This is a genomic window from Mesorhizobium sp. M0898 (genome assembly GCF_040319695.1).
Taxonomy (GTDB): Bacteria; Pseudomonadota; Alphaproteobacteria; order Rhizobiales; family Rhizobiaceae; genus Mesorhizobium.
Genome location: NZ_JAMYOE010000015.1, coordinates 57672 through 113512 on the forward strand (window position 1 = coordinate 57672; position 55841 = coordinate 113512).

Annotated in this window: 55 protein-coding genes and 4 pseudogenes (1 of these 59 only partly in view); 26 read left to right on the forward strand and 33 right to left on the reverse strand. The window is 58.6% G+C overall.

What is annotated here, in order from left to right; translation table 11 throughout:
* Nucleotides 1-270 precede the first annotated feature (270 nt).
* A complete protein-coding gene (locus NKH90_RS17510) occupies nt 271-504 on the reverse strand; it encodes a hypothetical protein (RefSeq protein ID WP_352508341.1) in 234 nt (77 codons plus the stop codon).
* A 172-nt stretch (nt 505-676) separates the two neighbouring features.
* Between NKH90_RS17510 and NKH90_RS17515 the strand changes: the two genes are divergently transcribed.
* Nucleotides 677-994 carry a KTSC domain-containing protein gene (locus tag NKH90_RS17515; protein ID WP_352508340.1) on the forward strand — a complete coding sequence of 106 codons (318 nt, stop codon included), beginning with the start codon at nt 677-679 and terminating at the stop codon, nt 992-994.
* A 315-nt stretch (nt 995-1309) separates the two neighbouring features.
* Here NKH90_RS17515 and NKH90_RS17520 read toward each other — a convergent pair whose 3' ends face one another.
* Together NKH90_RS17520 and NKH90_RS17525 are read right to left on the reverse strand one after the other, a co-directional pair.
* Nucleotides 1310-1498, reverse strand: coding sequence for a hypothetical protein (locus NKH90_RS17520; protein WP_352508339.1), 189 nt, complete (start codon nt 1496-1498; stop codon nt 1310-1312).
* Nucleotides 1485-1793: a hypothetical protein gene (locus tag NKH90_RS17525; protein ID WP_352682161.1), complete on the reverse strand. Its 309-nt coding sequence runs from the start codon at nt 1791-1793 to the stop codon at nt 1485-1487. Before NKH90_RS17525 ends, NKH90_RS17520 begins: the two co-directional genes overlap by 14 nt.
* A gap of 176 nt (nt 1794-1969) precedes the next feature.
* Between NKH90_RS17525 and NKH90_RS17530 the strand changes: the two genes are divergently transcribed.
* Nucleotides 1970-2308 carry a hypothetical protein gene (locus NKH90_RS17530; protein WP_352457937.1) on the forward strand — a complete coding sequence of 113 codons (339 nt, stop codon included), beginning with the start codon at nt 1970-1972 and terminating at the stop codon, nt 2306-2308.
* A 296-nt stretch (nt 2309-2604) separates the two neighbouring features.
* On the opposite strand, the gene NKH90_RS17535 is transcribed toward NKH90_RS17530, so the two are convergent.
* Nucleotides 2605-2976 carry a hypothetical protein gene (locus NKH90_RS17535; protein WP_352508346.1) on the reverse strand — a complete coding sequence of 124 codons (372 nt, stop codon included), beginning with the start codon at nt 2974-2976 and terminating at the stop codon, nt 2605-2607.
* Nucleotides 2977-3007: 31 nt separating this feature from the next.
* Here NKH90_RS17535 and NKH90_RS17540 point away from each other — a divergent pair, with 31 nt between their 5' ends.
* The 3 genes and pseudogenes from NKH90_RS17540 to NKH90_RS17550 all read left to right on the forward strand — a co-directional run bounded on the left by NKH90_RS17540 (nt 3008) and on the right by NKH90_RS17550 (nt 4481).
* Nucleotides 3008-3136, forward strand: coding sequence for a helix-turn-helix domain-containing protein (locus tag NKH90_RS17540; RefSeq protein WP_352516145.1), 129 nt, complete (start codon nt 3008-3010; stop codon nt 3134-3136).
* A 244-nt stretch (nt 3137-3380) separates the two neighbouring features.
* Nucleotides 3381-3533, forward strand: a pseudogene (locus NKH90_RS17545) (diguanylate cyclase); the annotation flags it as partial.
* Nucleotides 3534-4268: 735 nt separating this feature from the next.
* Complete coding sequence (locus NKH90_RS17550) at nt 4269-4481, forward strand: DUF982 domain-containing protein (protein ID WP_352516152.1); 213 nt, start codon at nt 4269-4271, stop codon at nt 4479-4481.
* Nucleotides 4482-4880: 399 nt separating this feature from the next.
* Here NKH90_RS17550 and NKH90_RS17555 read toward each other — a convergent pair whose 3' ends face one another.
* Nucleotides 4881-5438 carry a 5'-3' exonuclease gene (locus NKH90_RS17555; protein ID WP_352508345.1) on the reverse strand — a complete coding sequence of 186 codons (558 nt, stop codon included), beginning with the start codon at nt 5436-5438 and terminating at the stop codon, nt 4881-4883.
* 153 nt (nt 5439-5591) lie between these two features.
* Between NKH90_RS17555 and NKH90_RS17560 the strand changes: the two genes are divergently transcribed.
* The 3 genes and pseudogenes from NKH90_RS17560 to NKH90_RS17570 all read left to right on the forward strand — a co-directional run bounded on the left by NKH90_RS17560 (nt 5592) and on the right by NKH90_RS17570 (nt 6908).
* On the forward strand, nt 5592-5840 hold the full coding sequence (locus tag NKH90_RS17560) for a cyclophilin-like fold protein (RefSeq protein WP_352516146.1): 249 nt from the start codon (nt 5592-5594) through the stop codon (nt 5838-5840).
* A 150-nt stretch (nt 5841-5990) separates the two neighbouring features.
* Nucleotides 5991-6204 (forward strand): annotated as a pseudogene (locus NKH90_RS17565) (alcohol dehydrogenase catalytic domain-containing protein); the annotation flags it as partial.
* Nucleotides 6205-6650: 446 nt separating this feature from the next.
* Nucleotides 6651-6908, forward strand: a complete 258-nt coding sequence (locus tag NKH90_RS17570) for a hypothetical protein (protein WP_352508334.1) — start codon at nt 6651-6653, stop codon at nt 6906-6908.
* Between the two features lie 340 nt (nt 6909-7248).
* Here the strand turns inward: NKH90_RS17570 and NKH90_RS17575 are convergent, their stop codons facing one another.
* Nucleotides 7249-8106 (reverse strand): alpha/beta fold hydrolase, encoded by an 858-nt coding sequence (locus tag NKH90_RS17575; RefSeq protein ID WP_352508333.1) that lies wholly within the window; start codon nt 8104-8106, stop codon nt 7249-7251.
* 242 nt (nt 8107-8348) lie between these two features.
* Here NKH90_RS17575 and NKH90_RS17580 point away from each other — a divergent pair, with 242 nt between their 5' ends.
* The 6 genes and pseudogenes from NKH90_RS17580 (at nt 8349) to NKH90_RS17610 (ending at nt 12654) form a co-directional block, all read left to right on the forward strand.
* Nucleotides 8349-9398: a YihY/virulence factor BrkB family protein gene (locus NKH90_RS17580; protein WP_352820188.1), complete on the forward strand. Its 1050-nt coding sequence runs from the start codon at nt 8349-8351 to the stop codon at nt 9396-9398.
* 62 nt (nt 9399-9460) lie between these two features.
* Nucleotides 9461-10029 (forward strand): annotated as a pseudogene (locus NKH90_RS34870) (transposase); the annotation flags it as partial.
* A gap of 229 nt (nt 10030-10258) precedes the next feature.
* Nucleotides 10259-10606 (forward strand): hypothetical protein, encoded by a 348-nt coding sequence (locus NKH90_RS17595; protein WP_352508329.1) that lies wholly within the window; start codon nt 10259-10261, stop codon nt 10604-10606.
* 4 nt (nt 10607-10610) lie between these two features.
* Complete coding sequence (locus NKH90_RS17600) at nt 10611-11006, forward strand: phage holin family protein (RefSeq protein ID WP_352508328.1); 396 nt, start codon at nt 10611-10613, stop codon at nt 11004-11006.
* Nucleotides 11003-11887: a hypothetical protein gene (locus NKH90_RS17605; RefSeq protein WP_352508327.1), complete on the forward strand. Its 885-nt coding sequence runs from the start codon at nt 11003-11005 to the stop codon at nt 11885-11887. Before NKH90_RS17600 ends, NKH90_RS17605 begins: the two co-directional genes overlap by 4 nt.
* Nucleotides 11884-12654, forward strand: coding sequence for a hypothetical protein (locus NKH90_RS17610; RefSeq protein ID WP_352508326.1), 771 nt, complete (start codon nt 11884-11886; stop codon nt 12652-12654). The genes NKH90_RS17605 and NKH90_RS17610 overlap by 4 nt, the downstream gene beginning before the upstream one ends.
* A 699-nt stretch (nt 12655-13353) precedes the next feature.
* On the opposite strand, the gene NKH90_RS17615 is transcribed toward NKH90_RS17610, so the two are convergent.
* Entirely contained in the window at nt 13354-13863 is a 510-nt protein-coding gene (locus NKH90_RS17615) for a ferritin-like domain-containing protein (protein ID WP_352508344.1), read from the reverse strand.
* 644 nt (nt 13864-14507) lie between these two features.
* Here NKH90_RS17615 and NKH90_RS17620 point away from each other — a divergent pair.
* The 5 genes from NKH90_RS17620 to NKH90_RS17640 all read left to right on the forward strand — a co-directional run bounded on the left by NKH90_RS17620 (nt 14508) and on the right by NKH90_RS17640 (nt 19979).
* Complete coding sequence (locus NKH90_RS17620) at nt 14508-14861, forward strand: hypothetical protein (protein ID WP_023680319.1); 354 nt, start codon at nt 14508-14510, stop codon at nt 14859-14861.
* 988 nt (nt 14862-15849) lie between these two features.
* Nucleotides 15850-16233 (forward strand): hypothetical protein, encoded by a 384-nt coding sequence (locus NKH90_RS17625; RefSeq protein ID WP_156937370.1) that lies wholly within the window; start codon nt 15850-15852, stop codon nt 16231-16233.
* A gap of 392 nt (nt 16234-16625) precedes the next feature.
* Complete coding sequence (locus NKH90_RS17630; protein WP_023677855.1) at nt 16626-16991, forward strand: hypothetical protein; 366 nt, start codon at nt 16626-16628, stop codon at nt 16989-16991.
* A 1090-nt stretch (nt 16992-18081) separates the two neighbouring features.
* On the forward strand, nt 18082-18606 hold the full coding sequence (locus tag NKH90_RS17635; RefSeq protein WP_023677856.1) for a YciE/YciF ferroxidase family protein: 525 nt from the start codon (nt 18082-18084) through the stop codon (nt 18604-18606).
* 206 nt (nt 18607-18812) lie between these two features.
* Entirely contained in the window at nt 18813-19979 is a 1167-nt protein-coding gene (locus tag NKH90_RS17640; RefSeq protein ID WP_023677857.1) for a glycoside hydrolase family 1 protein, read from the forward strand.
* 134 nt (nt 19980-20113) lie between these two features.
* Here NKH90_RS17640 and glf read toward each other — a convergent pair whose 3' ends face one another.
* Both glf and NKH90_RS17650 read right to left on the reverse strand, forming a co-directional pair.
* The gene (glf, locus tag NKH90_RS17645; protein ID WP_352492345.1) at nt 20114-21256 is read right to left on the reverse strand and encodes a UDP-galactopyranose mutase; all 1143 of its coding nucleotides are present in this window, start codon (nt 21254-21256) and stop codon (nt 20114-20116) included.
* Between the two features lie 2 nt (nt 21257-21258).
* Nucleotides 21259-22431: a glycosyltransferase family protein gene (locus tag NKH90_RS17650; protein ID WP_352467856.1), complete on the reverse strand. Its 1173-nt coding sequence runs from the start codon at nt 22429-22431 to the stop codon at nt 21259-21261.
* Nucleotides 22432-22829: 398 nt separating this feature from the next.
* Between NKH90_RS17650 and NKH90_RS17655 the strand changes: the two genes are divergently transcribed.
* Nucleotides 22830-23753: a glycoside hydrolase family protein gene (locus NKH90_RS17655; RefSeq protein ID WP_352508321.1), complete on the forward strand. Its 924-nt coding sequence runs from the start codon at nt 22830-22832 to the stop codon at nt 23751-23753.
* 233 nt (nt 23754-23986) lie between these two features.
* Here NKH90_RS17655 and NKH90_RS17660 read toward each other — a convergent pair whose 3' ends face one another.
* From NKH90_RS17660 to NKH90_RS17680, 5 genes are all read right to left on the reverse strand, one after another.
* The gene (locus NKH90_RS17660; RefSeq protein ID WP_352516188.1) at nt 23987-24907 is read right to left on the reverse strand and encodes an ArsR/SmtB family transcription factor; all 921 of its coding nucleotides are present in this window, start codon (nt 24905-24907) and stop codon (nt 23987-23989) included.
* A gap of 1167 nt (nt 24908-26074) precedes the next feature.
* Nucleotides 26075-26542 carry a tetratricopeptide repeat protein gene (locus NKH90_RS17665; protein ID WP_352820193.1) on the reverse strand — a complete coding sequence of 156 codons (468 nt, stop codon included), beginning with the start codon at nt 26540-26542 and terminating at the stop codon, nt 26075-26077.
* A 15-nt stretch (nt 26543-26557) separates the two neighbouring features.
* Nucleotides 26558-27010 carry a YidB family protein gene (locus NKH90_RS17670; protein ID WP_352503351.1) on the reverse strand — a complete coding sequence of 151 codons (453 nt, stop codon included), beginning with the start codon at nt 27008-27010 and terminating at the stop codon, nt 26558-26560.
* Between the two features lie 355 nt (nt 27011-27365).
* Entirely contained in the window at nt 27366-28235 is an 870-nt protein-coding gene (locus NKH90_RS17675) for an MBL fold metallo-hydrolase (RefSeq protein WP_352492316.1), read from the reverse strand.
* 1324 nt (nt 28236-29559) lie between these two features.
* Nucleotides 29560-29718 carry a hypothetical protein gene (locus NKH90_RS17680; RefSeq protein WP_352682150.1) on the reverse strand — a complete coding sequence of 53 codons (159 nt, stop codon included), beginning with the start codon at nt 29716-29718 and terminating at the stop codon, nt 29560-29562.
* 376 nt (nt 29719-30094) lie between these two features.
* Here NKH90_RS17680 and NKH90_RS17685 point away from each other — a divergent pair, with 376 nt between their 5' ends.
* Nucleotides 30095-30733, forward strand: a complete 639-nt coding sequence (locus tag NKH90_RS17685; protein ID WP_352820194.1) for a hypothetical protein — start codon at nt 30095-30097, stop codon at nt 30731-30733.
* 21 nt (nt 30734-30754) lie between these two features.
* Here the strand turns inward: NKH90_RS17685 and NKH90_RS17690 are convergent, their stop codons facing one another.
* The 10 genes and pseudogenes from NKH90_RS17690 to NKH90_RS17735 form a co-directional block, all read right to left on the reverse strand.
* The gene (locus NKH90_RS17690) at nt 30755-32416 is read right to left on the reverse strand and encodes a DNA polymerase/3'-5' exonuclease PolX (protein WP_352820212.1); all 1662 of its coding nucleotides are present in this window, start codon (nt 32414-32416) and stop codon (nt 30755-30757) included.
* A 107-nt stretch (nt 32417-32523) separates the two neighbouring features.
* The gene (gene ligD / locus NKH90_RS17695) at nt 32524-34422 is read right to left on the reverse strand and encodes a DNA ligase D (protein ID WP_352820195.1); all 1899 of its coding nucleotides are present in this window, start codon (nt 34420-34422) and stop codon (nt 32524-32526) included.
* Nucleotides 34423-34683: 261 nt separating this feature from the next.
* The gene (locus NKH90_RS17700; RefSeq protein WP_352508314.1) at nt 34684-34914 is read right to left on the reverse strand and encodes a hypothetical protein; all 231 of its coding nucleotides are present in this window, start codon (nt 34912-34914) and stop codon (nt 34684-34686) included.
* Between the two features lie 48 nt (nt 34915-34962).
* Nucleotides 34963-35202: a DUF982 domain-containing protein gene (locus NKH90_RS17705; RefSeq protein WP_352508313.1), complete on the reverse strand. Its 240-nt coding sequence runs from the start codon at nt 35200-35202 to the stop codon at nt 34963-34965.
* Nucleotides 35203-35210: 8 nt separating this feature from the next.
* Nucleotides 35211-35456: a DUF982 domain-containing protein gene (locus tag NKH90_RS17710; protein ID WP_352473718.1), complete on the reverse strand. Its 246-nt coding sequence runs from the start codon at nt 35454-35456 to the stop codon at nt 35211-35213.
* Nucleotides 35457-35464: 8 nt separating this feature from the next.
* Entirely contained in the window at nt 35465-35710 is a 246-nt protein-coding gene (locus NKH90_RS17715) for a DUF982 domain-containing protein (protein ID WP_352820197.1), read from the reverse strand.
* A 230-nt stretch (nt 35711-35940) separates the two neighbouring features.
* Nucleotides 35941-36183: a DUF982 domain-containing protein gene (locus NKH90_RS17720; protein ID WP_352820198.1), complete on the reverse strand. Its 243-nt coding sequence runs from the start codon at nt 36181-36183 to the stop codon at nt 35941-35943.
* 548 nt (nt 36184-36731) lie between these two features.
* Nucleotides 36732-36959, reverse strand: coding sequence for a hypothetical protein (locus NKH90_RS17725; RefSeq protein ID WP_352508310.1), 228 nt, complete (start codon nt 36957-36959; stop codon nt 36732-36734).
* Nucleotides 36960-37619: 660 nt separating this feature from the next.
* Nucleotides 37620-37817: a hypothetical protein gene (locus NKH90_RS17730; RefSeq protein WP_023722969.1), complete on the reverse strand. Its 198-nt coding sequence runs from the start codon at nt 37815-37817 to the stop codon at nt 37620-37622.
* Nucleotides 37818-38461: 644 nt separating this feature from the next.
* A pseudogene (locus NKH90_RS17735) lies at nt 38462-38659 on the reverse strand (transposase); the annotation flags it as partial.
* A gap of 75 nt (nt 38660-38734) precedes the next feature.
* Here NKH90_RS17735 and NKH90_RS17740 point away from each other — a divergent pair.
* Nucleotides 38735-38986 (forward strand): DUF6074 family protein, encoded by a 252-nt coding sequence (locus tag NKH90_RS17740; protein ID WP_352457909.1) that lies wholly within the window; start codon nt 38735-38737, stop codon nt 38984-38986.
* Here the strand turns inward: NKH90_RS17740 and NKH90_RS17745 are convergent.
* Nucleotides 38885-39229, reverse strand: a complete 345-nt coding sequence (locus NKH90_RS17745) for a hypothetical protein (RefSeq protein WP_352820214.1) — start codon at nt 39227-39229, stop codon at nt 38885-38887. The two genes, NKH90_RS17740 and NKH90_RS17745, sit on opposite strands and share 102 nt — an antisense overlap.
* A gap of 342 nt (nt 39230-39571) precedes the next feature.
* On the opposite strand from NKH90_RS17745, the gene NKH90_RS17750 reads away from it, so the two are divergent.
* Entirely contained in the window at nt 39572-41527 is a 1956-nt protein-coding gene (locus NKH90_RS17750) for a hypothetical protein (RefSeq protein WP_352619027.1), read from the forward strand.
* 156 nt (nt 41528-41683) lie between these two features.
* Here NKH90_RS17750 and NKH90_RS17755 read toward each other — a convergent pair whose 3' ends face one another.
* The 3 genes from NKH90_RS17755 to NKH90_RS17765 are packed head-to-tail and all read right to left on the reverse strand — an operon-like array spanning nt 41684 to nt 46194.
* Nucleotides 41684-43021, reverse strand: a complete 1338-nt coding sequence (locus tag NKH90_RS17755) for an MBL fold metallo-hydrolase (RefSeq protein ID WP_352820199.1) — start codon at nt 43019-43021, stop codon at nt 41684-41686.
* Nucleotides 43003-44937, reverse strand: a complete 1935-nt coding sequence (locus NKH90_RS17760; RefSeq protein WP_352619023.1) for a gluzincin family metallopeptidase — start codon at nt 44935-44937, stop codon at nt 43003-43005. The genes NKH90_RS17755 and NKH90_RS17760 overlap by 19 nt, the downstream gene beginning before the upstream one ends.
* Nucleotides 44938-44985: 48 nt before the next feature.
* Entirely contained in the window at nt 44986-46194 is a 1209-nt protein-coding gene (locus NKH90_RS17765) for a T6SS phospholipase effector Tle1-like catalytic domain-containing protein (protein WP_352508305.1), read from the reverse strand.
* A gap of 253 nt (nt 46195-46447) precedes the next feature.
* On the opposite strand from NKH90_RS17765, the gene NKH90_RS17770 reads away from it, so the two are divergent.
* The gene (locus NKH90_RS17770) at nt 46448-47503 is read left to right on the forward strand and encodes a HamA C-terminal domain-containing protein (protein WP_352508304.1); all 1056 of its coding nucleotides are present in this window, start codon (nt 46448-46450) and stop codon (nt 47501-47503) included.
* Nucleotides 47500-50109: a DEAD/DEAH box helicase gene (locus NKH90_RS17775; RefSeq protein ID WP_352516198.1), complete on the forward strand. Its 2610-nt coding sequence runs from the start codon at nt 47500-47502 to the stop codon at nt 50107-50109. The genes NKH90_RS17770 and NKH90_RS17775 overlap by 4 nt, the downstream gene beginning before the upstream one ends.
* 622 nt (nt 50110-50731) lie before the next feature.
* Here NKH90_RS17775 and NKH90_RS17780 read toward each other — a convergent pair.
* Genes NKH90_RS17780 through NKH90_RS17800 form a run of 5 tightly spaced genes read right to left on the reverse strand, consistent with a single transcriptional unit; the run spans nt 50732 to nt 55483 of the window.
* On the reverse strand, nt 50732-51583 hold the full coding sequence (locus NKH90_RS17780; protein ID WP_352508301.1) for an HNH endonuclease: 852 nt from the start codon (nt 51581-51583) through the stop codon (nt 50732-50734).
* Nucleotides 51580-53241, reverse strand: coding sequence for an AAA family ATPase (locus NKH90_RS17785; protein WP_352508300.1), 1662 nt, complete (start codon nt 53239-53241; stop codon nt 51580-51582). Before NKH90_RS17785 ends, NKH90_RS17780 begins: the two co-directional genes overlap by 4 nt.
* On the reverse strand, nt 53231-54610 hold the full coding sequence (locus tag NKH90_RS17790; RefSeq protein WP_352820200.1) for a hypothetical protein: 1380 nt from the start codon (nt 54608-54610) through the stop codon (nt 53231-53233). Before NKH90_RS17790 ends, NKH90_RS17785 begins: the two co-directional genes overlap by 11 nt.
* A complete protein-coding gene (locus tag NKH90_RS17795; protein WP_352508298.1) occupies nt 54607-55197 on the reverse strand; it encodes a type II toxin-antitoxin system VapC family toxin in 591 nt (196 codons plus the stop codon). The genes NKH90_RS17790 and NKH90_RS17795 overlap by 4 nt, the downstream gene beginning before the upstream one ends.
* Nucleotides 55187-55483, reverse strand: coding sequence for a hypothetical protein (locus NKH90_RS17800; protein ID WP_352508297.1), 297 nt, complete (start codon nt 55481-55483; stop codon nt 55187-55189). The genes NKH90_RS17795 and NKH90_RS17800 overlap by 11 nt, the downstream gene beginning before the upstream one ends.
* Before the next feature lie 124 nt (nt 55484-55607).
* Between NKH90_RS17800 and NKH90_RS17805 the strand changes: the two genes are divergently transcribed.
* Nucleotides 55608-55841, forward strand: the 5' portion of a protein-coding gene (locus tag NKH90_RS17805; RefSeq protein ID WP_352820202.1) for a hypothetical protein. The gene runs 1065 nt beyond the window's last position; 234 of the gene's 1299 nt are visible here — the first part of the coding sequence; its start codon is at nt 55608-55610; its stop codon lies off the right edge, out of view.

Genomic DNA, 55841 nt, shown 5'->3' on the forward strand with positions numbered 1-55841 from the left:
TGCGACCCGTCGGGACGACCTTCTCTCGTTTTGGAGGGCTATGGGTCACCATATGGTGTTGGTAGCACCATCAATGAAGCCCTACGCCCTGCTTCTGAAGCCAATAGTTTGCGACTTAAGGCCACACGCGCGAACGCATTAGCAATCTACCATCGTGTCCCCGAGGCACTCGCCCGCCGCGGTTTGCCGGCGGCGGGGTGGCACTGGCTTGTGGGGCCCTAGGCCCACTCGCGGCGCTCGCACTGGATCTCGGTGCGGGTTTCCCTTGTCTCATCGCCCTGTCAGCGCCTTGCAAATGAGCGAAACCAAGCTGTCGCGCGCTCGCTCGTGGAGTGCGCCTTTCGGCCGCCATGCAAGGAAATCATCAACGCTCATCCAATCAGCCGGGTTTGTGTCGGCGTCTGGCTGGCTGAATTCCACATACAGATGCAGTTCGTCCGGCACGAAGACGACCCTCCACAATCCTTCGATGTCATTGGCAAGGTTGTAGGCGAGGACGGTCATGGCGGGGCACTCCTTTCGCCGTGGAGCGTGCCTATCTCACGGGAAAATTCCATCGCCAGAAGTTGGTATTGACGCTCCCGCTTTCTCACAAATCCAACGTCCGCATGATGCCGAAAGGTGCAGCTAGCTTTTTTGTATCCTGGTTGGAACACGGGACCGCCGCGCAAGTTCGGTGCACGCAGCCATTCCTCCCCTCCAGGTATTGCTGCAGATCGGTATCCCGATCGGCCCGCGCTCCCCGCAAGGCGCGGGCCCTGGGGCTGTGGTGCTCATGCCATCTACTTCGATCCGCAAGATGGAATATGATCGGGATAGAAGAACCCTCTCGGTGTGGTTCGTCGCCAGCCGTAAACGGTACGAGTTTGAGGGGGTACCGCCGGAAACCTTTGCCGCGTTCCGGGCCGCGTTCGCCAAGGGCCGCTATTTCAACGACCACATCCGCAACAATTTCCGCTACCGTCTGGTTGCGAGCGATAGCGACCCGGGATGACCTGACCTGCCGGCGGCTCAGTCGTCCTATCGCTCCAACCGGCGGTTGGTGGACGCGTTGCCGCTGTGGCGCTTAGGGTTGGTTACGGTCCGCGCTCACTTGGCAAGCCCACCCCCCGCATCCCCCCGCCTGGTGCAAAGCGTTTGATCGGTCCCGCCGTTCTGGCAGTGCGGCGGGACTTTTTTGCGGTCCAGGTGGAGCATCGGCGCGCGGGGAAGGCGCGGTGCACGCAGCACCCTTTTCTCATCCAACGTACGTCGGTGGCGCGCTGAAGGGTCTCAATGACGGTCTGCCGCCGGAGCTCAATTAGCTGGACTATTGCTCGACCGGAAGCGGCTGGTGCTGCGGCTCAGCGTGATGAAAGACCTGTCCAAGATCGCGCGCGTCGAACGTTTGGCCGCAGACTGGGCAGTAGACCAAGTGCTTCGACTCGTCCTCTACCGGCCCGTCATGCGGCCTGCCCTCATAGCCGGTCGCGATGTTGTCGGTTCTAATCCGGGGCATCGACAAGTGCCTTTCGTCGTTTTGGCGGCCGATATTTCTCCATTAGCCGGACCTTGTCACGGTCGACCGTGACCAGCGGCCCGAGGTCGATCGTCACGGTGTCCTCGTCGATGCGCGTGACCTCGCCTTTCAGGTCGATTTGCTGGCCTCGGTTCACCTTGGTGTGGTCGATGATGGAATGTGGGAAGTCGTAACCTGGGATAGAGACGCTTACGCGGTCCTCTGTTATTGTTATCCGCCTTCGAACCCTGGCCGTAATCGCCACCTGGTCACCAATGCCTATTCCCCGAGCCATGCCATGGATTCTGGTGCGGGCAGTGTCCTCTTCAAGAGGCTTCTAATATACGCCCGCAATCGTAAGGCTGACCTACGACCAGAGTTACAAAAGTTGAACTTCATCGGGGAACACTCCTTCTGTCTGCCTGTTCAATTTGCCAGGCGCATCCCGCGCATTCAGACAGGAGAAAGATGATGAAACGCATCCTTTTGGCTTCGGCCGTGCTGGCGGTGTCGGCCGGGCTTTCCTTTGCCCAGACGACTAGCGGAACTTCGAGCGGAACCTCGACCACCACAACCATGCCCAGTACGACGGATCAGGGCACCGGCACGACGAGCAGCGGCACCAACATGTCCGGCGATCAGGGCACCGACACGACGACCACCAGCGGCACCACAAATCCGAACTCGGCCAGAGACTGCGCGCCGGGCCAGCAGACTGGCAGCGCTCAGCAGGCGGCGCCTGGTCAGCAGGACACGACAGCCAATACCGCCGCGCCGGGCCAGGTGAAAAAGACCGACGAAGGTTGCTGATTGGCACATCGGCTCGGGTTGGAATCACCAGCGTGTGGCTGGCTGATCTCCCCCGACCACCGCCTGAACTCAACTCGGCTGGCGAGCAAGTTCCCGCCAGCTCAACGTTCTGATGCTGAAAATACTGGACCAGATCTATGCGTTCTCACCGTGGCGCCAGCGAAGCGACGACACCGGGGCGGGACAGGCGAGGCCGCTACAGCTCCAGGCTTGTCTTCCCGGTGCGCACGGCGTCGACGACTTCGCTCATCGAGTCGAGGACGAGCTGGCCGACGATCCCCATGCGGATCAGCAACTCAGGGTCGATCGAGGGACGGCCGATCGGGCAGGCCGCACCCTAATACCCAGGCGGAAAGGCCACGCCCACGCCTGGACACGGCCAGTGTATAGCGGCGGACTGCTTGCCAATGAGCTCTAGTGATGTCGAGCGCCCGCTGCGCCGATATGAGCGTGGAGGCCACGAACAGGCGTTTCAAAGGTCTGGCCTGATCGCGCCGGTTGATGATGCGGATAAAGGCCTGGTGGCCAGGCATCAGCGGCTCGGCCGCCGCCACGATCTCGGCCTGCCGCCACTTGTAGAAGGGCGCCAGATACTGGCGGATGGCCTTGAGCGTAGCGTCATGCTGGAGCGCCAACGGATCGGGATCGATGCCGCCAAAAGGCGACAAGACCAAGTACCCAGGACCGAAGCCAACAGCGATGGGGAAGCGCGACAAGATCGTGAAGTTGGATGCCGAGGGCATGACCAGAACAGCGATAGCCAAAGGAACTGGGGTCAGTGAGCGGAGCGTTTATCGGGAGCTTCAGGGGACCGGTGAGCGCCGATAGGTGACCACTAGGACTACGAGGCGAATTAGGCCCCACCAGACTATGAAACGCTCCTCTCCCAAGCTGACCCGCGCTCTTCCGTATCTTGACCCTCAGCTTCAGACGCCTGTCGAGGAAGTGTTCGACGCTGGCCATCACCCGTGCGCCCGCACGCTCGCTGCGAACATAGAGGGCAGTCGTCGGCGTAGCGAACGAAGCAGTGCTTGCGTCGCTCCAGTTCCTTGTCGAGTTCGTCCAGCATTCCGACTTTGAAACATGGCTGATTTCCACACAGTCGCGGCGGGGCAAGACCGGCTTTTAAGCGTTTGAGACGGATCTCATGGATGGTCGCTGGCTCTGGATGACGGAAACGGATCAAAACGACGGCTGGATGCTCTGCATAGCCAACGAGATCACAATCTGCGGCTTCGGAAGCGAGGCTAGTCTCCATGACGTCAGGGCACGCCGCCGCTTCCGGTCTGCCAGCCTGACGCATGTGTCAACAGTTCCGAGCCGAAGCACTGCACCGCCCTCCCAGCCAAAGAAAGTTGGCTCGCCCGACTGGCAGAAGAAGGCCTCGATGCTTCGCGCCTTCGCGGGGCCGTCAGCCAGACCATCGCCGGTGGGCCGCCGAAGGAACGTGGCATCCTTGCCGCGCTGCGCCGATCCCGCTGCCGGAGCCGATCTCCAGGTCAAGATCTGATGCGACATCTGCTCGATACAAACCGCCTCGGAGCCCCTGCTCTAAAGGAGGGCCCAACGAAACGACCATAATCTTTTCATCTCCTCCCTCACAGCCGTCGAATTCGTCGCGGTGTGCTTGAGAAGCCGTCGGCAAGCGGCGTGACGAGCTCGAAAAATAGTTCGCGGCGTCGGACGGTGCACAGATGCTTTTTGCCGGCCGGGTCCTGTTGTACGACGAGAGGATGGTCCGGCTAGGCAAAGTGCCGGGCCCAAGGAGAGCCAGCTCAGCCTCAATCGCATCGGCCAGCGATTCTTTGAATTCGCGGTAGTCCACATTCATGCAACCACTGCCCTTGTCTTCGCGTTTAGCTGCGTTCAATCGTGGGGAGCGACAAGAATGCGGGCCTTCAGTCCAATTACAATCTGCCTCAATCGCAACCTGACGGTGGTCGCGTCCATAGCCGACGCAATGAAGGTGCTTCAGCAACCATGGCCTAGAATGGGAAAGCCGGGGCGGCTCAACGCGATCCGAATGGTCGAGGAGTCCCTCGCCGGGCATTGCAGCCAGCAAGCTGCGCTCGAGGCCTTCAAGGCGGCCGCGGCTGAACAGGGACTCCTTAGAACAAGAGGGACCACCGCAGGTCTGGGGAAAATTGCGCGGATGGTTGAAGATCTGATGTGAGGTCATGCCGGCCTCCCTAACACTGAAGAGCCGCCCCACTTGAAGCCCGAAATACTGCCTTCTCCCGCGGCAGCCGAAACGCCTCAAAACGGGCTATTAGCCTGGACGTGAGAAGGCCCTGGCTGTACAGTCTAAATGAGATCGACTGGTCGTCGTAGGCCCGTCGAAGTCAACGGGCTGGACCAAGCGTGTCAAAGACACGACTGGCGAAGAGATCGTGCCCAGCAGAGCGTGAGGGATCGCGATGCCAAGACCGATGCCGTCGAGCCGAGACACTCGCGGTCGAAGAGACCACGGAGAATCATCTGCTCATCAAGCCCAGTTCTCCGCGCAATCCTGATCGCGATTTTTGATAAGGTGCAGCCGCACTGTTTGGCCAGCGCAGAAATTCACCGTCGGTTAAGTGGGTCCTGGCTGTCCCGGACGCGGACAGCCGAGCGTCCGTGCGAAGCGTCGCGAGATTTTTGAACAAAAGCGCGAGCTCTCTACCTTACCGAGGGCTTCAGGCGGAAAGCGTTCAAGAGGGCCGTAGCGGCCAAGCAGCCGGGCAGCCGAGACCAGGCCGATGCCTTCGAGACCCGGATAGCCATCGGCGGCATCACCGACGAGCGCGAGGAAATCTGGAATGAGGGCCGGCTCAACTCCGAACTTCTCGCGTACACCCGCGCCATCGCGAATTTTCTGGGTCCTGCGGTCTACCTGGACCACGTGGTCACCGCGGACACACTGCGCGAGATCCTTGTCCGGCGTCCAGATGCACGCCTTCTGCACGCGCTCATCGGCAGCCGCGCTGTGCGCCGCGGAGGCCAGCGCGTCGTCGGCTTCGAGCTCCATCATCGGCCAGACCGCCACTCCCATCGCCGCCAAGGCTTCCTCGAGGGGGTGAAACTGCGCGAGCAACGCCGGCTCGATGCCATCCCCGGTCTTGTAGCCGGGCCAGAGCTGATTTCTAAAGATTCGACTACATGATCGGTAGCCACCCCAACGTGTGTGGCGCCATTCTCGATCATCTCCAGCACTGTGTTCAGCACGCCGACGACGGCGCCAAACGGCTTGTCATGGCCGTTGTTGAACCGGCGTTGGCCGTAGAAGTGGCGAAACAGTTCGTATGTGCCGTCCACTAAATGTACGATCATTGCAATCCTCGAGGAAAAGCATCCGGCCCGGTCTGCAAAGCTAGACGACAGTTGGCCTTCTCCAAACCTTCAAGTAGGTGCGCTCCGCGAACAACGAGAAGATCAGCTACCTGCCGCGCAAGCTCAGCGAAGAGGGCAGCGGCCCGTTCGGGACCTCTGCTACTATGCACCTTGGGGCAAACTTGCGATCTTCTACGCCGGCTACCACTGGTCCAGGGATTGATTAGGCTCGGTCGCATCGACGGCGGCTTCGATCCTCTGCTGGTGGGAGGCGAATTCCGCTCCGCATCGAACTCCTCTCCTGATCCCATACTGACGACAGGACAACAACAATGCTTGGAAGCTTGGAACAGTTCTTTATGGTCCTGGCGACATCCGCTGCGATGAAGTCGCCGACCCGAAGGTTCTTCATCCGACTGACCCATCATCCAGCTCTCGGCGACCTGCATTTGCGGCTCGGACCTGTGGCCGTATAGGGGGATCCAGAATGTCGAAGCCCCATGCACATGGGTCAAGAATACTGCGGCATCGTCATGGAGGTCGGCAGCGAAATCAGGACGGTTCGTCCCGGCCAGTTCGCTGGCGGAGAGTTGGCTTTCGAGTTTGCTGAGGCCGAGTGAGACGGCGCAAGCCACCTTGATGTTCTGAGTTCGCTCTGCACTGGGGTCATACACCTTGATATGGTCTTATGTCCTAGGACAGAGGACACACCGCATGAATGGGATGAAAAGTCAGGATATCGTGATGCTTCTGAAGCTCGTGAGCTTGCAGGAGCAGGAGGGGCAAGTTGGCTCCGGGGAGCTTCATTGGAGCTTCTCGGGCGAGGCCCCGTACTCAGTTCGCGGCCTGGAATCGCTACCCGGGATCAGCAAAACGAGATCGACGCTTCGATCAAGCGAACCCTCTCGTCGGGACTCGCCATCAAAGATCGAGATACGGGCCGAGCCAATCCCCCTCGCCGCAATCTACACAATTTTCTCGTCCACGGACTGAAATTTGTGTTCCCCGCAAGGCGGGCGGCATCACGCGCGGCATGCCGACGGCCTTTGCCGCGCCAATGCTAAAAGGACTGCTGATGAGCGGCGGTGAGTACATCCACATCTGGCCGTTTGCGGAAGGCCGGGATATGGGCCAATCGATCGAGCCCTTGTTCAAGAGCGTGCCTGAAGCTGTTCCGAAAGATGAGCGGCTGGACGAATATCTTGCGCTTGTCGATGCGATCCGGCTCGGAAACCAGCGGGAGGTGGGCCTTGCCGGTGAGCGGCTTTCTGAAAGGCTTCTGAAGAAATGACTACCATCAGAGGCGAGCTGCTCCACATGCTACAGATAGTAGCCGAGGCGCTGGGAAGCGACTTTCGGGAGCGTCTGATATTTGTGGGCGGATGCACGACCGCTCTTTTCATTACCGACGAAGTCACGCTTGGGGATGTCAGGGCGACGGACGATGTCGATCTCATTGTCGATCTACTCCGCAAAGCGCGGTGTTGGTCGGAGATAATAGAACCTTATACCGCAATCCAACTTAGCTAGTTGTAATGTCCCCTCCTCTTTTGCCGCAGCCAGGAATGCCCTGCAGGCCTCCTCCGGCTCCATCTGACGCTGCCCCCAGTTTCTATCCATTTTTGAGTTCCTCAGCCCTCCAGGAACGCCAGAAGCGCCGCATTCACCGCGTTGCTCTCTTCGCGTTGAACCCAATGCGTCCCCTCCTCGAAAGTCTGCAGGCGGCCATCGTCGCAAAGGGCGAGACTGCGCTTGGCCAGCCCGGATTCCAGAGCCTGGTCCTGCATCCCCCACATAACAAGAGTGGGCGTCGTGATCCGCTCCTTCAGGCTCGGGCGAAAGCGCAAGGCGCGATACCAGTTGAGCATGCTGGTCAGCGCCCCCGGCCGCTCCCAAGCCTGCCGATATTCTGCAATCTCCTCTTCTTCGAAGGCGCCTTCCCGGCTGGATGTCCTGAGTGCTCGTGCGAGCAAGGCGGAGCGCCGCGCACCCAAAACGGCTTCGGGCAGCAATGGGATCTGGAAGAAAACCACGTAACTGCTCCGCAGAAACTGCGTCGGAGATCGCAGGGCATGGGTAAACACCACGTCGGGATGGGGCGCATTCAGGATGACGAGCTTGTCCAGGCGATGAGGCAACTTTGCCCCGGCGGCCCAAGCGACGATGCCGCCCCAGTCATGGCCGGCGAGGTGAAACCTTCCGATGCCGAGCGCGTCGGCCAAGGCGAAGACATCGCCGAGGAGCTTGGGGAGCGTGTACTCGCGGATGCCCCCTGGCTTGTCGCTGGTGTTGTAGCCCCTCTGGTCGGGAACGATGACCCGATATCCGGCGGAAGCGAGCGTACCGATCTGCCGTCTCCAGCCGATCCAGAAGTCCGGGAAGCCGTGCAGGAGCATGACCGGCTTACCCCCGGCAGGCCCGGCCTGAACGACATGAAACCGAATGCTTCCGGCGTTGACGAACTGATGTTCAGGCGCGAGCGAGATCATGGCTGGTAACGCGAGTGTCCTAAAACTGATCCAGCGCAATGAGGATTATCAGGCTGTCGTCCCGACAACATGCACGCTCAGCCGTCGCATCCCAGCAGATGGGCATGGGAGCCGAAGGTCCAAGTGGGGATGCCGCGAGTGTTTCTGCAGCCGGGGTGTTATTTGCAAGCGCAGGTCTGCACCTGCATCCTTTGGCGCTACTATACGTTTCCCTGCGACGAAGGTGCTCCGGACCGGCGGCCATGTCGAAGAAAACAACCGAGGACGCTTACGAAGGTAAAGTGCAACTTGAGCGGCCGCCCGACCCGGAGGGCCGGGGACGCAATGCCGAATGGCCGTCAGAGATTCCTGGCCGCGGCTGGAAGGACGTGCTGTGGCGGATGTTCGCTGAGCTCACCGAGGACCGTGTTATGCTTATCGCGGCCGGGGCCGCATTCTATCTGCTTCTTGCCTTCTTTCCAGCGCTTGCCGCCTTCGTGTCCATCTACGGTCTCGTCGCCGATCCTCAGACCATCGCTGAGCACGTTGCGTTCCTTGGCGGCGTACTGCCCTCGGGAGGTCTGGATATTATCAGATCTCAGCTTGCGTCCTTAGCCGCTCAGAAGACTGGCGCGCTCAGCTTCGGCTTCATCTTCGGCCTTGCCGTCACACTGTGGAGCGCCAGTAACGGCATAAAGACGCTATTCGAAGCCATGAACATCGCCTACGAGGAGAGTGAAAAGCGCGGCTTCATCCACCTGAATCTCCTGGCCTTGGGCTTCACACTTGGCGCCATCCTCATTGGCATCGGCTTTATCGTCGCGGTGGGGATTGTGCCGGCCGTGCTTGCACTGCTGAACCTCGGCGGCTGGATCGAAGCCCTTGTGCGGATCCTTCGATGGCCGATGATGCTCATCATGGCTGGCGTTGGGACCACGCTGATTTACCGCTACGGGCCCAGCCGTGAAAGGGCAAAGTGGAAATGGGCGACATGGGGCGCCTTCCTCGCGGCTGTGGTCTGGATCGCAGTCTCGATAGGATTCTCCTACTATCTTGAAAACTTCGCCAACTACAACGCGACGTATGGAGCCCTTGGGGCAGTGATCGGCTTGATGATGTGGACTTGGATTTCTGTGATTATCCTGGTTGTAGGTGCGGAGCTGAATTCCGAGATGGAGCATCAGACAGCGATGGACACCACCACAGGTGCGCAGCAGCCGATGGGTTCGCGAGGTGCCACGGTCGCCGACCCGCTGGGCGGATCGGCCGATGACGCCGACCAGCAGTCGCGTTTTGACGAGCGCAATGCGTAGCGCGCAGCTCACTTTGCATGCCATGGTCAAGCGGCTGTAACCACGCCGCGGAGCGTGGCCCAGAACGGCTCAAGCCGCGGGCCCGGCTTGCCGAGGTGACAGGCGATCTCACCATCCAGAAGCAACGCAAAAGCGCCGTCGCCGATGCCGAACCCCTCGCCAGCCTCGACGAGGTCGTTGTTCTGCTGAAGCGTCAGAGCCACCGACTTGAAGGCGAGATCGCCTCGCTACGCGACGACGACCCGCTGTGGGCCTGTCTCGATTAGATCTTCCGTCCGGTCAACGGTGTCGCCCGCGTACTCCTGATGGCCGAGTTGTCCGAGATTGGCACCCTTTCCAATAAAGCCATCGCCAAACTCGTAGGCTTGGCGCCGATCGCCAGTGACAGCGGGAGGCGCAGCGGTCGAAGACCGGTGCGCGGCGGCCGTGAAGGTCCGCGCAGCCTCTCCTCGTCGCGCTCACCGTCGCCAGATATGGTCCCCACCTCGGCGCCTTCCATCAGAGTTGAAGCAGGCAGGGAAGGGACAGATGGGTGATTCGCATTGCGCTCGCCCGCAAGCAACTCGTCATTCCCAATGCAAACGCACCCGATCCGCGCACCGAGTTCGAAAATGCAACTTGGACACCCTAGCCAGTCGCTCATTGGGAACCAACGGGCCTTACCTCCGTTTGCTCCTCGAATGGAGGAAACCATGAACAACCGGAATTCTGAACGGCGACCCCCAACTGCGGTAAGGACTGGTGACGGTACCTCGGAAGACATAGGAGCAACCGTAAGGGGCGCCTTATCCAAAGCGTCGGACATAGCACAAGGGGCAGCGGGAACCGCCAAACGGGCGGCCGCTGGTGGCGCGTCCACCGTGACCAATCAGGTGAAGGAGATGTTGGACCGTCAGGTCGGCAGCGGCGCCGAGGTGATGGGCCAACTGGCGAGTTCGACCAAACGTGCGGCCGAGGACCTCGACACAAATGCACCGATCGTCGCTGGGGTCGTGCGCACCTTCGCCAATAGGCTTGATGGATACGCAGACGACCTGCGAGACAGATCCGTCGATCAACTGGTTCTTGCAGCGTCCGATTTGGCCAGGCGCAAGCCGGGTTTGGTGTTTGGGCTGGCCGCCGTAGCGGGTTTTTTGACATTCCGCACGCTGAAGAGCGCGCCTCCCGCTTCAGAATCCATCAAGGAAAGGCGGCCGGGAGCGAACTGATCTGATGGCACAGGAACAACTGAAGAATTCGCCTCTCCCTCAAGCACTGTCGGCAGTGTTGGCGGACGCCGCGGACCTCTTTCAAAAAGAGTTGCGCCTGGCGCATGCGGAGCTGTCCGCCAACGTCTCAACGAAGCTCCAAGCAGGTGTGTGGATGTCTGCTGCTGGCGCGCTGGGAGTGGTCGCCGCTCTGCTTCTAATGCAAGCCCTCGTACTTGGAATCTCGAGCTTAGGGATAGCCCTGCACTGGTCGTGTCTCATAGTCGCGACCGCAACGGCGGCTGCCGCTGTTTTCGCCTACTATAGGGGCCGCGCTGATGCGCAAAAAGAACTTCTGCCGACACACTCTATAAGCCAAATAAAGCAGGATATTGCGACAACCAAGGAGCAATTAACATGAGCCGCAATTCACAGGTCCAGGATTTTGGAACGAAAGAATGGCTTCTCAGCTCCGCTAGGAACAATCCCGAAGGCCTTCTGCTCGTCGCAGCAGGGTGCGCGCTGCTAATGCGCAGCCGCGGTTCAAGTGCCGGGCATCGCGAGCAATCCCGTGGAACCAACGGGCGCCAAAATGCTCCGCACGCACGCACCGCCAGCGGCGGGGCGTCAAAAGCGCAGGAACAGGCTAGCGAGACAGCTGAGGCCATGCGCGACAATTTAGCCGGCATTGGGGAGAAGGTGAGTGAAACCGCAAGTCACTACGCATCATCCGCCGCGTCATACGCAGAACAGGCCGGTCGCTCCGTATCCGAGAAGTCAGGGCGCGTGGTGCAGCAAGCCCAATCAACGTTGCAAGACACGATTGGCCGCATGGTGGAAGAACAGCCATTGGCTTTTGTTCTGGCCGGCTTCGCAGCCGGTGCCGCCATAGCTGCTGCTTTGCCGGCCAGCGATGTCGAGAGGCGCACGCTCGGCCCAGCAGGAGAGCGATTGACGGATGCTGCTGAAAAAGCTGGGGAACGCTTGAAGTCCTCGACATCAAAGGCGGGCGAACGGCTCAAAAGCGCCGCCGAGGAACATGGGCTGAATTCGGACGGCCTGAAGGAGGTCGCAAGGGACGTTGCGGGCGCCTTTGGAAGCGCCTTGTCAGAAGAGCAATCAAGTGAACCCGTGCAGCCGCCTTCGCCAAGCCCAAGTGGATCGAGCGGTTCATCCACTCCGGCCGCCAAGCTGCAACCGGGCAGCGCCACCCCTTCGGAAGGAATAACGGCCAAATCGCAGCGGTCGGGCAACGCTCGGTCGAGCAAACCTGCCCGCCCCGGTGGCAAGAGAGATTTATGATGGCCGATCCGCAACTTGAGCATCTTGAATACGAAGTTGAGGCTGCCCGGGCTAAGCTCGCCGAGGACTTGTCGACACTTCGGTCGCCAAACACGCTCTCCGAATTTACCGATGATTTGAAACACGAAGCGCTTGAGGCAAAGGATGCCCTGGTGGAGAAAGCAAGAGCCTCAATGCAATCGGTGGCGCAGGCGATTATTGACGATCTCAAGGCCAAGGCGGCTGCCAATCCGAGCGCTGCTTTGGCGATTGGGGCCGGTTTGGGGTGGCGTTTCCTCCGCCGTCCGCCGATCGCAACCGCACTTGTCGGAGCGGGATTGTTCAGCTTATTGCGGACCAATTCGGCCCGGCCACCCGGCGAGCAGCAGGTGGATCACCTATCGTACGCCAAGGAGCGCCTGAAGGAGCAATCTAGTGATTTGGCGGAAAGCGTCAGTGATTTCGCTCTTGAAACGGCTGGTAAAATAAAACGCCAAGCTGCCGAGTTGACCGGCGTGGCCAAGGAAACTGTAAAAGAGAAGACAGAACGTCTAGCTGCGGGTATCCGCCATAGCGGCGTTGGGCCGCACGAGGGCGAGACTGCCGCGAGAGCATCCGCACCCTTCGATGAAGCTTCGTTAGCTGTTCAAGACGCATCGGGCAATGAGCATACCGAGGACAAACTCCTTCTGGCGGCGGCAGGTTTGGCAGTCGCCGCGGCTGTCGGCTTTGCCTATCAACGACGTGTGAATGAGCAGATGGACACCGACCGAACTGGAAGAGCGTAGACAGAGGTCATTGCAGAGAAACAGTCGTCCTGAAGGCAAAGTATGATGCCGCGCTGACATTTATCGAGTCCCGACGAGTTCAGCCATCGGATTGCATATTCTGGAACCACGGACGGCGCGATGACGATGCGCACGGCGGAGAAGATCGGACAAAGCGGTCAACCCCTTCGAGCATGATGATCGTCGGCCGGTCGGTCACGGCCTTCAGCGAAACCGCCAGCGACCGGCTGAAGCGGAATTCACCCCGAAAACCGTGCAAGTGCTGCCGACCCCATAACGTGAGCGCAACGGCGCGCTCTGTCCGCTGTCAGGACGAACTTTCTCCGATCCGGCTTGGCGCTGCCGGTGCCCGCGCACGCAACTGCTCAGTCATCTAGAGCGTTCTCGGGCATTCCGCTATCGCGACCTCGTTTGGAACGTTTTAACACGCCCACTCGAGCTTTATTTCGCCGAGCGCTGCGCTAGCCCTTCCGATCTGGCTATTGCCAATGCGTATTTGACCAGGCTTGCGCAGGCGAACGCTTCGACTCTCTAAGTGACGACGCCGCAATATTAGCATCGCTCGTCGTTGCAATTTCTCGAAATGCGCAGCTCGACGACCGCCTGCTAGGCGTGTTCGTTGCCCAGCGTTCACGAAGGGGGACGCGCTAGCGGACGAATCCCGATCACCCAGTTTACGGTTACTACGTTCCTACCCGATCACCGCTTGGCGCTGTCGCTGTCCGCTTCGGCCCGCGCAAGGAACTGCTCGGTCGTGGAGGGAAGACGGGATTTCAGCCAATCCGCCATCGCGACTTCCTCTCGCAGATTCTCTTCGCAAGCCCGAAGTACCTCGCTTTCGCCGAGCGATCGAGCAGCGGCAATCAGGATCGTGTAGGAGGCGATTTCCATGTGCTCGAACGTGTAGCTCGCGAGCGATCCTTTCATCACCTCGTCTCCAGCGAAGACGCCGCTCAGCGATTGCGCCATCGCCGTCAGCTTACCGCCAGCATCCTTCATCGTGGATGAACCCTCGTCCATCTGATCGAGACAAGTCTTGAGCCGGGCAGCCTGCTGCTTGGTCTCGTCGAGGTGCTGTCGGATTCGGTCGCTCAGTTCGGGATAATTCTCGATACGACTCAACTGCCCGTTCAACATCGTTTCGGCCTGCTCTTCCATGGCATGGGCATCTCTAAGCCATTGGACAAACCATTCGCGGCTTTCTGACATCTCGAATCTCCTTTGCGATCTAAGGAAACTTTCAGAAGAGGACATTGTTCCGGAGTAGAGCCCGCCGAACGGGCCTTGACCGTCGCAGAGATCAGCGCCGTGGCGGGTCTCAATTCACCTCGCGAAAAATCCTGCAGCGATGCGTGGAAAAGGCGAAGATCGGGAAGATCGGCGCAAGGAAAACGGCCCGTGGACGCTCGCCGCTGCGCCGCTCCATCACACAGTCCAACTGGCACTGGCCGCTTCCTGGCCATCCGACGCGGCGACATATTGAAGGTCCCGCATGGCATACTGCGACCGCTGCATGTCGTTCCTGGCAAGTAAGAACGGCAAGCAGATGAAGCTACCAGCGCTCGGCGAAGCTGAAGTGGATTCTCGACGAGGCGCTGATCGCGGCCGCTGGCGCTCCGCATTGAGCCTTGTGCCTCACCGCGCCACCGCAGTCACAAGGAACGCGACGGCCTCTCCGCTCGTTGATTGCTTTTCGACTCGAGCCGCCGTCATGAGATTCTAATATACGCCGGCCATCCTAAGGCTGACCTACGACCAGAGTTACAAAAGTTGAACTTCATCGGGGAACACTCCTTCTGTCTGCCTGTTCAATTTGCCAGGCGCATCCCGCGCATTCAGACAGGAGAAAGAAGATGAAACGCATCCTTTTGGCTTCGGCCGTGCTGGCGGTGTCGGCCGGGCTTTCCTTTGCCCAGACGACCAGCGGAACTTCGAGCGGAACCTCGACGAGCGGAACCTCGACCACGACGACCATGCCCAGCACGACGGATCAGGGCACCGGCACGACGAGCAGCGGGACCAACATGTCCGGCGATCAAGGCACCGACACGACCACCACCAGCGGCACCACAAATCCGAACTCGGCCAGAGACTGCGCGCCCGGCCAGCAGACTGGCAGCGCTCAGCAGGCGGCGCCAGGTCAGCAGGACACGGCAGCCAACACCGCCGCGCCAGGCCAGGTCAAAAAGACCGACGAAGGTTGCTGATTGGCACATCGGCTCAGGTTGGAATCACCAGCGTGTGGCTGGATGATCTCCCCCGACCACCGCCTGAACTCAACTCGGCTGGCGAGCAAGTTGCCGCCAGCCGAGCGTCAGTTGAGGAACCTTGTGCTTGCTTGTGCTTTCAGTGGGCAGGCCTGGCTTCTGTTTGCTTTCGGTCAGATACATATCCGCCTGCTCGCGCATCATGCCTGAAGGGAGCTGCGGTCGCGCTCAGAGGAGAGCCGCGCTGTATTGCCGATAGCGCTAGAGCGAAGAAGCCCTACGGCAACCGGCAGTTGGACTGACACCAAGTTGGCTCCGAGAGCGTTGGGAACAGCCTGGCACGGCACGTTGCTCAGTTTGGACCTTCGCAAAGGATGCATGGATGGCGAAAGACGTTTCTCGCGAGGAAGAGCAACGCGGCACCGGAAAGGTCCTCATCTGGGGCGCCGCGATCGCCCTTGTTCTCTTTGTTGCCCTGCTGGCCATATTCGTTCTGGGGTAGTCCTGACTGCTGCAGCAGGATCTAACTTGGGTGCACGACGTTCTGAGCCTAGAGAGCTGCAGAGCCTACTTGGATCTTGAGCACCGTGGGGTTGAATGCAAGTCCGTGTGGTGCAAGTGACTGCTAGGCTTTCACGGTTTTGGTGTCCTCTTCGGTTTAGATGCCGCGGGCCGACGTCACAGCAAGTGCGGCCTTCAGGCGCTGCTCCCGAAGCCGCGGTCTTTGCGTCTCGTGCCGCACGCTCAATGTCGGTCAATCCTCGTGCAGCATCCGAGGCGCGCTCGTCTCTGGCTTGTCTTTCTTTCTCGGTAGGCAAATTCCTACACTCCGATGTGCCAGCACAGTCGGCTGTCGCACCCAACCACGGTCGCCATATCGTATTCCAACAGAAAAAACCCGCCTCGACTGCCGCTGAGCGCGCGCATCCCCGCCTCTGGAACGCTTCAAATACTTTGCCGTTGTTAAAGGCACCTGCAGGAGCCAGGCATGAGAGTATTCCAACGAATTTTGCCGCTCGCCGTGTTCGCCTTGCAGCTTTTTGCCGTGCAGTCATTTGCTCAGACCGAGCAGCAAGATCTGCCGGGGCAAGGCGCATCATCGACAACCGAAGATGCCCAGGATGTCGGCGTCGACGTTTCGCTTGGCAGGCACGAAGTGAAACAGCAGATCGCAAGGGAGCTTGGAATCTCCGAGGTGGAAGTGCCTCTGGCAGTTCATGTGCCTATCGAGCTCGCCAAGCGGGTCTGCGAGAAAGAGGTATTCGACGCACGCGCCAATGTGAACCGAAGCTGCACCGCGACGAAATACATCCCGGAAATTGCCGAAGCAGCACGAAATCGTCCGCAAACCTCTGCCGTTCCGGAGCAATAGGCGAAGACGAATACTATGGGATACAGAAGGGGTGCTTGGCTACTCTGGTCGATCGACAAAGCGCCCCCCGAAAGTGTGGAGCTTGCGCGTAAGTTTTCAGGCAGCGTCGATACCGCTTGGCTTCCCCAGAGGATGAATCAGTTTGGGGCCGTATGCTTCGACAAAAGGCGCACACCAGATTGCGAAGGCAACCTTCGACCAGTAGAGGCGGACACTGCTTGTTAGCAGCATCTTGATGATCGCCAGACTGACGAGCTTCTCTGGTCAGCCTAGTAGCTTTTTGAGACTCCCCGCCCTTTTAGGTATACTTTCCCCTGACTGTCGACAATTGTTAGGGCGTCCTCAGCTGTGAGCGACCATCGCCCTTCCGCCCCGATCGGGAGACAGCGCAGATGGAAACCTCGTTCAAGAACGAACTGTTGCGGCGCCTGAGCGCACCGGATCTGACGTTGCTGCAGCCTCACCTCGAAGCCCGTCACTTGGGACTGAGGACGCACCTGGAGCAGACCTCGGTCCCGATTGACACCGTCGATTTCTTCGAGAGCGGTCTCGGGTTAATGGTGGCGAAGCTTCGGGCTGAGGTCGAGGCCGAGGTTGGCCTTATTGGCTTTGACGGTATGACCGGGGCAGCCCTGGTCATGGGTGAGGACCGGTCCCCACACGATTGCTTTGTTCAATTGAAGGCTGAAGCTATTGCTATAGACGCGCGTTGGCGGATCGTTCTTATGGGCAGCCCGAGGCGGAATACATCCGACTGATCGGGACGCCCCCGTTGCTCATGATGTCACCCGTGCTGCCCTCTCTCCCGTCGCTGACCACATTCGGGAGGTGGCGATTGGCACCTGTCAGGACGTTCTGGCAAGGGTTGTCCAACGGTATGAAACCGCAGTGTCGATCCAGGACAGGATCGTTGAACATTGCAAGGAGGTCGGATTAACACCGCAAGCAGATGAAGCTTTTTTGCAGGCCTTGTGGTTGTCGCTGGCGAAGGCCAGGACGGCCTTGGAGCGTGAGGTCCCCCCGGCACCGCTGCACCTGGCCGGCCGCTCTAGTCCTGGACAATTGCCGACCTCGTCGCTGGTCAGCATGCCAGAATGTCGATGGCGGAAGCCATGAGGACCCCGATTGAATGTTCTCATTCGTTTGTGATCGGGGGTGCAAGTCAATCCGGCTCCAGCGCATGTTGGCCTCAGGAACAAACCGCCGTCGCATCCGTTCAGCATCGCGAAGGACGACACGGCTGTCCACGGCCTTTCCGGTACTGCAAAGGAGACATGACATGCTCGGTCCGCAGAGGGGTTTTCGAAGACCATCTGAGGCTTCGCGCCGCTGGCGACATCGAGGAGGATCTTAGGTGCAACTATGCTGTGGACGTGGTCCTCTTGACCTCGAATTCGAATTTAGAGGCCATGATGCCGTCCGCCTGTCGTCCAAACGCCTGCGCGAGCAGCTGCCTCAAGGTGAGTTCAACTACATCGGAAAACAGGTCCGCGGCCCCTATACACTGCTGATCTGGTCGGCAACTTCGTCCAGGTTCGACGCCATTGGGGGCACGAGAAGAGATCGGGAACCTTGATCAGGTGCGGGCAAAGGTCCGTTACGAAAAATGCGGCCGCAAGGACTCGATGACAGCGGAAACCCTTCAGGCAGACGATCCTCATTCCGGAACTTCCGCAATGGAGCGCAGCCGAGATGCTCAAGCCGCTGCTGGCGCGGCGGACTGAAATCAGCGGTCAACCCGACCGTCGCTCGCTGTTGGCTGCCGGTGTGCCGTCGCCGAAGGAACAACAAGAGACTGGTCCAGTTAGAGCCATGCATGCGTCGATAGAAATGAAAGAGGAGATGACAATGGCGACGAAAAAAAGCTCTCAGGGCAGCTCCAAGGGCTTGGAAGACCTTTTCTATGATGGTCTGAAAGACATCTACTACGCCGAACGCAAGATTCTGACGGCGCTCCGGAAAATGGCAAAGGGCGCGGAGTCCGAAGAGTTGAAGGCGGCGTTCGAAAAACATCGTGACGAGACGGAAGGTCAGATCGAGCGTCTGCAGCAAGTTTTCGACGCCTTTGGCAAGAGAGCCCAAGGGAAAACGTGCCCGGCGATCGACGGCATCATCGAAGAAGGACAGGAGATTTTGGAGGAATTCGAGGAGGCTCCGGCATTGGACGCGGGTCTCGTGGCTGCAGCCCAGTCCGTCGAACATTATGAAATAGCGCGCTACGGGACTCTTGTCACATGGGCCGGGTTACTTGGCTTGAAAGACGCCGTCCCGCTACTCGAACAGACGCTCAAGGAAGAAAAAGCAACCGATGAGGCGCTCACCCGACTAGGCGAAACAGGCGTCAACGAACGGGCGATGCAACAGGCCGCATAACTTCGGATCGAATCGACGCGACCGCGGCCCCCGGCAGACGGGATTGGAGCTTGGTTGTATTCGCCAATCCAGGCACGCGTGTACACCGCAGCCGCCGAGCCGTCGACGTGGTGGTGGCCGACCGGTTTCGACTAGGCCACCGGAACTGACAATGGGGGACTGCGAATGCGATTACTTGCCCACGCCTTGGGCGACAGGATGTTGGTATGAACGAGGATACCGCCCGTCGGCCCACGGCAGGCTCTTCCGGGTTCGACAGCTTTTTCATGGCTGGTTTCGAGTGTTCCTCCCACAGGCGCGCCGACGGGGCCCGTCTTGATCTGATCCGCGCGACCTCACATGACATCCATGCACATGCCGACTATCGCCGTTGTGCCGAGCTTGGGCTTCGCACGATCCGCGACGGCTTGCGCTGGCACCTGATTGAAACAGCGCCCGGAGTTTTCGACTGGTCGAGTTGGACGTCGGCGATCGAAGCAGCCCAGGCGGCCGGGGTGCAGATTATCTGGGATATCTTCCACTATGGCTCGCCAGACCATATCGACCAAGGTGGCCCGGGGTTTATCAAGGCCTACGTCCGTTTCGCCGCGGAAGCTGTTCGGGTTCATCGCTCCGCTACCGGGGTGGCTCCCCTGGTGTGCCCGATCAACGAGATTTCGTTTTTTGCATGGGCTGTGGAGGTCGGCTATTTCCCCCGCGTCGGGCCGAACAAGCGTGGATGGTTCAAACGACACCTTGTCAGGGCAGCGGTCGCCGGCGTGAGGGCCATGCGGGAGGCCGAACCCGGCTGCAGGTTCATCTGGGCCGAACCGCTGATCCATATTGCTCCTCGTGACCGTACTCACCCCGAGCGGCGGCGCGCCGAAAATGCTCGCCAGGGCCAATTCGAGGCGTATGACATGCTGATCGGGCGCGTGGAACCGGAGTTGGGCGGCAGCGAGGACGTTGTGGACGTCATCGGCCTCAACTTCTATCCGCACAACCAATGGTACTTGAATGGCCCAACGATACCCATGGGGCATCACGAATACCGTGCACTTTCGGAATTGCTGGTCGAGGTCGCCGAACGATACAAGAAGCCGATGTTCATCGCCGAGACCGGCGCCGAAGGTTCAGGCCGGCCAGCCTGGCTTCACTACGTTTGCGACGAAGTGCGCGATGCGACGAGCCTCGGTGCACCTGTTCAGGGTATATGCCTGTACCCGGTGACGGCCTACCCAGGTTGGGACAATTCGCGCCACGCCGAAGTCGGCTTGTTCTCCACCATTCATGCGGACGGCTCGCGCACTGTTCGCAAGCCACTTGCGGACGAGTTGGAGCGCCAGCGCCAATCGTTCTTGGCGTTTGAGGAACAACAAGCAAGCGCGCTATAGCCTCGCTGATACGAACAGTGCGCGCTTTTCAGCTGCATCAACAGCACAGCATATCTAGAGCTGTTCGCCGAGAAGCAACATCGTTGGTCTCTTTGGCCGTGGGTCGCCCGACGCCGGTCAGGCCGGCGCATCATTCACTCGGCCGCCTCGCGCTGCGTCGGCGTGACGAGCATCCCGTTTGCTGGCAGGCGTGTCTGAATGCGCCCGAACGTAGCCAATGCCTGGCCGACCACCTGATCCATATTGTAATAGCGATATGTTGCAAGACGTCCGACGAACCAGACCTCCGGGCACGCCGCGGCCAAAGCTTCGTATCGTTTGTACAAAGCCTCGTTTTCGGCCCGCGGCACCGGGTAATAAGGATCTCCGACGTCGGTGGGGTATTCGTAGGTGAGGCTGGTCTTCGGACTCTGCTGACCGGTCAGATGCTTGTACTCGGTGATCCGTGTGTATTTTTCCGTCTGCGGATAGTTGACGACGGCGACCGGTTGAAACTGCTCGCAATCAAGTGTCGTGTGCTCAAAGCGCAGCGAACGGTAGGGCAAGCGACCAAGCTTCCAGTCGAAATACTCGTCGATCGGACCGGTGTAGATCATCTGCTGGAAGGGGATCTTGTCGCGAATTTCGCGGTAGTCGGTCTGCAGCATGATCTTGATCTTGGGACTATCCAGCATGCGCTGAAACATGCGCGTATACCCGCCTGCCGGCATGTTCTGGAAGCTGTCGCCAAAATACCGATCGTCGCGATCGGTCCGGGTCGGGACTCGCGCCGTCACTGACTTGCTCAACTGGGAAGGGTCGACACCCCACTGCTTCCTGGTGTAGCCGCGGAAGAATTTCTCGTAGAGCTCTCTGCCTACTGTGCTCACCACGACGTCCTCGGCGGTGCGGACTTCTTTGACCGTTTCGCGTCGGAAAGCGAAGAAGTCCTGCAGCTGCTCGGACGTCAATTCAAGGCCGTAGAGGCGGTTTATGGTGTCGAGATTAATCGGTATCGGCAGCAGCTTTCCATCGACAAGCGACAGCACGCGATGTTCGTAAGGCCGCCATTGCGTGAATTGCGACAGATAGTCCACGATCGATTGGGCGTTGGTGTGAAAGATGTGAGGCCCGTAACGGTGAATTAGTATTCCCGCCTCGTCGTAGCAGTCATAGGCATTGCCGCCGACGTGATTTCGTCGGTCTATGATCAGGACGCTTTCCTGCCGTTGCGATGCGATACGCTCGGCCAGCACACTGCCGGCGAAACCGGCCCCTACGATCAACCAGTCGAACACGCTCACGCCCTCCTCAGGAATGGGACGACGCTCTTCATCGCATGGGCGCGCTCGATGTGGGCAGCCATCGCGCTCCAGGTCTTCTCCCAGGACATGTCGGCGAGGTAGGCGTCGGCCTTCTTCACCAGGAAATCGCGGGGGTGGGCCAGGATCGAGCGAAGCTTGGCCTCGATGTCCTCCGCCTCGACAATCTCGACAAGGCCTTCGACGCCGTAGGTACGCACAACGTCGACGATCGCCGTGGACAACACCGGCAGTCCTGCCGCAAGAAACTCGGGAGTCTTGGTCGGGCTGATGTAGCGGGTCGCTTCGTTGAGCGCGAACGGCATCCAGCCGGCACTCCAATGCCTGAGATAGTTCGGCAGGTCTGCATAGGACTTGCCGCCCAGCCAATGCAGGTTGCCTGCCGTGGGAAGGCTCGCCCGATCGATCTTGACGACAGGGCCGAGCATGACAAAATGCACGTCTGGCATTGCCGCAGCCGCATGCGCGATAAGTTCAAGGTCGAGCCGTTCGTCGATGACCCCGAAGTACCCCACCCTCGGGTGAGGTATGTCGGCCTGATCGAATGGGTCTTCACCTGGCGCCCTAGCCTGATGGAAATGGGTAACGTCGATGCTGCTCGGGAAGGGAAAGATCGCCCGATGCAAGCTGCGCTTGGCCTCGTAGAGGCTCTGCCCGCCCGTGAAGACGACATCGGCACGTTGCAACAGCGCCTTTTCCAACTGCGTCAACTCTGCGGGAGCGTCTTTGAACGCGGAGAGTTCATCCATGCAGTCGTAGACGCAGACGTCACAGGCGAGATGATCGCTGAAGCGTAGCGCCATGGGCGTGTAATACCAGGTCGTCAATCGGTCATGCGGCGTGGAGGCGAGGATCTGATCGACGAACCTGCGCTGGATTGCGTCCGCCCTGGTCGCGGAAGTACCAACTGGGATCAGCGGGGTCACTATTCTGATCTTGGGGGTAATATTGTGCACCCGCATCGAAGGGTGGCGCCTCTCATCGAAGATCGGCTCTTCGAAGTAAATTAGCTGTTGCTGTTTTGACGCCAGGGTCAGAATGTGTTGTGGTCTCTGATATACGAAGTTCCATCGGAGGTGTGAAAAGCAAATTAAAATAGACGGTTGTACAGGGTTTTTTGGTGTTTTGGCCCGGCCCGCCGCCATTTCCATGTAGATTATCCTTCGATATAGTTACAAAATGCCTCGACTAACAAAAGTCAATCGAGGCAGCTTTGACATGAAGTTCGCAGCCTTCTATATAACTTCCATCCCGATAAGTTGTTCCATAGCTCCAAACTGTCTCGGGCGAGACCAGCCGTCCGCTCCACTTGCGACGGCTCGACAGAGAAGGGGCGAGCCGGCCGCCCCCATTCGATCCACATGATGAAGCCCTCGCGTCAGGTCGGGCTCCCCAAATGTGGCCCTTTGCCACAGAGCGGTTCAAATCCTTCAATCGTTCAACAACCGTTCATCAGCGGAGCTATAAATACGCTTGGAATCGATTCATCTGAGTCGCGCCGGTGGTTCATTTGAATGGAGCCCGAGACGAATCGAGGGATGGCTGGCGAATGAAGATCGACTTTGAAACCAACGTCTTTCCATTGTTTCACCCGCAGGTTGTGGATGATCTGAAGGACCCTTGTCCGGTGTTCGATGGCACGCTCTGGCACGTCTTCGGCTCCAGCGGCACCGTCACAACCGAGAGCTGGAAAATCCTCCACGCCACAGCGCCGGATCTTTATGGACCCTGGACAGAGCACGAGGCGATCGTTTTGCCGGTAACCGGATCGGGCATTGCGGCGCCCGGCGTCATTCATGAGTGCGGCGTCTTCCACATGTTTATCCAGACCGAATTCATGAAGTCCGGCGGACGTTGCGAGCACGCGGTCTCCAATGACGGCTTTCATTGGGTGGTGCTCAATCCGGCGATATTGTCGCTGCCCGACACCGATGAGGACGGCATCTACGATCCCCACCCCGCAATCGTCGGAGGCAAGCGCTATATCGTCTATTCAGGCATGCCCAAATTCACCAGGGTGCCCCAGCCTGATGTCTATCTGGCGCGCAGCCAATCCGATTCCTGGTTCGGGCCATGGAAACGTCTCGGCAAGATACTCGATCATCTCGACGTGCCGCATCACAATGCGCGCGAACACCCGGATTACGAATGGGGGATCGAAGGCGCGCAGCTCGTCGAGCTGCCGGACGGTCGTGTGCTTCTTAACGCCACCTGCTTCCTCCCCGAAGGTCCGCGCGGCAGCCGGCAGCGCGTCTTCTTCGCCATCGCCAATGACGTCAAGGGTCCCTACGTTTCCGTTGGCCCCGTTCTCGACCCTGGTGAGCCCGGCGAGAATGGCCATTCGACCGTAATGATCGAAGGCCGGCAATTGACTTTGTTCTACCAGAGCAGGCGTGAGGCTACGAACCATCGCTGGCGGTTCGGGTTGGCTAAGTGTGACCTGGATCGGCATATACTTTCGAGAGTTGCCTAGATGGTAAGTTCCGGCATTTGCCGGAACGGAGGATAATCTGGCTGTTGGTTGGTGGGACGGATCCCTTTGTACTGGTGATTGAGGGTAGCAGGGGATTCGCAGCCAGTGGGCAAAGCTTGCGACGAGGGATCTATACACGTCAGGCAAGCCGGTCGCCTCATGGACGGCGGTGCCAGCTGCAAGCCTAGCCTAGCAATGAACTGTAACTGAGCGCAGCAACGCGGCCAGTCGATTCACGCGGTTTTGATCCTGAGCACAATGTCCTGATCGTAATTTCCAAAGCCCTTGCCGAAAATATTGATCCCGCCGGGGCGCTTGGCATCGTCCTTGACGCCGATACGGACGCGGATTGAATGATGGCTCTTCAGATCGAGTGCGGCGAGGCCGGTTTCGGAAATCCTGAGGCCGTCGACATAGGTGCCGTCATTGGCAATTCGCCAGTTCTTCAGCTTACCGTATTGCGAGCCCTTAAGCTTCCACCAGGTGGGCGTGAAGACGCCGCGCTTGTCGCCGAAATCCCCCGGCGACGTCCAGGTGCCGACATCGACGCCATTGATCGTCAGCGTGATGTCCGAGGGCCAATCGGCGCTGGTGCCCGGCACTTCCGAAGACAGCTCTATCGCAACTTCGAGTCCGGTGATCTCGGCATTGGCGAGCTTGGCATTGTTGGGGAACTGGTATTCGACAAAACCGCGCGTGAACCATAGCAGACCGGCCTTCATGCGGTCCGGATCGAGGAAAGTGTTGGGAACATCGAGCAGACCGATGATGCCGTCCGGCGAACAAAGGCCGCAGGGCGCGGTAACCTCGAAGCCGGTATAAAGCCCGATCGGCATCGACACTTCGATCGCGTCGTTCTTGACCGCACGATATTCGCTCTTGAACACGACGAGCACTTTTTCGGCGGTCGGATAGCAGATTTTCCGGTTGCCTTTCTTCGCTCTCTCGGTGCGGATCAGCCCCGCATCCTCCAGCACCTGGATGTTGGTCGAGACGGTCGACTGCGGAAGCGACAGCACGGCGGCGATTTCGTTGACATTCATCGGCCCCTTCTCATGCAGCAGTTTCAGCATCGAGATCCGCGCCGAGGAGGCAAGCCCCTTGAGCACGGCAATGCCTTCCTCAGGTTCGATCACCAGAAAATTGCGATTCATGAAATCGGCAGTCTATGCTCGTGACAGAGGTTATGGCTTCGCTCATTGCAACGGCGCTGACCGAAACGCCGAGCCGTTGATTTGGTTACATTAAGCCCTCGACCGTCAGTATGCATCGCAAGCCGTACCCGCAAGGATGGTGCGACATGTCTACTTTGTTCTCCGACCGCCAGCTCCTTGTAGTGCGGGGGTGCTTGTCAGTCCGTGGCCTCGATTTGCAGACGACTAGGTAGATGCTGGCAGCCACAAAGAGAGGCAGAAGCCGAACACGGAATTGGGGCCGTTCCCCTGGCCAAATCCCCAAGATACGGGACCTCGACGTCGATGTTAGCCGAACCGGCGCGGATGGACGCACAGGATGCGGTTCGCTGAAGTGCGTGCCGCCGTGAAGTAAATCATCGGATTCGCCACCCGATAGAGTCGGGACGGCGTTCTACCTATTGCTTTTGAGCATGATCTTTTCCGAAAATCACGATTCCACTTCTTCGGGATCCCGCCAGTGCCGGCCTACTTCATGCTGGCCGCGGCAGCGACCCTGTCCACCATGGCGAGAACAGCTAGCGGTGCGGTGTGGTGGACCATGTGGCCGGCCTGCGGGATGATATCGACAAAGGAACCAGGAATCTCCGATTGTAGTCTAAGAGCCTCGGCTTTCGCATCGAACAACCGGTCGCCGGCCCCGGCAATAATGCCGGCAGGCTCAACAGGGTGAAGCGGCCGCCGGCCAGCGCGTCGGCCAGCATCAATCCCGATTCGGCCGCGATCGACCGCAGCTGTGAGGCCGCTGGCGATGTCCTTTGCCGACGAAGCAAACCCTGCAGAGACGATGCCGGGGCGAACTACTTGCCCATGGCGAGCGGCCAGGTGAGCAGCACAAGCAGCGGCAGCAAAATGTGGGGGAAAACACCACCGGCGACAGGCAAGGCCGGCAGCCCGCCAGTGCAAGGCCCAGGCGCGGCGGCAAGAACGGACCGATGAAGACTCCCGATCGAATCGTCGTCCGATCGAGCTCATCGACTCGCCCGCCTGCCATCGAACCCAAATCTCAGGCGCTGAGCGGCCGAGTAGTAGATGCGACTTCGCTGCTTCATGGCTCACACTCCATCTTTCAGAAGAGCGTGTGTTGCTGCGATCAGTTGAATCCGCCACCCAAACCGAACGCGGCTGCTAGGCAGGCCGAAGCTTGTGCAAGTACAGCTGTGCGTCACAAGGCAAGTGAACTAAGACGCTGCACGAACCGCGGGTGATCGCGAATGGCGTCGAAATGACTTCGTGACGGATTCGTTCCAATACGTTCTGACTCACGCTTCCTCCGACGGCTCTTTCCAGGTACCGCACCGCTTCCTCCACTTCCCCGAGCACGGAATGCATGCAAGCGGCGTTGTACTGCGTCACGAAGTCGTCCGGATCGATCGCCAGCGCTTTGGCCAGCCAGGAACGCGCCTTCTTCCGCTCACCGATATACGCGAGCGAGGGCGCCGCGATGCAGCGGTGCCGCATTTTCAGGATGGCGGCCAGTTGAGCGTTCGGCGCGCTCGAAACAGACCCTTGGTTCGCGAGCGGATGAAGGCGATCGCGCAGGAGCGTCCCCCCGTGTAGAGTTGCCACCCTGGATCTCGCCTTGGCCGGCTGCATTCCTGGCTGTGTCCCCTAGGATACATTGTCGAGCAGGGTCGACTTATCCAAGCCATGTGTCGGCTCAGGCGGCCATTCACCATTCGGCGTCATCTCGTTGACTGTCTCGGGTAGATCCCGCGCAATCCTTCTGATTAGCTCCTCGCGCGAAAGACCCGTCTGCATCGAAATGGACGTGAGTGTACCTTCGTCCATTGCCGCTTGGACGTCCCTTGGCTCAATCGGTTGGTTTGGCCCGCTGCCAACCCACGAGTCGACCTTCGATCCTGCCCCCACCTCCCTGAAACGGTCGAGGATCTCACCAAGGTCAGCCCTCGACACGCCATTCGTTATCTGAGCCAGAATTCTGCGTTGCGGGTCGTTTGGGTTAAGATACCCCGCTCCCGGAATCAATTCACAGAGCTTGTCGCGATTTTGGTATGCCAGAACGCCAAGCATCGCGATCGCCAATCTTCCCAGATTTGCCATTTGATCTCCTCCACGGTTTTGGCCGATGAGCGAATCGAAGCCAAGTCTTGGCGGATGACGACCCGTGTGGGCTCGAACAACTTCTTGCCGGTCGGCTCGCCGGCGGAGAGCACGCGTCCTTCGGGTTCTCGTTTTCATCTGACGTCTTCTCCTGACGCAGAATTTCGGGGCGCTTGGCCCGCAGTCGCCCTACGCCGATCGAACGCCCTAACCCGGCGCCTTCCGGGTTTGTTCCGCTTGTCAGAGTTTGTCGGCGACGATGGAGAGCGCGACCCGACGGGGTAACTCTACCGGGTCGAGAGACAGAGTCTGCCCAATTCGACCATATTTCAGAACGACGGCGGCTCGGTTAGCCTCAGCTACCTTGGACTGCCGCCGGCTCGCGCACGAATTTCAATTTCGGCGGGACGGCGAACACCCTGAACCGCTCAGCCAGGCTGTCAAGAGCTTGACGCATGCCCACTCCCGCGGCAGCCGCACCGTGTCCACTGATGACCATGTGCGGGTTCAGGGCAGCCAAGTGCTTCACGGATCTTTCCGCCGCATCCCAGTCCGGCGTGAAGTAGCGCGGCGGACCGTGCATCTCAAGATCCTGAACGGCGACCTCATAGACTGACTCCTGACCGGTGGTGATGAAAGCGTCCCCTACGATCAGCGAGCGGTCCTCCTCGCGCCAGAGCGAGATATGCCCAGGAGCGTGCCCGGGTGTGTGTAGCCATCGCCATCCGGGCATTCCGGGGATCGATCCGTCGGCAGGTAGGAGTTCCAAACGGTTGCCAAGATCAATTGGCCCCCGTGGAAAAAGCGGCGAAAGCAGCGCCATCAGTCCACCCCCGACCCAGGGATCCGGTGGCGGATAGGATGCGGTTCCGTCCAAATAGGGGCGCTCGAGTGGATGCGCGAAGACAGGCACGTCCCACCTATTCGCGAGGTCTAGAACCGTTCCCACATGGTCGAAATGGCCGTGGGTCAGGATGATCGCGGCCGGCCGTGCGTTCGTGCCAAACCGCTTTTCCGCGACCGCAAGAATGCTGCCGCGGGACGTCGGCAACCCGGTATCGATCAGCATCCAGTTCCGATCTCCGCTGCCCGGTGCGCCGAAGAACACGACATTGACGATTGCTAGGCGCAAATAGCCCAAGTCCGGTGCGATGCTCCAAGCGCCGTCGCCACGATCCTCGCGCCTGGCGTGGTCGATCTCGGAAAGTCGAATCTGAACGGTCATGTGATCCCGTGCCTCTCTTGTTGCTGAGCAGCCGCTCGAGTCGATCGGCGGCGGTGGTATATCGCCCCGAACTTGGCACGGCCCTCCTTGTTCCTCCTTCGCCACCCAGCTCCGGACAGTCCACCACAGGAACAAAGGCTCGACCAAATCGGTTCGGCATTACCCGGTCACGCCAGGACGAGCTGGACTGAGCAACGAAGATGGCGCGCGCCCCATTGGATGCGGTATTTCGCCAACGCGGTTCCCGGTCCTAACAAGGCGGCCGAGTTCGAAGCCGACTGCTGAAAGAAGACTTCGAATGAGCGAAGTGGGGCGTATGGACGAGCACCAGGTGGAGGCTCCGGTTCCGCAAGCTTCGCCTATGACTGGTCAAGTTGGGCGCCAATGGTCGAGGCGGCCCGATCGGCAGGTGTCCAGGTTATCTGGGACATCTTCCATTACGGATCTCCAGACCATGTCGATCAGGGATCGCTGCATTTCATCGATGCCTATGCCTCGTTCGCGGCAGAAGCCGTGAGGGTACAGCGTTCGATCGCGGGAACACCGCCTCTGTTGTGTCCCATCAACTAGATCTCCTTTTTCGCATGGGCTGTTGAGGTCGGCTATTTCCCGCGTGGGGCCGAACAAACGTGCTGGTTCAAGCGGCATCTCGTGAAGGCTGCCATCGCGGGTGTTCGTGCAATGCGGGAGATCGACCCCGCCTGCAGATTTGTCTGGGCCGAGCCCCTTATCCAAATCGCTCCTCGTGACCGGACCCGCAGCGAACGGGGTCGGGCCGAAAACGCCCGTCAGGGGCAGTTCGAAGCTTACGACATGTTGCTGGGCCGCGTCGAACCTGAGTTGGGCGGGAGCGAAGATGTTGTCGATTGTCGTGGGCCTGAATTTCTAGCCGCACAATCAATGGGAAATAAACGGGCCGACGATATCGATGGGACACCATGAGTACCGCGCTTTGTCGGAAATGTTGCTCGAGGTTGCTCATCGGTACGGTAAGCCGATGTTCATTGCCGAGACCGGCTCAGAGGGATCCGGCGGGCCGGCTTGGCTCCACTATGTATGCCGCGACGAGGTGCGTGCCGCTATGGGTGTCGGAGCATCGATTCGAGGGTATTTGCCTGTACCCGATAACGGCCTACCCGGGCTGGGACAATTCGCGTCATGCAGAGGTGGGGTTATTTTCGGCCATCCACCCGAATGGCACACGCCGCCTCCGTCAGCCCGTCGCGGACGAACTGGTGCATCAGCAAGATCTGTTCACGGCAAACCGGACGCGCTGATTGTGTTGCGACACACCGCAAGGGCGAGCACCGAAGACCAGGGCGAATTACGGTGTATTCCTCAGCCAAAATCGGCGCCACGCGATGCCAAGTGGCATGGGTGCGAGGAAGTGCAGCATCAGGAAGCGGTGGCCCCTTCCACCAACCCGCACTCTGAGCGTCGCTTCCGGAAGTTTGATCTGCTCCAGCGAGAAACCTTCAAACATGCAACTCCCTCCATTCGCAACATTTGCCAAATGTGTAAACGGAGAGGCAGTTCAATGTCAGCTTCCGCGGGATCTGAACTTGCCTTGTATTCCGCGAAGAGGTCGTGAGCCGAACGGCGGCTTTAACTGGTCCCTCGGCAATAACCGGACGGACAGCAAACGGCCCCCAAAAAGCCGCCAGGCGGCAACGCGCCTGATATCGCACCTTGTGATCAACTCTGCCGCTTCCTGTTAGCCGAAGTTGCAAGCGGCCCCGCTAACAATCGTGGTTGCGCCTTCAGGGCATCGTGGTTCAGACCGCTGGCGGATTAGAACTCATGTTGGCTTTGCGATCGGCTCATCGCTTGCCGACAATCGGTGACCTATATAAAGGGGCATGTCCACGCGCCGAAAAATCAATGCAACAGCGAAGCTGATTGGAGAGTGGCCTTTAACCCCGGCTGCAACGTTTGGATCGTCGGTCAGAGCGAGGGGTATTTTTCTCGAAATACGCGCCCGCCTTCCAACGGAGTTCAGGAAATTGCTCAATATCGAGTCCCGCGTGCTTACCCTGCGCCTGTCTGAGGGCGCCGAGAATGATGGGCAGGTGGTATTCGGGATCATATCCAAAGCACTGCAGAATATCGAAGACCTGCCCGTAATCCCCCGTGAAATCGAGGACATTCTGACGATCTCGACGGCCGAACGGCACCGCTGGCTGAAAGATGGTCGCTTGCAGAGCGCCGGGACGAAAACGGTGAAACTCCGCGGGCGGGCAAGGAACATCACCTTTCACGTGTTCGACCCGCAGCACGTGGAGGATGTGCTTGACCGCGACCTGGTAACGGTCTGGCGCGAACAGGACGCAGCGACAGCTGCAGAGAATAGGCGGCGAGCCGCGGGGAGGGCCGCTATGAAACGCGCTCAAAGAAGCGGTCGCGAAACTGCAGCTTCAGGTGGCTATGGCCACGATGAGAACTCGCACTCCAATTTGCGTGGCTGGGAAGATTTTGAGAAGGACGGACTCCTGCACTGATAGGCCGGGCGCACAAGCAGGTTAGGCCGTTTGGCTGCGCCGTGCGAGATGCGCAAGGAGGGCCGCCAAACGCATCGCGTTCAGCACCCGCTTCGCAGGGACACCGCCCTTGCGCGCCATCTCGACACCCCAATGCATGTGGTCGAGCTCGCGGATCGAATGAGCGTCCGGATTGATGCTGAAGATGCAGCCCTGATCGAGTGCCTTTTGATGCCAGCGCCAATCGAGGTCGAGTCGCCACGGATGTGCGTTGATTTCGACAGCGACGCCGTGTTTCGCACACGCTTTGAGGACTTTTTCGACGTCGAGATCATAACCGGGCCGCCGCAACAGCTGGCGACCGGTCATGTGCCCGATGATTGTCGTCCGGGGATTTGCGATCGCCTCAATGATACGCTCCGTCTGTTCCTTCTTTGGCAACTTGAAGCGGCTGTGCACGCTCGCGACAACGAAATCGAACTGCTCCAAGATATCATTCGGGTAATCGAGCGAGCCATCCGCCAGGATGTCAGCCTCAATGCCCTTCAGTATGCGAAATTTTCCATTGTACGCCTTGTTCAGCCGGTCAGCTTCGCGGTGCTGTTCAGCAATCTCCTGCAACGAAAGGCCGCCTGCATAGTGAGCGGACTGCGAATGATCGGCGACACCATAGTATTCGAAACCGCGGTTGCGCGTGGCTTCAGCCATTGCCTCAAGCGTTTCGGTGCCATCGGATGCGGTCGTGTGAGAATGCAGGATGCCATGCAGATCTTCATCCCGAATGAGGTCGGGCAGCTTCTGCTTTGCCGCTCGCTCAATCTCGTCCCTGCCTTCGCGCAATTCAGGCTCGATAAACTGCAGGTCTAGAGCTTGGTAGATTTCTTCTTCTGTCACTGACGCGATCAGCTTTCTCCCGCGATGAAGCCCGTCCGCGTTTAGGGTGAATCCCTTGACGGCCGCGAACGTCTTCAGTTGCTTAAGGTGGTCTGCCGAACCGGTTGCTTCGAGCAGGCTCGCGCCAAAGTGCTTCCTGTCCGTGACAACAAGCCTGAGGGTCGTATCCTCGATTCCAGTCGACTTTCTGGCCTGCGCTACCAGGGCGAAGTCGGAAACAAGCTCGCAACCGCGTCGGAAGTCACCTGCAATTTCCACGCGCCAAAACTCTGGATGCTGTTGCTTTACCGATATGACCGCATGGTGGAGAAGAGCGGCGGCCTTGTGCAGGTGAAGTTGCGTTTCGCCGCTTCGCACGATGGCCAGGTTCTGCAGCAGCTTTGTCTGAAGCGCGGCGCCGAGGCCTTTGACTGGGCGGATGCGGTCTTCTCTTGCAGCGGCCTCGAGCTCCGCCAGCGAGTTCACGCCGAGCGCCTGATGAAGCTTCAGTATCTTATCGGGACGAAGCCCGGGTATGGCAAACAGCTCCATCACGCCCGCTGGAACATCCTCGCGCAGCTTTTCAAGGCTCGGGTGCGTGCCGGTTTGGTAAAGCTTGGTCACGATGTCTGCGATCGCATCACCGATCCCCGGGATCTTGGTGAGGGCGCCGGCGGCGATGATCCGATCAAGCGGCTGCGACAGCGCCGTCAGACTTTCTGCCGCGCGCAAGTATGCCTTTGTGCGATAGGGATTATCGCCGCGCATAGACGCCCGTTGCGCGTATTCCCTCAAAAGACTGGCGACGGCCCTCGGATCGATTTTTGCCATGGCTTCAGCCAAACGAGGCCGATCTCCGCAGGTTCCAATCAGGCAAGACCATGAGCGCCGCGTTGCCCTTTAAATCCCGGCTTTACTGCCTTTTCCCGCGTCGGACGCTACAGATTGGGCAAGGATTGGTCAGCGCGACCCCACCCCGCCAGAGCTTTGGAGGCTGCGCGTTTATTTAATTCAGGAGCATCGCCCACGTGGAAATGAGAGGGCGCGTCTATTGTCTTCATCTCCGCCCACGTGATCGGTGCCGCGACAGGAGCGCCCGGACGTGATCTCGCGCTGTAAGGCATGATCGCGGTCGCCCCGCGCTGATTGCGTAGATAGTCCACAAAGATGCGACCCTTGCGGCGCGCCTTTGACAACACGGCCGTGAAATGGGCCGGATCGCTCCGGGCGACCGCCTGCGCCAGGCGAGACGCGAAGTCCTTAACCTCTGGCCACTCGGCGCCAGGGGTGAGCGGCGCGATGACGTGCACTCCTTTGCCTCCCGTCAGCATCGGGAAAGTCGTAAGCCCAAGCGATTTAAGGATAGCGCGGAACTGAAAGGCAGCGGCGCGGACGGCCTCAAAATCGAGGCCTTCATCGGGGTCGAGGTCGAACACGAGGCGGTCGGCCTTTTCGACATCCTCGATCCGAGCTCCCCATCCATGCAGCTCAATCGTTCCCATCTGGACGCACGTCATCAGTCCGTCGGCATCGTCGACATAGAGATATGGTTCCTCGTGCCCGTCCTTCTCCCTGATGCCGACGTGGTGGACTTTGTCGCCAAAGCTGCCCGCATCGTGTTTTTGGAAGAAGCACTTCTTCGCGCGGCCCTGTGGGCATCGAACCAGACTGATCGGCCGGCTGCCAACCCAAGGAAGCATGATCGCCGCGACCGCTGCGTAGTGGTCGGCGAGCTGTCCCTTGGTGATGTTGGACTCCGGATAGATAACGCGGTCACGATTACTTATCGCGATGGCGGTTGTCGCAGACGCGGCGAGATCGGCTGCACGACGTTCCGTCTCGAGCCCGACCGCCTCCGGCTTCTTGTCTTCGCGAAGACCAAGATAGCTCGGATGTCGTAACGTCCCTTCATTTGTCATTTCGGTGAAGGCAATCTCAGCGACCAGTTTCGGACGGAGCCAGTGTGCGCCTCGCACTTCGGCGCGTGGTGCGTCGACGGTCGCGGCCTTCTGCTCAAGCGGCGCCATGATCTTCAAAAGACGAAGAAGTTCAGCGGTATCGAAGCCGGTGCCGACTTTCCCGGCGTAACGCAGCTTGCCGCCGTCATGAACGCCAAGGATCAAGGACCGAAACGCGCGGACCTTGTCGGACGGCGTCCAGCCGACAATCACAAATTCCTGCCGCCTGATGCATTTGATCTTCAGCCAGCTTGCGCCGCGGGCCGCCACATAACTCGAATCCGCGAGCTTTGAGATGACGCCCTCAAGGCCGGCTGCGCAGAAGCGATCGAGCAGCTCTTCTCCGCGGCCGACGATATGGTCGGAGTAACGAAGGACCGGATTTTTCGCAGGCAAGATCGCCTCCAGCTTCGCCTTGCGCTCAAGAAGAGGAAGCCTTGCCAGATCTTCGCCGTCGAGCTGCAGCAGATCGAACGCATAAAAGTCGATAGTCGCCGGGGCACCCTTCAATGCATTCTGAAGCGCCTGGAAGTTAGATCTTCCTTCCGCATCGACAACCACGGCCTCGCCGTCAATCAGGGCGGAGCGCACCTTGAGCTTGCGAGCCTCGGAGAGGATCGAGGGAAAACGGCTAGACCAGTCCAGACCAGATCGTGTGTAGGCTCGCGCGTCGCCCCCGCCGACGGCAACGAGAATACGATAGCCGTCGTATTTCATCTCATGGATCCAACGATCGCCGGCGGGGACCGTGTTCACGAGCGTTGCGAGCTGGACCGGCCGGAAAGCGGGCGGCGCTAAAGTGACCTCGTCACGAGCGGGCGACTTCGCTTGATTAGCGCTCGACGCATTGATTGCCTTATGCGACGTTGGCTTGACCACTCTGTCCTAAATCATACTCAGAGATGAAAACAGCGTTATCCGCGTCCAACGCGCGACTACTTCTTTAGTTTCGCTGCAGGCCGTATTGAGCTTTTCGCGATCATTGCCGACCCGCTTGATTAGCGCCTCGGCCTGAGGCCGTACTTCCTGCCTCCGGCCCTTCCATCCTCCGATTTGCGCGCACAGCTCACTGGCAATAATCAAGAGCAGGAACGTGCTCTCAAATGCCGCCCCAGCAATATCCGCTTTCTGCCATCGGCTTTAGAAACCCGACATTCCGGTTCCGGTCCCCTGTGGGTACGGTTTGATCTTCTCGTCGAACCCCATGTTACGATTGATGATTACTCGACGGGCCCCATTGACGCCAAGTACCTCGCCCAGAGCAGCTCCGATGCCAGTTTCAAGAAGTGCAAAATGGCCCATAAATGCGCCGACCAGAGTGAATGCTCTCGTATCCGGGTCTATTTCGAGCAGCGCGGACTTGGTCAGCATTAGACAGCCTAACGGGTCCTTCCCAACATAGCCATGGGCACCGGCCTGCTACTCACGCAGCCCCCTCTCCTCCTTGGCAGCAGCCTCGAAAGCCTGACGGACCTCTTCCGGAGTCACACGGTCCTGAAAGGGGTCGGCGCACAGTTGCACAGCCTTCCTCCACTTAGGTCCCATCTTGGTCCACTTCATGAGTTCCTCGGCGGCACCCTCGACGTTGTTGCACCCGTAGGTGACCCCAGGTCGGTCGGTCTTGACGTACACCGGAGGGGAGAACCAATGGGTTGCCACGACAACTCCTACTCAGGGGAGAGATACACGTTGGCCTCCTTAGCGGCAGCCTCAAAGGCCTTTCGTATTATGTGGGGGTCAATCGAATCGCCCTCCAAGGCTGACAGGCAGAGGGTCACCGCCTTATGCCAGCGAGGCCCTCGCCGGGTCCACATCTTGAGCTGCTCAAGGGCTTCCTTCGCATTGTTGCAGCCATGCCTGACACCGGTTTCAGTCTTCACGAACACCGGAGGGACGAACCAGATGGGCGCCATGATACCTCCTACTCAGGGGAGAGATACACGTTGGCCTCCTTGGCAGCCGCCTCAAAGGCTTCACGGACCTCATGGGGGGAGGCTCTGCCCTCGAACGCATCGACGCAGGATTGGACCGCCTTGGTCCACTTGGGGCCGTTTGTGTCCCACGCCATGAGTCCCTCGGCGGCTCCCTCGACGTGGCTGACCCCATTGCGAATGCCCGGACGTTTCGTCTTCACGTAGACCGGTGGAGAGAACCAGAGAGGACCCATAAGGGGGAACTTAGAGCGGCAAGAGCCCGCCGACCAACCCCGCTTTAGCCGCAGCTAAGGAACGATGTAGGCCCTCGCGGGTTTAGAGGTGGCAGCGGGATTCTTCGTGGATGTGCAGCCGCTGTGGGGGGTCCGTCGCCTCTCCCTCACCGGCGGCGGGCTCCTTTCGCGAAGGCGGTGTTGGTAATAGACACCTAGAACCTTATACCGCATCCAATTTAGCTAAGTTCTCATTGGGGGAGTAATGTCCCCTCCTCTTTTGCAGCAGCCAGGAATGCCTTACGAGCCTCCTCAGCTTCCATCTCGTCGAAAATCACAGCAATGCAAACGCGCACCGCGAGGTCCCAGCAAGGGCCACGCTTGGTCCACTTCATCAGCTCCTCGCCGGCAGTCTCGGCGTTGTTGACGTTGTGGATGATCCCGGGACGCTCGGTCTTGACGGGGACCGGAGGGTTGAACCAGTGGAGAGCCATGAATGGACCCCAGGCGGCTAGCGGGTTTCGTCTCTACTAACCGGCTCAGCGATGAGGACGATTACCGTTTGTTAGGCATGTCTGAGTCCGTGACGGGATGTTTCCAAAGGTTCATCGACGGTTATCTAAGCGGTCGGTACGAAGCCGGTATGCATCATCTTCCGGTGGGTGTCGCCCTGGTCATTTCGCTTGTTGTCGGTCTACTCGTTGCGACGATCGCGTAAAAGGACCAGTCGGAAATCTGCGGCATCCGATGGTTATTTGTCCTCGGCGAGAGCGTTAATGTGAGGACTGTCACGCCAAGGCCGGAATATTGAGAATGAATGACAGCATACGGGCGCGCGCCCATTGCGAGGTCACCGAAGTCGGCCGACAGCTACTCCCGGGCGTCGAAAGCCACGCAGAGGCCCATGGCAGTTGCTGCCTCGACGATTGCCTCGGTTAGTTCTTCGTCGGAGGCCACCAAATAAGGCGCAGTCTCCCGAGCTTCGCGTAATGCCGCTTTGATCGAGACCGTGTCGCGACGGTCCGCCCTGTTGAGGAGGCGGTTATTCGCGAAGATCGAACCCGACGAACAGGCCAAAGGCTGGGGCAACATTGACAATAAGCTCCACCATCTCGCAGTCAGTTTCCGCCAGATGTGGCCGGTCTCGGCGCACCGCTGCAATAGTCTCTTTGACGGAGATGATTTGGCCGCGACGGGCTTGTAGGATCAGCTCGTGAACAAGGTGTTTGGCAGTCACTTTGTCGGGTCGGCAGTTCGTCCAAACGTTCATACAAGGCCTCCCACCTCAGCGAGAACCCAAGAGAACATTCATGATCCTCTGTCGAGAAAAATCAAGAAGAATGTTTGATAACTTCTGCGTGGGAATCAGGGGGACAAGCCACGAAGCGAGCCTCTATACTCTTTGAGCTGACGCTCAGCCAGCCGGCTAGGGAGCTTCTTCCGTCGGGCCCTGTTTGGCCCGATCAATAGCCGCAAGTAATGACTGTAGGGTTGGCGGCAGTTCTGGTTCGACCTCCAGATTTAAGAACGTTTGTACGTGATGACGATAGCCTTCGGAACGGATCAGTTTCCGAAACGCTTCGGAGACAGACTGATGGTCTGCTTTGTTGCTCGTTGTCATGTTCGGGAAGTCCGTCCCAATCAGCCGCAACTCGCCCGCAACGAATGGGTTCCATCAGGAGGTCGGAATATTTGGTAGAAATTTCTGAGCGGGAGATCGGATAACTGGCTCGCGCGAAGACCCCCCGTGCCCCCTTCGTTTGCCGCAGCATTAACCTCGCTCTTTGAACTGAAATTCGTGTCTATCTAGCGTCGGCGTTGCACATCGTGAACGTTGGAATGCTTCTGTCCAATGTTTGCTCACGCTGTGATGCCAACGGGCAGGCTCTTGCGGCAGGGTGCCGCAAGGCGAATGAAACGCCGGCCCAGTTCAACCCGCGCGACGTCCTTCAAAGCTGGGGGGATCGATCTTCACCAAGCGGTCTGCGGCCTCGACCGCAGTTCGTATCCTGCTGCACAGCGCGAGATTTTCCGCCAGCATTTCTTCAGTGCGTTGAAGCGCGAGCTCGGTCCGGTGGATGCGCTGCCTGGCATTGGCAACTTCCGATGTCAAAAGATCGGCCGCCATCCCGTGGCCGTGGGGTTCCATAGTGTCCATGGGTTTCTAATACATGGGGGGCGATATCGTTCCCTGATGTCGGGCGAAACGGCGGGCCGCAGAAAAGCGCGACGGGCCGAATGACCAATGCGCGCCGTGTCAAAACAGCGCCGGCAACAGGCGAACGGCTTCGGCCGCTCTAGATCCCACGGGCAGAGGCGATCACGGTCCAGAGGGCCATTGATCTGTTCAGGTACGACTACAACGTAAGCGAAGACACACTCAGGCGGCTGGTGATCAAGCACCGTCTTCACAACCAGACAATGCCCGGTGCTCCGTGGAGAATAAGCGCTCCCGGTTTGGCTATGGCGCTCGCCGGCGATGATGACGCGCTTGCGCGGTTGAGGCGGGACGATCGCGAGCATCCGGACGTAACCCGGTATTTCAAGCGGCTCGGCATCCCGCGACCCTGACCTGTTATCAAAAGTTATGGTCGCGGCGACTGTCTAGAATAGACATTAAGTAGATGTCGCGGCCCGACAGGGCTCCACACAAGAGCGAACCGTTGCTGCCTTGCGCATCGCCCTCTAGGCCGCCGGCGTCGAGTTCATCCCGGAGAACGGCAGCCGCGCCGGCGTGAGGCTCCGCAAACCTTAGGCCGTAGACTCGTTACTGCGCAGCCACACACCTGCTTTTCGCCATCGGACGAAGCGGTTGCAACAGGTGGTGCACGGGCCATAGCGCTGAGGCAGGTCGCGCCATGGAGCACCGGAGCGCAGCACCCAGAAGATGCCGTTCAGCACGCGCCGATCATCAACACGTGGCACACCTCTTGGCTTGTTGGATAGACGCTTTATTCCATTGCTGACCATTGTCCAAAAGCGCTGTTAACCAAATTTTCTCACCCGCCAATGCTTATTCGCGCGACTGAAGGGGTGAGGTGATCGATGTGTGATTCAAACATAAGCGCGTTTCCGCTGCATCGGCGGCGGAAGTTGGTCGAAGGGATCGCCCGGGTCCTGGAATCCAAGAACGGGAAGGACGCGAACGCCTTCTGGCGCAACACCGCCAAGGCAATTCTCGTTCAACTGTCCGAATCAGGAATTGCACCCGGGGTCGCCGAACAGGAAGTTGGAACGCTTCTTCATGCTGTCTTGGGCGATATCGCCACCCGCAGTGCTGCGAAACTTGCACAATAGCATCGGCTCACGATGAAGGATTGCCGCATACGCCCCGGGCTCCACAAGCGTAGCACCACTGCATCCGTCAAACGCAGGTTTCTCACTGCGGATGAAAAGATAGGCGCGTTCGTCGAAATCATGCGCGCGAATGTGCTCTCGGGCGAGATACGGCTCCGCCTCGCCTGTCCGGCAGTCATCGACCAAATCGAGGTAGGCGATGCGGAAACCCGCATTCACGGAAGGCCGACGGACCTTTTCCACGAGCTGAACCCGCAAAACCAATGAGCCGCCGTTGAGTTCCAGACTGCCTTTTTATGCGACTTTCGAAGCACGAAGCATGAACATCGAGTATGGTTCGCGTCATTCTCGCACTGAGATGCCTATAAGGGTCCGAGGTCTTTCCGCCCGGTTCTGTCTTGATGACACCGCTGTGTGTAAAAGGAGAACCTGGTATCACTTGCGCGGCCTGAATGTTCATCTAGTGGTAGGATACGGCGCAAGGGGCAACGGCGGCTAATGTCTATCCGTGTAAATATCGCTAACCAGGTACGGCAGACCACCGTACTGCAGTGGCGCCCATTGCTGCCATTGTTCGAAGCAGTCATGAACTCGTTTCAGGCAATCAAGGAAGCGAAACTGCCGACGGGTACGCCCGGACGCATGACGGTCGAGGTCGTTCGCGACGGCCGTCAACTCGACCTGGAAGTTCCGCCGATCAGCGGGTTCAAAGTCATTGATAACGGCATCGGTCTCGACGATGCCAACTACGACTCTTTTAATACTGCGTTCTCGCCACACAAACTGAGTCGAGGCGGCAAGGGCTTGGGTCGCTTCACCTGGCTCAAGGCCTTTGCATTTGCGCGCATCGAAAGCACGTTCAAGGATGACGACGGCGCATTGCTCACTCGAGCTTTCACCTTTGACGAGAACTACGATGTAGACGACCTGCGCGGCCTCCCCAAATCTGTCACGCGACATGCGACAGGCACAACAATCGAGCTTGTGGAACTAAGGCCGGAATATCACGGGCAGTGCCCCCGCACCTCGGAAGTGCTTATCCAGAAACTCATCGAACACTTCATCCTTGTACTGATGGACGAGGAGTGTCCGGCAGTTCAGGTTAACGACCTTGGGCTCAAGCATAACCTCAAAGAAATTTTTGAAAGAGACTATAAGGCCACGGCTTCGGCTTATCCCTTCGAAGTCGGTGGATACTCATTCACTTTACATGGTTTCCGACTTCCCACCTCACGGGCGACCAAGCACAAGCTTGTCTACGCTGCGGATCAACGGTCAGTCCTCAGCGACCGCCTAGCAGACCATCTTCCAAATCTGACATCCCGGCTTGAGGACTACGACGGCAAGGCGTTTTTCTACCTTGGCATCGTCCAGAGCCCTTACCTCACCGAACACGTCAACACCAATCGTACCGATTTCGAGTTCGGCAATCCTGATGATGCCGAGCTTGAACTTCCCCTCTCGGATCACAAGCTCATTCCAAAAACGGATATACGCGCTTCGGCACTAGCGTTCGTGGAGGACGATCTGAAGGATGTCATCGAGACCATCAACTCTGTCAAGCTCGATAGGATTCGTCGGTACGTGCAAGAAGAGGCGCCACAATATCGGATGCTTCTCAAGCACGCCGGCAGCTTCTTAAACAAGATCACTCCGACACCGTCTCGGTCTGAGATGGAAGGCATACTCCACCGGGAACTGTTCTTGCGGGAGACTGAACTCAAGAAAGACAGCACTCGCATCATTCGCGAGGCGAGCAAGATCACCGATTACGAGTCATACCACAAGGAGTTCACCGAATTCCTGGACCGGTACAATGAGCTTGGAGTGTCAGCCTTAGCCCAGTACGTTCAGCACAGACGGATCATCCTTGATTTCCTCGAACGCGCAGTCAAGTTGCCTGAGGACAAGAAGAACTACCCGCTCGAAAAGGTCGTGCATCAGCTCGTATTTCCAATGCAGCATAGCTCTGAAGATATCCCCTCCAGCGAGCAGAATCTCTGGATGATCGACGAGCGCCTCACATTCCATTCGTTCATTTCGTCCGATAAGCGAAACAACGCGCTGTCAGTCGTAGATTCGAAGGATAAGCAGAGAGGCGACATCGTCATCTTTGATGAAAAAATTATTTTCAGCGGTGAGCGGCCCGACGACGAGCATCCGCTGAACTCAATCATTGTGATTGAGTTCAAGCAACCGGGGCGCAACAAGTATGCGGGTGATGAGAACCCCGTTCTTCAGGCCGCAAAAGTGATCAACGCGATCCGCGGCGGTAAGTACCTACATAAGGGTCGAGCGATCCCAATCGCGAACGCAGATATTCCGGCCACGATTTTCGTGGTGGCAGACTTAACGCCAAAACTCAGGCAAGTTCTCACTGACTTCAATGCCACAATGACGCCGGACAAGCAGGGATTCTACGGCTATCACGCCAATCACAGGGTCTACTACGAGGTTATGGACTACACGAAGATGCTCAGCGACGCCAAAAAGCGTAATCGTATTTTCTTCGACAAGCTCAATCTAGTCGATAATCGATAGAGCCATGACGGGTTCAATCGCCCGTTCTGACGATGCATCTTCAGCCGGCACATCGGCTTCAGTCGAGTTCACGCGCGAAGCTGCCAATGGGTACCGAAATGTCCTATGTTCATGTGCAATAGCTGACAAAATTGGCCAGCGTGCACGCCGTAATTGTCAGCTCAAAACCACGTCGATAAAGCCCTTTCCTTCCCTAATCCGCTCGAAGTCAGTGCGTAATGGCTGAGCTTTATCCAGCCATTCCCTCTCATAGGTCTCAAAGTCCGCGGGATCCTTCGGTTTGAAGTGTTCGAGATCAGGCTTGTAAATTCGGGTATCGCCAACCCGCCGAGCAATTTCCGTCATTAACAGGCCGCGCGGAATCGTGCGGTATTTCCCTCGTTCGGTCGACACGACCGCTGTCGCTTTCGACTGCTGGCCGGCCGCCGGTACCGGCAGGATTGCATCCAGGATCGCAGTCGCTTCGCTGGGCTTTCCTTTGCCCATGTCCCAGGGTGTGCTGTTTTCACTGCCATGATGGCCGATCTTGAGGAAGTCGACTGTTTTGCCGAGCAGATCTCGGCGCTCGTTCCACATCACGTTCCATGAGCCATTCATCTTGCCCTCTTTGAAGTCGCCGTGCCATTCGGCGTCCCCGATAAACAGCAGGCGCTTCTTGTTCCATTCGATCAGCAGAACGATGCTGGAATTGTTTTTCAAAGTGCCATCCAGTTCCGCGAATGCCAAAGCGTTCGACTGCATGCGGGCACGAAGGGCGCGAAAAGAGGCCGGGCTGATATTGCGGGGCAAAGGCGGCTCTTGCGCTTTTGCAGTGGCATCAAACTCTTTTTCCGCGTCGAACGCGGCCGCTCCCAGCACGCCCTTCAATGTTCGCTGAGCGGTCGCGCCGAGATAATAACGATCGAAATCAGCCTCCGGGCCAAGGATGTTGATTTTCGCTTTATGGAGTTCAATGCCATGTGTTTCGTTGGTTTCGCCGGCATGCACATAGGTCGGCTCTCCGCCATCGAGCAGCGTCTTGCGCAAGGTCTGCATGGCGCCTTTGTTGTCAATCTGGAAAACTGACAAGAGCTCGCTTGCGCGAGGGCTCAGACTCGGCCCAAGCGCGGCAAGCCCCCGCATGGCCTGCTCAGCGACCCCTCTAATTTTTCGGGTCTTTCCCGCCTGCGGATGTTTGGGATCCATGGCGCAGTTCATCCAAACCGCGCCGACCTTCATGTTCTCGAATAGCTTGGGATCGAAGCCCGCTATGTGATCCTTGTGCTCGTGCGTGACAACGACAAGATCGAGCCGCTTTTTTCCGTCCTGTGCGTCTGGCAACTCGCTCTCGACCTGTTTCATCGCTGCGGCAAGAAGCTTCCCTTCGCTCCAGGTGCCGCAGTCGATCAGCATATGGAATGCATCTTCCTTCTTGTCGGTTTTGCCGGGGATGCGAACATAGATGCAGTCGCCCAGACCGACATCATAAAGGCGGATCAGGAGCTCATTTGCCATCTAAGCGCTCCCAGGCTGGAATCATCGGCATCGTAAACATGAAAGTGCGGCGAGAGCTCAAACCGAACTGAGCCGTCAACTTCGCGCGCGATCAGTGGCGGTGTAAGGCTTCCAACAAGACCTTCGGGGCCGGCAAGTTCTTCACCAACCATCCCCTCCTCGATGCGTCTGGCAAGTGCATCGAGATACTCCTGCCTGCGCTGCTTGCCAGCCTCGAGTTCAGCCAAGGCCACCTGCTCGGTGCCAAAGAGTTTTTTGCGCGATTTTATCTTCTCCATCGCCACGCTTGCGGTGGCAAAGGGTTCGCTGCCTGGCTTGCGCGCCCAATAAAGCAGGCTGCCATTGACGTCGAAGACCATCGTCCCGCCACAGAGCAGGCTGGTCGTCTTGCCACTAAAGGAGCCAAACTGCGTGCCCGCTAACGCCAAGTTCTCGCGCCACAGATATTGGAGGATGATCTGTTTGGGCTGGAAGAGGCCTGGACCGACCATCTTCTCGGAGGTGAAGACCTCATCGACCATGATGTCGACATGGTCGGGAATGAAGAGCTTGTCGCGGTTGTCATCGAGATAGCGATAGGCCGCTGCACGCGAACTCCCGATAAGCTCCGGGTCGTGCGAAATTGTTCCTGGCATCCGATCGTACAAGGGCGCGCGCACCAGTAGGTCGGTTCTCTCCTCTGCGGTCATGATCTCGCGGTGGACGAAAATGTCCGCGATCATCTCGCGATAGTTCGTGGGATCAGTTGGGTTTGCGATCGCGAGGTTGCGCAAGACAGCGCGCGCGTAGTCGTTGAACGTAACCTCGACTGGCGGCAAAAGATCAAGCGCCTGGATGGCAATTATCTGCATCTGAGCGACCGCATATTGTAGCGATTGAGCCGGAGTGTGTGTCTCCCCGTCGCTGCGCTCTCGTTTGAGATATTGCTCGGTCAAGGCAACGAAGATGTCGAACATCGCTCCGGTCATCACCTCCGAGAGCGCGTGAGGTTCGATCTCATCCTTGTATTCGCCCAGAAAATGCTCGTTACCCGCACTACGAAGGTATGGTTGTCCTGACACGGCGTTGCCGAACTCTGTGGCGACAGATGCGATGAGTTCGTCACCGGATTTCGTCTTCAAGTGGCCCTTGGTCCTGGCCGCAAGCTCCTTACGGAACGAATTGTTCCGCAGCGTCATCAAGATTGCGGTCAAGTCCCCCAGGAATTCGTGAAAGGCACCTGTCTGTGGTGAGACCGCTTCCAGAAGATAAGGCCGAATGCCATCCAGCAGTGCATGACCAAACTCGTGATTGACGATATCGCTGGACAAGCAGGTGTGAATACGCTGACCGTTGTCGTCGTCAAAATAGTAGAACTGGAGCGATTTGCTCTGGCGATCATAATAGGCATTTGCGCCGTAACCGGCATTTGGCGTGACCAGAAGCCGATTGCCTTCGAACGCCCAAGAGATGCGCCGGCCGAGGCCGCTTGGGCTCTCGAAGAAATCAAGTGTGCTTTGCAGAATTGCCCAAGTGCTGACCTGGCGGAAGTGAGCGGTTTCTTTTAACGCTCGATCGATCCTACGCCCCTTCGGATCGAGAAAAACCTTCTCGCCGACGCTCCATTTGGCCGGTTCTTCCAACGTATTTCTGGTGCTGTCGTAATCGACAATAGCGAACCTCGCACTTGTGGGGCCGTCGCCAATGCGTGGCTCCCAAGGCACATAAAAATCGTCATCGATTTCCAGGCCGGGATTATTCTTCGCGACAAGGGGGTCCTTGTAATATGTGTCGAAGCGGACCTTGAGGCCGAGCTTCTTCTGCGTCACCCCATCCAGGAACCGTCGAGAGGCGTAGACGTCTCGCGTCTCAGCAGGTGACAGGGCCACCGCGACAGCCTTTTCACCCTTCTTAACGGGACTGCTCTTTTTCGCCATCTGCATCCCCCTGCAATCGTGAACTTGGAGACGTTACGACTCTCTACCCTAACTGCCGGCTTCTTTTGCCAGGCGATCTTTCATAAGGTCACCATAAGGCTCAACATCGAACGCCGTTGGAAAATTCTCTGGCTTATATCCCAAGATGGCTGCCTTCCGATCCAGAACCGACTGATGAACAAACGGCCGCGGCTCCTGTTTCTCGATCATGCGAGGCTCGGCCTGCGGAAGATAGAAACCGAGGGCGGATTTTCGCTTCCATTCACGCAATTTGACCGATTTTGGAATCCACTCGAGCGGCTTCCAGCCCCACGTCACTGAATCGTGCACGGCCCCAAGTGGATTCGGGCCCACGAAGTTCATCTTCCCCTCGCCCTCCCCTGTTCCGAAGACGAGGCGCTCCCGCATCCGAGAGTTGATCTGCAGTCCAAACGCCGTGGCTTCATCAATCATCCAGTCGAGCGGAAACTTAGAGATAGCGCCGTCCTCTTCAGGATAGCCACCACCAACATCCGAATGACACCCGGCGAACCAGACTTGCCTGATATCTTGCTCTTTTGCTGGCGCAGTTTTGTCGAAAGGATCTTCGACAAACGGCTGTGGTTCGACCCACCGGTTCAGCCGGAACATGCGACGATGCTCATCGATCGCAATCGCGTGGCGAAAGACCTCGACGCTCGGGTTGGTCCTTGTATGTGGCAGTGTCTGGAGCTGGGGCAGAAGTCGGTCCCTTCGCGGCACGATGACCGACGCAACCGTATCCCAGACACCAAGAAATTTGATACGAGCGTCTCGGGCTCCAGAGACTTTGGAGAAGTGCCAGGCGACGTTTAGGTCGTTCTCGTCGCTGGCCTGCTTATAGGAGCTTACAGCATATCGAACGATGTTAAGCTGATCCGGCTGCAGCAGGCCGATCATGTGGATCAGGCCCCCAACGGCGCGGACTGTGTAGGCACCGCGGCTGAAGCCAAAGAGGAAAATTGCGTCCCCTTCGACGTAGTGCCGGCAGATGAATGCGTAGGCGCCCGCGATTTCAGCGTCGAGCCCATATCCCGTGGCCAGTTCAAACACCGATTTGGTGTTTTGCCGCCAACGGGCCCATGCGTTGCTGGCGCCGATCGTGCCTACGCCAGCGTCGTAATAGACGCGCTGTTCCTCATTCTTCTTCAGGATGCGGAACAGTTTCAAAACGTTCGAGAGATTGCGCTCGATCTGGTTGCCCGTACCGTCGCAGCAGACGACAATGTTTTTCCCCACCTTGTTTTACGCTCCCGCACTGATGTATCTAGACTAAACTGGACGACTTCGAACTTCTTTCATCTAGCACGGTTTTTCGAGTCGGGCCCTCCCCGAAGCAGTCTAAACTCCGTTTGGGGCTCGCATTTCCTGCGAATACAGGCCTCAGGTCGGAAGCATATCGCGAATAGAAGTGCGATAATTGTTGCGCTCCTTTAGAATTCTGTAATCCGAATCACTGCGTGCAAGTTATTTCCTGGACAGCAACACCGGCATGAACATCCAAAAGGCGATCTCTAGCCTCCTCAATCCATCGAAGTTAGGCGCGCATGTCGCCTGCGCCGTCGCGCACGACGCGCCATGCGAGGGCGACGGGCCACGGACTGCACTACTTCATGTGCGTTTCAACGAAGACGAGCCGCAGATCGATGCCCTTGCGGAGTTTCTGTGGGGCCAGTGCATGTACTATGCCCTGCCGCGAAAGCGGCGGCTCGAGTACACGGCGGCGATCGAGAAGGATTTCACATTGATCGCCCGGGTGCATCAGGCCGTGCGGGACGTCTTCATCACCTTCAACGCCACCAGCCCGTCGCGCGCTAGCGAACTGGGCGAGGTGCTCGCCTATTGCGTCGTTCAGCATCATCTTTCAGCGGCACAGGTCGCGGCAAAGATGGCGCTCAAAACCTCCGCTAATATGCCGGTCCACGGCCTAGACGGGATCCACGCAACTTTTGAAGGCGACGCCCTGACAATCTTTTTCCTGGAATCGAAGCTCGCCGGGAGCGCCAACGCCGGCCTTAAGGACTATGCCAAATCCGCCGCGGGATTTCTCGCCAACCGGAAACAGTACCTTCGCGAATATGAGTTAGTATCGGACCTTGGGCATTTGGACTCTCTGGAGGGCGCGGCCCGAGAAGCGGCGCTCGATTTCTTCGACATCGTCGGCAAACCCGATCTACCGAGACGCGAACGTTCTGTCGGAGTGATCTGCTATTCCGAACGCCGGTTCAATGCCAAATTGCCCGTCTCCGATGGTCCCGTGGACGCGCACGAGGAGCATTTCGCGGGCCTCTACCGAACAGATCACAAACGGCATCGCAGCGCGGCGAATAAGCATATCAAGGCATCAGGAGCTGACACCGCGAAGACCCTTTTGTTCCTTGTGGCGGTTCCGGACGTCAATGTGCTTCGCAAAGCCTTTTACCGGGCGATGGGAGTGGAGCCTCCTCACGAAGATATTCCAGCCGCGTCTGAAGATGAGGAGGAGAACGCACCCGGGTCGGCGGAGGATCTCGACGTCGTCGCGCCGGTCGAGAGCACCGACGCATGACCTTCGCCCTGGACCTTTCCCGTCGGCTTGAGACCCACCAGGCCTTCCGATCCGACTTCGACCGTCTTCAGGCGGAAGCCGCCTTTGCCACACTTCCCCACACGATAGAGTCGCGCCGTGGCGGGATGGATCGGCAGGATGTACTACGCCTGATGTACTGCGCCGGGGTGTTCGCCCAGACCGACGACGAGACCCTGCGGGCGCTTGCCCAGGCGATCTCGTTGGGCGCCCTTCTTATCGGTCGCGACGACATTCCAGTGGACGCCAGCCTTCGCCTTTTGACCGATCTAGGCAATTTCCCCGCCCTAACGTACGCGGAAGCCCGGCATGAGCCAGTCGCCACAATTCGGCAGGCCCTACGGGCGGCGATCTCACGCGAGGTAAATGGCATCGACGTCGGCAGCGAGCGAATTGCCCTTACCGATTTCCAGAAACGTGCTTGGGATCGGCTTGGCCAGGATACGGCGCTGGCTATTTCCGCGCCGACATCGGCCGGTAAGTCCTTTCTAGTCATCGAGCACCTTTGCAGGACCGCAGAACGGTCCGCCATCTTCCGGGCGGTCTATGTCGCGCCCACACGTGCGCTTCTCTCGGAAGTCTATGCCTCGATCCAGCGCCGGCTAAACGATGAAGTCGGCATTCGCGTTTCGACGGTGCCAACGATCGACCCTGCGGCCCCCGAGCGTCAAATATTCGTTCTGACCCAGGAAAGATTGCAAGTTCTGCTGGCGGTCTCAACTATAGATTTCGACTTGGTGATCGTCGATGAGGCGCAGAATTTTTCGGACGGCGCCCGGGGAATGATCCTGCAGGAATGCCTCGAACAGGCAATTGCCCGACGGGCTGACACTCGTCTGGTCCTGTTGGCGCCGGGTGCGGAAGGTTTCGAAACCGTCGCCGATTCCATCGGCCTGAAGGGACTGAAAGCATCTGTTTCGCTTCTGCCGTCCGTCATACAGAACCGCATCCTCGTGAGCCGGGCGGCCGAGCCGAGGACCCTCAGTCTGCGACTCCTAACCGCTCTTGGCTCGACATCGTTAGGCGTGGTTCAGAGCCATCGAGGGTTTGACCACCCCGCCAGCCGTCTCGCAGCGGTCGCGCTGGAGCTCGGACGCACAGGCGGTTCTCTGGTGTATGCGACGGGACCCAAGGACGCCGAAACAGTCGCACTACAGCTACACCAAGATTGCCGAGATAGCGGCGATAAGGTGCTCGAAGATTTGGCGCAGTTCATTGAAAAGCACATCCATCCCCGATATGCTCTCGCCGCCTTGGTCCGGCGTGGCGTAGCCTTTCACTACGGTAAGATGCCCACGCTGCTGCGGGAGTCTATTGAGAGTGCCTTCAAGTCCGGCGCGCTGAAATTCCTTGCTTGTACCACGACCCTTTTTCAAGGCGTAAACCTTCCCGCCCGCAACGTTTTCATCGACACGCCTACGCGGGGGACTAACTCGCGGCTGGATCCGGCAGCTCTATGGAATTTTGCGGGACGCGCAGGTCGGATGAAGGCCGACATCGTTGGAAATGTTTTTCTCGTTGACTACGACGAGTGGCCGGATAAGCCGATGAACAGCTTCGTCGGCTACCGGATCGAACCTGCATTCGGAAAGGCCGCCGCCGACCATGGATCCGCCATACTACAAGCTCTGGCCGGCGAACTGCCAAGGATGGTACCTGGCGATGAGGTGGCGGGGAAGGTTCGCGCCGCTGCGGGCCTGCTCATAGCAAGAGCCGCCAGAGGCGACGTGGCTCTTTTTGCGTCACGATCCCTGTCCTCGTTCGCGGCAAAAGATCGCGACGCCCTAGTCGTCGCGGCCCAAGCTGCGAGCGATGGGATCGGCCTGCCCGCGACGCTGCTGTCCACAAACTGGACCGTAGATCCTTTCGGGTTGAAACGCCTGTTCAATGAATTGGTCAGCAAGATCGTAGCCGGCGAAATCGACGGATTGATCCCAGTCAACCCGCACGACTATCTACCGGCGCGTAAAGCGTATGAGTCGATTTTCATGCGTGCACAGAGGCTGGTGAATCTGTCCGCCAGCAGGTTCCCCGCATTGGTCGCCGGCGTCGCGGTCAAATGGATGCAGGGCACGCCCTACCCCGTTCTTCTTGCCGACGCTATCCGGCGCGAAGAGCGAACCCTTGCGAAAAAGATCAAGGCCTATGAGGATGAAATTGCATCGAATGCGAAGTCACGCAAACGTCGGCCGAAACCGATCGACATCAATGATGTGATCCGTAAGGAGTTCGACCTCATTGAGGACGTCATCCGCTTCCGGTATGTGCAACTCGGAAAAGCCTACATTGATGTCCTGGCCTTGGCATTGCGGCACTGCGGATTCGAAGCGCGGATCAAAGAAATCTTTGACTTCTCACTGGCGCTTGAGCTCGGTGTATGTACGAGGTCTGGTTGGTCTTTCATGGAACTTGGACTTTCGCGGATCGCTGCCGCTGCGCTTGAGCCTCATTTCCCAAACTCCGATTTGAGCGTCCAGCACGCGCGGGACTGGTTGCGCAAACTAGACGTGACTCAACTCCAAATCAGTTCGGTGATCGTCGACGAGATGCTCAGCTTGGGGCTGATAGAATTGGAGAATTTCGCTTAGGCAGCCTTATTTGGCCAAAGGCCTTGTCAGCCCCTCATCCAACTTGCCTGGCGGTCTCATTGCAGAGGCCAGAAACGGGCGCATCGGAATTCGACGCTTACCGCCACCGGGGCCTGTCTGGGCCACCCGTCAAGAAGTGCCGGGGCGGCTCCTGTGCCTATGAGGGAAGGTGTGGCTTAAGGCTTAAGGTTGGCAGTCACCCGGGGAATGATGCGATTCATACGGGCCAGTATGGCAAGCGCGTCAAGCATGGCGGTATGCTCGGATACGTATTTGATGGCAACTTCGCTTCGGCATTCGCTGCGATCACGGCTGCAATCGGAACGCGTCTCGCGGACCTAGACATGGATGCGCCGGGCGAGATGAAGCAATCTTCCAATCGGCCGTATGACAGCAATTGCCGAGAGACCTATCACAGGAGAGGTGAACTGCGCCCGTTGATCTTACACCACCAAGTCGTTCCAGTCGGACGGTAGAGAAGCGCCACGCTCCGACCTCGCCGTTGCGGCCGTCAGAAGCCGAAGTGTTCGCTCGATCTCCGATCGCCGGGTGGCACGTGAGCTAACTGATCTGGTCAGCCGTCGCGGGAAGCCGGACATGATCGAAAAGGGAACTGTTTGGATCAAGCTGGCAATACCTCTGCAAATTCCCCACCGCAGAACCCGACATGGGCTGCAAGTGCTCGGAGCAGAACGGGCCGCCAGTGATTGAGGTGAAACTCTCGGCTCTCCACATCTGCCTGTGCAAGAAGATAGCTGCGGACACCCTCAGCGCCAGCACTATCAAACAGGATTCTAACTGCGGTCGCCTGACTGGTCAGATAGATATTGATCTCCCGCGCATAGCGTTCGTTGAGTTTCAGGCGCTGCAAGACAAATGAGAGGCGCGAGCTAACTAGCGCTTCGATTGGAGCGGCTGGATCAATGTCAAACGTAGCAACCAGGCCGCCCCCTTCAATTGTGACGCCGGCTCGCAAGAATGACGTATCCGGAACCGCTTCGAAATAGGGGTGAAAGAACTGCTGGGCAGGCTCTAGGGCAGCCGATTTGCTCTTCGACTGATTACACTCTTGGCAAAGGGGCACCAAATTGCGAGGATAAACAGCCAACGGATGGTAATCTGACCGCGGAAGATGGTGATCCAGTTGGCGCGGCGGTGCAATTCCACATATCGGGCACAGCTCAATTCCTGCCATTAGCGACGCTCGAACCGACGCTAACTTGCCACCCGCTTGGGTGAAGTCATACCCGCTATAGATCGCGTCGCGAAACTGCTGAAGAAGCGCGCCGCCCTTTAGGATTTCCGCGGGGCCCCCCAAACCCGCGTCATAAGCGTCGTAGATGGCAATCACGCTGTCGATCTCAGCTTGGGTCGCAGCATAGCCTTTCGCAATACCGGCGTGAACGTAGGTCTCGATAGCGCGCACGAGGTAGGCTTGCGCCTCCTCGCGAGAAGGACATGGCAGGGTTCTCACTGGCGAGCCTTCCGGGCGAGGCCCGCAAGCACGTATGCGAGCGCCTGCCCGCTAAGGCCCGGCCGAAAATGCTGGTTCACGTCCTCGATTGTATTGTGTGCCTGAATGAGTAGATCAAGAATCCCATGAAAGTCTGTCGCGGCAGAAGTCAGACCGAAGGTATCGTGGGTTAAGGTTCCCACGTTCTCGCCGAATGTCTCTCGTGGCGGGATAAAGACCTCAAATTCCGATCCGATCCGCCTTATGACCCTCACGTGCAGTGCCAACGTCTCCTGGAGGATCACCGGTGAATGCGTTGCCACGATTGCGAACGCGTTCTTTTCTTCCAGTACCAATCTCAAGGCGTGCATGACCGCTGCAATGAGCGGGGGATGAAGGTGTGTCTCAGGCTCGTCGAAGAGCACGAGGGATTTTCTCGTCGTATGTGCCACCAGCGAGGCGATCGCATGCATCGTGATTTTGTGGCCTGTGCTCCATCCGAGAAAGCTTGAACGGGGATTGGCACCAAGCAGAGCCTGTCGATCCGTCCCGGCAACATCGGCAAACGAGGCGTCGGCGAGCACCAGCGCAAGAGCAGCATCGAACAGCGCATCATCTCCATGCTCCGCGATCTGCCCGATTAGGCGAACAAACTCGTCAGCGAGCTGCTCGAGCGACTTCAGTTTCGTACTCGATCGTCGATCCTCGATGTCCAGGACAGTTCTTTCATCCACGTCCGTCGGCTTGGCCCGTGCGGATGACAATTGCTCTCGCACTTCGGCAACGACGTCGCGAAGGCCGGCGTAGACGTAGCGACCGCCTCCCCTCTCCATGTCCGATGCGATCTGCTCGAGCTCAGTCTCATACAACCCGGGCACGGAGAAGTTCTCGAACGCGCTGTACGAAACCGCGATAATGCGCATGAAGCCAATTGACGGTGGATCGAACACGCCGACGGCGGTCAACTGAGGCCACGTTCTGTCCGATGGCGACGCAAACGCGACCCGTGCGATGCGCGATAGGAAGGTGCTCTTGCCCGATCCGTTGCGTCCAATCAGCACCATCACTCGCCGTGGGAGCAAGACCTTGCGCTTGCTGGGGCCAAGTTCGCGTGTCGGGCCGAAATAAAACAGTGGGCTCGGCGCATCGAAATAGAGCTGGATCGGCGCCGCCCATCCGGCCGGATGGAATGTGAACGACAGATGGAGGTCTGGAACCTCGCTGGCATTGCGAGAGTGAATCTGTCTAGCATCGGAAAGGAAGCCCTCGGGTTCCGGATTGTCGCGGAACAGAGATATTCGCCAGCCTTCCTCCTGGCTGAATAGCGGCTCTAGTTGCGAGTTGGCAACGACGTCGTTCAACGAGCCCAGAATCTCATCTCGGTCCTCCCCAGCAATCTCATTGAGCCGCTGGTAATAGTCGAGTGAGCTGCCAACAGAGCCGAAGTCAGGCGGAAGGCGGTCGAATGGTTCGGTGATCAGGATGCCGTCTTGCGTGGTTTGGCCTCGCCGTAGAATCTTGACCGGCCCGATCAAAGTAGGAGGGCTTCCCTCGACCTGATAGTAGAGGTGATACAGCGTCATGAAGGAAAAATCGTTCCATCTGTCCTGCTGCAGCGCGAACTTTGTTGCAAAACTCTGCACGCCCTGGCGGCTCGGGGGCAAGACGCTAATGGCCATGGGCAGCCTCACTTGCGGGCGGTCCGCCGTGCTGGCTTAGCTGGCTCCCCCTATCCAGGAAGCCATCAAGGAGTTGTTCGCGGTTCACCATCGGATCCGACGATACGGCGCCAATAAGCCCGCACACCACCTTGCGAGCGAGTTCTCTGGCACTTCGTCTATCGTTCCCGGATATGTCCGCCATCGGCCTCCCGTGTAGGAAATCGCTCCTAAGCCCGAAAAGCTTGGAATAGGCGTTCCCAAACGAACCATCGTTGAGCAGTCCGGAAATGCGAAGCGTGGCCCGGCGCGTCGCGCCGGGATTCTTTCCTTCGATCTTTTTTCGGGCGCGTGGGTCATGGTCCAAAGGCAAGCCGAGCGCCGCCTCGATCGTTGAAATATGGGCAAGAAACTCGTCGATGGCTTCTGATTGAAATCCACGGACAAAGAAGTGCGCAACAGGACGGTCGAACAACGTCGTCCGGCGCGCCGCTACAATGTCACTCCACGCGTCGTCGGTCAGCCAGGTAATTGCGCTGTCGCTGTCATCATTTAGCGGATAGGCGACCGGCGCTTCATATTCATGCTCGTCGCCATTGACATCGAACTGCCATGCAGGCTCCCAGCTCAGGCTGTCTGGAGAAGGTGGCGGAACCCGACGAGCAAACACGTCAGAGTCGACGGTGTAGACCCAAGGAACTCTAAAACCACGCCATTCCATGTCCTTGTATTCAGCGATCTGCTCCCAGGGGATTGTGAGGAGTCCAAAAAGCGCAGCTTCGACAGATGAAGGGAGGCTAGTTTTGTGCGGTTCGATTCGTCCAAAATCCTGGCTAAGATTCACGAACAGGCCGGGCAGTGTTCTCCCGTCGGGACCCATGTCGTCGTGGGAAACCTTCTCGTCGACGACGAGCCAATTGAACTCGGAGAAGCGTTTGCTATCGAACGACCAGTTCTGGTTCGCCCGATGAAGACGCAAAACGTCGAAAAGCTCCTCAAGCTCCGTCGCCGAAAAGCACCGCACCTGATTTGGACCGAAGGAGATCGTCGGAAGGCGCGATGCCAGATCGAGCGGGCACAGGTGCAGTCGCCTCGGTGCCGTGCTCCGGATGGCTTTGTCGAGGCCATCCGATATTTCGGCCGCACTCGCTGCCAACCCAGAACCCTGGCCACCGACGAGACAGGCCAAGCCGAGCTGCCGCAATGCTGAGGCAAGCGAAAGTCGCAGCATGGAGCCAGATCTAATCTGGGGGTATCGAGTTTGACATAACTCCGCAAAACGCAGAAACGCCGGAGTGTTCTGCAGGTGATTAACGTCAGTCGCCGGCGCCCGACCCAGCTGTTCCAGTTCGTGGAGAATATCGACAGGAGGGCCGACCGTGACGTTCATGATGTCTGCGGTCCCGGCGGAGCTCGATAGAGAATGATCCGTCCGGTCGGCAGAATCTGGGTAAGGAAATCAAAATCGCGGACGTTGCCGGTCAGCACGCCCGCCCCCAACTGACGCGCCTGCAGGAATACGAGGGCGTCATTTACGAAGCGGCGCTCGTGCCCCTCCCCCTTGGGCAGATTGCTCAGCCGGCAGAGCAAGCCAGCCAACACACCGGCCTGTCCCCACATCGCTGCATCCGGGTCATGAAGACGGTGGTCCGGAATGTCCTCCACCGTGGCTTTGATTGTCTCGAGGACAGCTTTTGTGGAGGCATGCTTTGGGTCGAGCCGGCCAAAGGCGTGGGTCAGCTCAGAAAGGCAGACCGCGGAATGGTGGCATCGGCGATAGGTAAGCAGCGTATCGACTTCAACCGGTGCTCGTCCTTGCAGGACATCCAGATAGACGCACGTATCCAGAAACACTGGTCCCCCGATCGCGGGTTCGTTTGCAACCCATGGGAGATCATCATCGGCCCTACGCTCCAGCGTTCCGGTGTACTTTTGCGGCTTGAGCGATCGGAGGGCCTCGGAAAGATCAAAACCCAAGATCTATGTCCGCCGGGATGCTGCCCTTGCGTCCGACCAAGCCGGCGCCAAAGTCATCTTCGAGAGCCAGGCGCGACAGCGCCAATTCCAACAGCTCCGTGTCCGAGGTGACATGAGCGCGCTTCTTGGCCGCCTCGATCAACTCCGAAGGCACTCGCCCCGAAAGACGGGTATTCTTCGCCGCGCCGAGCAGTCCGGCGGCTTTCGCTTGCTCGAGTACAAGCTTATTGCGGGTCGATGCGACCTTTGCTTCGCTTTCTGAAGCGGTCCGTGTTTGCGCGGCCATCGGAACCTCCTGTGTTCAACAGAATATAGATTGCGTTGAACGCATAAGCAAGGCTTAGTAGCCGCTGGCCTTCGGGACGTAGGCACCTGAAGCACACTTACCATAGTGATCGATTGGGGGATCGATGGATTCTATGCAAGCCGAAATTGCACGCTTCCTTGCGGAAAAAGCGGTGCGGCAAACGCGTGCGACATATCAGCAGGTGGGGGACGCCGTCGGTTGGAACCATCCGACAGGTCGCGGTCTGGGCAAGAATCTGGAGGTCGTCCTGCACGCTTTGCATGATCGCGGACTGCCGCCGCTCACGACGATTCTAGTCAAGCGCGGCGAGAGGCATCCGGAGCCTGACGCCATGGCG

What these genes read in the sequence shown, in the direction of transcription:
- NKH90_RS17635 (WP_023677856.1), top strand. Translation starts at nt 18,082, where the DNA reads ATGGCGACGAAAAAAAGCTCTCAGGGCAGCTCCAAGGGCTTGGAAGAC.
- NKH90_RS17750 (WP_352619027.1), top strand. Translation starts at nt 39,572, where the DNA reads ATGAACTCGTTTCAGGCAATCAAGGAAGCGAAACTGCCGACGGGTACG.
- NKH90_RS17755 (WP_352820199.1), bottom strand. Translation starts at nt 43,021, where the DNA reads ATGGCAAATGAGCTCCTGATCCGCCTTTATGATGTCGGTCTGGGCGAC.
- NKH90_RS17700 (WP_352508314.1), bottom strand. Translation starts at nt 34,914, where the DNA reads ATGCTGACCAAGTCCGCGCTGCTCGAAATAGACCCGGATACGAGAGCA.
- NKH90_RS17575 (WP_352508333.1), bottom strand. Translation starts at nt 8,106, where the DNA reads ATGATCTCGCTCGCGCCTGAACATCAGTTCGTCAACGCCGGAAGCATT.
- NKH90_RS17570 (WP_352508334.1), top strand. Translation starts at nt 6,651, where the DNA reads ATGCCGACGGCCTTTGCCGCGCCAATGCTAAAAGGACTGCTGATGAGC.
- NKH90_RS17510 (WP_352508341.1), bottom strand. Translation starts at nt 504, where the DNA reads ATGACCGTCCTCGCCTACAACCTTGCCAATGACATCGAAGGATTGTGG.
- NKH90_RS17770 (WP_352508304.1), top strand. Translation starts at nt 46,448, where the DNA reads ATGAACATCCAAAAGGCGATCTCTAGCCTCCTCAATCCATCGAAGTTA.
- NKH90_RS17685 (WP_352820194.1), top strand. Translation starts at nt 30,095, where the DNA reads ATGTCCACGCGCCGAAAAATCAATGCAACAGCGAAGCTGATTGGAGAG.
- NKH90_RS17580 (WP_352820188.1), top strand. Translation starts at nt 8,349, where the DNA reads ATGTCGAAGAAAACAACCGAGGACGCTTACGAAGGTAAAGTGCAACTT.
- NKH90_RS17660 (WP_352516188.1), bottom strand. Translation starts at nt 24,907, where the DNA reads ATGAATCGCAATTTTCTGGTGATCGAACCTGAGGAAGGCATTGCCGTG.
- NKH90_RS17725 (WP_352508310.1), bottom strand. Translation starts at nt 36,959, where the DNA reads ATGAACGTTTGGACGAACTGCCGACCCGACAAAGTGACTGCCAAACAC.
- NKH90_RS17800 (WP_352508297.1), bottom strand. Translation starts at nt 55,483, where the DNA reads ATGGCCGCGCAAACACGGACCGCTTCAGAAAGCGAAGCAAAGGTCGCA.
- NKH90_RS17615 (WP_352508344.1), bottom strand. Translation starts at nt 13,863, where the DNA reads ATGTCAGAAAGCCGCGAATGGTTTGTCCAATGGCTTAGAGATGCCCAT.
- NKH90_RS17730 (WP_023722969.1), bottom strand. Translation starts at nt 37,817, where the DNA reads ATGGCGGCCGATCTTTTGACATCGGAAGTTGCCAATGCCAGGCAGCGC.
- NKH90_RS17640 (WP_023677857.1), top strand. Translation starts at nt 18,813, where the DNA reads ATGAACGAGGATACCGCCCGTCGGCCCACGGCAGGCTCTTCCGGGTTC.
- NKH90_RS17620 (WP_023680319.1), top strand. Translation starts at nt 14,508, where the DNA reads ATGAAACGCATCCTTTTGGCTTCGGCCGTGCTGGCGGTGTCGGCCGGG.
- NKH90_RS17670 (WP_352503351.1), bottom strand. Translation starts at nt 27,010, where the DNA reads ATGGCAAATCTGGGAAGATTGGCGATCGCGATGCTTGGCGTTCTGGCA.
- NKH90_RS17520 (WP_352508339.1), bottom strand. Translation starts at nt 1,498, where the DNA reads ATGCCCCGGATTAGAACCGACAACATCGCGACCGGCTATGAGGGCAGG.
- NKH90_RS17625 (WP_156937370.1), top strand. Translation starts at nt 15,850, where the DNA reads ATGAGAGTATTCCAACGAATTTTGCCGCTCGCCGTGTTCGCCTTGCAG.
- NKH90_RS17790 (WP_352820200.1), bottom strand. Translation starts at nt 54,610, where the DNA reads ATGAACGTCACGGTCGGCCCTCCTGTCGATATTCTCCACGAACTGGAA.
- NKH90_RS17710 (WP_352473718.1), bottom strand. Translation starts at nt 35,456, where the DNA reads ATGGCGCCCATCTGGTTCGTCCCTCCGGTGTTCGTGAAGACTGAAACC.
- NKH90_RS17785 (WP_352508300.1), bottom strand. Translation starts at nt 53,241, where the DNA reads ATGGCCATTAGCGTCTTGCCCCCGAGCCGCCAGGGCGTGCAGAGTTTT.
- NKH90_RS17680 (WP_352682150.1), bottom strand. Translation starts at nt 29,718, where the DNA reads ATGTTTGAAGGTTTCTCGCTGGAGCAGATCAAACTTCCGGAAGCGACG.
- NKH90_RS17550 (WP_352516152.1), top strand. Translation starts at nt 4,269, where the DNA reads ATGAAGGTGCTTCAGCAACCATGGCCTAGAATGGGAAAGCCGGGGCGG.
- NKH90_RS17525 (WP_352682161.1), bottom strand. Translation starts at nt 1,793, where the DNA reads ATGGCTCGGGGAATAGGCATTGGTGACCAGGTGGCGATTACGGCCAGG.
- NKH90_RS17665 (WP_352820193.1), bottom strand. Translation starts at nt 26,542, where the DNA reads ATGCAGCCGGCCAAGGCGAGATCCAGGGTGGCAACTCTACACGGGGGG.
- NKH90_RS17740 (WP_352457909.1), top strand. Translation starts at nt 38,735, where the DNA reads ATGTGTGATTCAAACATAAGCGCGTTTCCGCTGCATCGGCGGCGGAAG.
- NKH90_RS17540 (WP_352516145.1), top strand. Translation starts at nt 3,008, where the DNA reads ATGGGGAAGCGCGACAAGATCGTGAAGTTGGATGCCGAGGGCATGACC.
- NKH90_RS17775 (WP_352516198.1), top strand. Translation starts at nt 47,500, where the DNA reads ATGACCTTCGCCCTGGACCTTTCCCGTCGGCTTGAGACCCACCAGGCC.
- NKH90_RS17675 (WP_352492316.1), bottom strand. Translation starts at nt 28,235, where the DNA reads ATGACCGTTCAGATTCGACTTTCCGAGATCGACCACGCCAGGCGCGAG.
- NKH90_RS17605 (WP_352508327.1), top strand. Translation starts at nt 11,003, where the DNA reads ATGAGCCGCAATTCACAGGTCCAGGATTTTGGAACGAAAGAATGGCTT.
- NKH90_RS17690 (WP_352820212.1), bottom strand. Translation starts at nt 32,416, where the DNA reads ATGGCAAAAATCGATCCGAGGGCCGTCGCCAGTCTTTTGAGGGAATAC.
- NKH90_RS17630 (WP_023677855.1), top strand. Translation starts at nt 16,626, where the DNA reads ATGGAAACCTCGTTCAAGAACGAACTGTTGCGGCGCCTGAGCGCACCG.
- NKH90_RS17650 (WP_352467856.1), bottom strand. Translation starts at nt 22,431, where the DNA reads ATGGAAATGGCGGCGGGCCGGGCCAAAACACCAAAAAACCCTGTACAA.
- NKH90_RS17530 (WP_352457937.1), top strand. Translation starts at nt 1,970, where the DNA reads ATGAAACGCATCCTTTTGGCTTCGGCCGTGCTGGCGGTGTCGGCCGGG.
- NKH90_RS17720 (WP_352820198.1), bottom strand. Translation starts at nt 36,183, where the DNA reads ATGGCTCTCCACTGGTTCAACCCTCCGGTCCCCGTCAAGACCGAGCGT.
- NKH90_RS17760 (WP_352619023.1), bottom strand. Translation starts at nt 44,937, where the DNA reads ATGGCGAAAAAGAGCAGTCCCGTTAAGAAGGGTGAAAAGGCTGTCGCG.
- NKH90_RS17715 (WP_352820197.1), bottom strand. Translation starts at nt 35,710, where the DNA reads ATGGGTCCTCTCTGGTTCTCTCCACCGGTCTACGTGAAGACGAAACGT.
- NKH90_RS17655 (WP_352508321.1), top strand. Translation starts at nt 22,830, where the DNA reads ATGAAGATCGACTTTGAAACCAACGTCTTTCCATTGTTTCACCCGCAG.
- NKH90_RS17600 (WP_352508328.1), top strand. Translation starts at nt 10,611, where the DNA reads ATGGCACAGGAACAACTGAAGAATTCGCCTCTCCCTCAAGCACTGTCG.
- NKH90_RS17610 (WP_352508326.1), top strand. Translation starts at nt 11,884, where the DNA reads ATGATGGCCGATCCGCAACTTGAGCATCTTGAATACGAAGTTGAGGCT.